Source organism: Roseimarinus sediminis (assembly GCF_050433125.1).
Lineage (GTDB): Bacteria > Bacteroidota > Bacteroidia > Bacteroidales > Prolixibacteraceae > Roseimarinus > Roseimarinus sediminis.
Genome location: NZ_JBNPXV010000005.1, coordinates 1 through 57,671, shown reverse-complemented (window position 1 = coordinate 57,671; position 57,671 = coordinate 1). Strand labels below are relative to the sequence as shown.

50 protein-coding genes (1 of these 50 running past the window's edge) are annotated in these 57,671 nt (G+C 42.7%); 19 read left to right on the top strand and 31 right to left on the bottom strand.

All coding sequences use genetic code 11. From position 1 onward, the window contains the following. A protein-coding gene (locus FHS86_RS08015) for a CHAT domain-containing protein (RefSeq protein ID WP_429412474.1) crosses the window boundary here: on the bottom strand, positions 1-1,094 show its 5' portion. 1,726 nt of this gene lie to the left of the window's left edge; the window shows 1,094 of its 2,820 coding nt (coding positions 1-1,094); the start codon lies at positions 1,092-1,094; the stop codon falls past the left edge of the window. 134 nt (positions 1,095-1,228) lie between these two features. Between FHS86_RS08015 and FHS86_RS08010 the strand changes: the two genes are divergently transcribed. The 4 genes from FHS86_RS08010 (at position 1,229) to tpx (ending at position 3,403) form a co-directional block, all read left to right on the top strand. After that, positions 1,229-1,399 carry a hypothetical protein gene (locus FHS86_RS08010; protein WP_429412473.1) on the top strand — a complete coding sequence of 57 codons (171 nt, stop codon included), beginning with the start codon at positions 1,229-1,231 and terminating at the stop codon, positions 1,397-1,399. 321 nt (positions 1,400-1,720) lie between these two features. Next, the gene (locus tag FHS86_RS08005) at positions 1,721-2,047 is read left to right on the top strand and encodes a TM2 domain-containing protein (protein ID WP_429412472.1); all 327 of its coding nucleotides are present in this window, start codon (positions 1,721-1,723) and stop codon (positions 2,045-2,047) included. A gap of 139 nt (positions 2,048-2,186) precedes the next feature. After that, positions 2,187-2,789, top strand: a complete 603-nt coding sequence (locus tag FHS86_RS08000; RefSeq protein WP_429412471.1) for a thioredoxin family protein — start codon at positions 2,187-2,189, stop codon at positions 2,787-2,789. A gap of 104 nt (positions 2,790-2,893) precedes the next feature. Then, a complete protein-coding gene (tpx, locus tag FHS86_RS07995; protein WP_429412469.1) occupies positions 2,894-3,403 on the top strand; it encodes a thiol peroxidase in 510 nt (169 codons plus the stop codon). Positions 3,404-3,420: 17 nt separating this feature from the next. Here the strand turns inward: tpx and FHS86_RS07990 are convergent, their stop codons facing one another. Beyond that, the gene (locus FHS86_RS07990; protein ID WP_429412468.1) at positions 3,421-4,359 is read right to left on the bottom strand and encodes a glycosyltransferase family 2 protein; all 939 of its coding nucleotides are present in this window, start codon (positions 4,357-4,359) and stop codon (positions 3,421-3,423) included. Positions 4,360-4,564: 205 nt separating this feature from the next. Between FHS86_RS07990 and FHS86_RS07985 the strand changes: the two genes are divergently transcribed. The 4 genes from FHS86_RS07985 to FHS86_RS07970 all read left to right on the top strand — a co-directional run bounded on the left by FHS86_RS07985 (position 4,565) and on the right by FHS86_RS07970 (position 8,913). Next, positions 4,565-4,933, top strand: a complete 369-nt coding sequence (locus FHS86_RS07985; protein WP_429412467.1) for a hypothetical protein — start codon at positions 4,565-4,567, stop codon at positions 4,931-4,933. Between the two features lie 98 nt (positions 4,934-5,031). Further along, a complete protein-coding gene (locus FHS86_RS07980) occupies positions 5,032-7,443 on the top strand; it encodes a TonB-dependent receptor (protein ID WP_429412466.1) in 2,412 nt (803 codons plus the stop codon). Positions 7,444-7,583: 140 nt separating this feature from the next. After that, positions 7,584-8,330 carry a hemerythrin domain-containing protein gene (locus tag FHS86_RS07975; protein WP_429412465.1) on the top strand — a complete coding sequence of 249 codons (747 nt, stop codon included), beginning with the start codon at positions 7,584-7,586 and terminating at the stop codon, positions 8,328-8,330. Positions 8,331-8,343: 13 nt separating this feature from the next. Then, complete coding sequence (locus FHS86_RS07970; protein WP_429412464.1) at positions 8,344-8,913, top strand: response regulator transcription factor; 570 nt, start codon at positions 8,344-8,346, stop codon at positions 8,911-8,913. A gap of 2 nt (positions 8,914-8,915) precedes the next feature. Here FHS86_RS07970 and FHS86_RS07965 read toward each other — a convergent pair whose 3' ends face one another. Continuing rightward, positions 8,916-10,382, bottom strand: coding sequence for a hypothetical protein (locus FHS86_RS07965; RefSeq protein ID WP_429412463.1), 1,467 nt, complete (start codon positions 10,380-10,382; stop codon positions 8,916-8,918). Between the two features lie 379 nt (positions 10,383-10,761). On the opposite strand from FHS86_RS07965, the gene glyA reads away from it, so the two are divergent. Further along, positions 10,762-12,039, top strand: a complete 1,278-nt coding sequence (gene glyA / locus FHS86_RS07960; RefSeq protein WP_429412664.1) for a serine hydroxymethyltransferase — start codon at positions 10,762-10,764, stop codon at positions 12,037-12,039. A gap of 120 nt (positions 12,040-12,159) precedes the next feature. Here the strand turns inward: glyA and FHS86_RS07955 are convergent, their stop codons facing one another. The 9 genes from FHS86_RS07955 to FHS86_RS07915 all read right to left on the bottom strand — a co-directional run bounded on the left by FHS86_RS07955 (position 12,160) and on the right by FHS86_RS07915 (position 27,284). Then, on the bottom strand, positions 12,160-13,278 hold the full coding sequence (locus FHS86_RS07955) for an AI-2E family transporter (RefSeq protein ID WP_429412462.1): 1,119 nt from the start codon (positions 13,276-13,278) through the stop codon (positions 12,160-12,162). A gap of 44 nt (positions 13,279-13,322) precedes the next feature. Continuing rightward, positions 13,323-14,084: a LytR/AlgR family response regulator transcription factor gene (locus FHS86_RS07950; RefSeq protein ID WP_429412461.1), complete on the bottom strand. Its 762-nt coding sequence runs from the start codon at positions 14,082-14,084 to the stop codon at positions 13,323-13,325. Between the two features lie 7 nt (positions 14,085-14,091). Further along, positions 14,092-14,817, bottom strand: a complete 726-nt coding sequence (locus FHS86_RS07945) for a LytR/AlgR family response regulator transcription factor (RefSeq protein ID WP_429412460.1) — start codon at positions 14,815-14,817, stop codon at positions 14,092-14,094. A gap of 72 nt (positions 14,818-14,889) precedes the next feature. Further along, a complete protein-coding gene (locus FHS86_RS07940; RefSeq protein ID WP_429412459.1) occupies positions 14,890-15,783 on the bottom strand; it encodes a DMT family transporter in 894 nt (297 codons plus the stop codon). Between the two features lie 77 nt (positions 15,784-15,860). Then, positions 15,861-16,661, bottom strand: coding sequence for a prolipoprotein diacylglyceryl transferase (gene lgt, locus FHS86_RS07935; protein ID WP_429412458.1), 801 nt, complete (start codon positions 16,659-16,661; stop codon positions 15,861-15,863). A 36-nt stretch (positions 16,662-16,697) separates the two neighbouring features. Further along, positions 16,698-20,003: a preprotein translocase subunit SecA gene (gene secA, locus FHS86_RS07930; protein WP_429412457.1), complete on the bottom strand. Its 3,306-nt coding sequence runs from the start codon at positions 20,001-20,003 to the stop codon at positions 16,698-16,700. Between the two features lie 173 nt (positions 20,004-20,176). After that, positions 20,177-21,340, bottom strand: a complete 1,164-nt coding sequence (locus tag FHS86_RS07925) for a type IX secretion system membrane protein PorP/SprF (RefSeq protein WP_429412456.1) — start codon at positions 21,338-21,340, stop codon at positions 20,177-20,179. A gap of 18 nt (positions 21,341-21,358) precedes the next feature. Continuing rightward, positions 21,359-26,902: a T9SS type B sorting domain-containing protein gene (locus FHS86_RS07920; RefSeq protein WP_429412455.1), complete on the bottom strand. Its 5,544-nt coding sequence runs from the start codon at positions 26,900-26,902 to the stop codon at positions 21,359-21,361. A 46-nt stretch (positions 26,903-26,948) separates the two neighbouring features. Beyond that, positions 26,949-27,284 carry a hypothetical protein gene (locus tag FHS86_RS07915; RefSeq protein ID WP_429412454.1) on the bottom strand — a complete coding sequence of 112 codons (336 nt, stop codon included), beginning with the start codon at positions 27,282-27,284 and terminating at the stop codon, positions 26,949-26,951. Positions 27,285-27,373: 89 nt separating this feature from the next. Between FHS86_RS07915 and FHS86_RS07910 the strand changes: the two genes are divergently transcribed. The 6 genes from FHS86_RS07910 to FHS86_RS07885 all read left to right on the top strand — a co-directional run bounded on the left by FHS86_RS07910 (position 27,374) and on the right by FHS86_RS07885 (position 33,661). Further along, positions 27,374-28,057 (top strand): tRNA/rRNA methyltransferase, encoded by a 684-nt coding sequence (locus tag FHS86_RS07910; protein ID WP_429412453.1) that lies wholly within the window; start codon positions 27,374-27,376, stop codon positions 28,055-28,057. A gap of 86 nt (positions 28,058-28,143) precedes the next feature. Further along, a complete protein-coding gene (locus tag FHS86_RS07905; protein ID WP_429412452.1) occupies positions 28,144-28,695 on the top strand; it encodes an RNA polymerase sigma factor in 552 nt (183 codons plus the stop codon). A 1-nt stretch (position 28,696) separates the two neighbouring features. Continuing rightward, the gene (locus FHS86_RS07900) at positions 28,697-29,242 is read left to right on the top strand and encodes a hypothetical protein (RefSeq protein ID WP_429412451.1); all 546 of its coding nucleotides are present in this window, start codon (positions 28,697-28,699) and stop codon (positions 29,240-29,242) included. Further along, positions 29,223-30,260: a DUF4097 family beta strand repeat-containing protein gene (locus FHS86_RS07895; protein ID WP_429412450.1), complete on the top strand. Its 1,038-nt coding sequence runs from the start codon at positions 29,223-29,225 to the stop codon at positions 30,258-30,260. The genes FHS86_RS07900 and FHS86_RS07895 overlap by 20 nt, the downstream gene beginning before the upstream one ends. Positions 30,261-30,345: 85 nt before the next feature. Further along, positions 30,346-31,755 carry a redoxin domain-containing protein gene (locus FHS86_RS07890; RefSeq protein ID WP_429412449.1) on the top strand — a complete coding sequence of 470 codons (1,410 nt, stop codon included), beginning with the start codon at positions 30,346-30,348 and terminating at the stop codon, positions 31,753-31,755. An 82-nt stretch (positions 31,756-31,837) separates the two neighbouring features. Further along, positions 31,838-33,661 carry an ATP-binding protein gene (locus tag FHS86_RS07885; protein WP_429412448.1) on the top strand — a complete coding sequence of 608 codons (1,824 nt, stop codon included), beginning with the start codon at positions 31,838-31,840 and terminating at the stop codon, positions 33,659-33,661. On the opposite strand, the gene FHS86_RS07880 is transcribed toward FHS86_RS07885, so the two are convergent. Genes FHS86_RS07880 through murB form a run of 3 tightly spaced genes read right to left on the bottom strand, consistent with a single transcriptional unit; the run spans position 33,658 to position 38,904 of the window. Next, a complete protein-coding gene (locus tag FHS86_RS07880; RefSeq protein WP_429412447.1) occupies positions 33,658-35,820 on the bottom strand; it encodes a T9SS type A sorting domain-containing protein in 2,163 nt (720 codons plus the stop codon). The two genes, FHS86_RS07885 and FHS86_RS07880, sit on opposite strands and share 4 nt — an antisense overlap. Further along, positions 35,820-37,859, bottom strand: coding sequence for an excinuclease ABC subunit UvrB (uvrB, locus tag FHS86_RS07875; RefSeq protein ID WP_429412446.1), 2,040 nt, complete (start codon positions 37,857-37,859; stop codon positions 35,820-35,822). Before uvrB ends, FHS86_RS07880 begins: the two co-directional genes overlap by 1 nt. Further along, on the bottom strand, positions 37,849-38,904 hold the full coding sequence (gene murB, locus FHS86_RS07870) for a UDP-N-acetylmuramate dehydrogenase (protein WP_429412445.1): 1,056 nt from the start codon (positions 38,902-38,904) through the stop codon (positions 37,849-37,851). The genes uvrB and murB overlap by 11 nt, the downstream gene beginning before the upstream one ends. A 192-nt stretch (positions 38,905-39,096) precedes the next feature. Here murB and FHS86_RS07865 point away from each other — a divergent pair, with 192 nt between their 5' ends. Then, positions 39,097-40,254, top strand: a complete 1,158-nt coding sequence (locus FHS86_RS07865; protein WP_429412444.1) for a glycosyltransferase — start codon at positions 39,097-39,099, stop codon at positions 40,252-40,254. 63 nt (positions 40,255-40,317) lie between these two features. On the opposite strand, the gene FHS86_RS07860 is transcribed toward FHS86_RS07865, so the two are convergent. From FHS86_RS07860 to FHS86_RS07835, 6 genes are all read right to left on the bottom strand, one after another. Then, the gene (locus FHS86_RS07860) at positions 40,318-41,052 is read right to left on the bottom strand and encodes an outer membrane lipoprotein-sorting protein (protein ID WP_429412443.1); all 735 of its coding nucleotides are present in this window, start codon (positions 41,050-41,052) and stop codon (positions 40,318-40,320) included. Positions 41,053-41,091: 39 nt separating this feature from the next. Then, a complete protein-coding gene (locus FHS86_RS07855; RefSeq protein WP_429412442.1) occupies positions 41,092-42,369 on the bottom strand; it encodes an ABC transporter permease in 1,278 nt (425 codons plus the stop codon). Continuing rightward, complete coding sequence (locus FHS86_RS07850) at positions 42,366-43,541, bottom strand: ABC transporter permease (protein ID WP_429412441.1); 1,176 nt, start codon at positions 43,539-43,541, stop codon at positions 42,366-42,368. Before FHS86_RS07850 ends, FHS86_RS07855 begins: the two co-directional genes overlap by 4 nt. Continuing rightward, on the bottom strand, positions 43,538-44,251 hold the full coding sequence (locus tag FHS86_RS07845; RefSeq protein ID WP_429412440.1) for an ABC transporter ATP-binding protein: 714 nt from the start codon (positions 44,249-44,251) through the stop codon (positions 43,538-43,540). Before FHS86_RS07845 ends, FHS86_RS07850 begins: the two co-directional genes overlap by 4 nt. 356 nt (positions 44,252-44,607) lie before the next feature. Then, entirely contained in the window at positions 44,608-45,783 is a 1,176-nt protein-coding gene (locus tag FHS86_RS07840; protein ID WP_429412439.1) for a hypothetical protein, read from the bottom strand. Positions 45,784-45,791: 8 nt separating this feature from the next. Next, entirely contained in the window at positions 45,792-46,376 is a 585-nt protein-coding gene (locus FHS86_RS07835) for a TetR/AcrR family transcriptional regulator (RefSeq protein WP_429412438.1), read from the bottom strand. 333 nt (positions 46,377-46,709) lie between these two features. Here FHS86_RS07835 and FHS86_RS07830 point away from each other — a divergent pair, with 333 nt between their 5' ends. Genes FHS86_RS07830 through FHS86_RS07820 form a run of 3 tightly spaced genes read left to right on the top strand, consistent with a single transcriptional unit; the run spans position 46,710 to position 47,495 of the window. Continuing rightward, on the top strand, positions 46,710-47,015 hold the full coding sequence (locus FHS86_RS07830; protein WP_429412437.1) for a nucleotidyltransferase domain-containing protein: 306 nt from the start codon (positions 46,710-46,712) through the stop codon (positions 47,013-47,015). A gap of 10 nt (positions 47,016-47,025) precedes the next feature. After that, positions 47,026-47,298 carry a hypothetical protein gene (locus FHS86_RS07825; protein ID WP_429412436.1) on the top strand — a complete coding sequence of 91 codons (273 nt, stop codon included), beginning with the start codon at positions 47,026-47,028 and terminating at the stop codon, positions 47,296-47,298. Positions 47,299-47,321: 23 nt separating this feature from the next. Then, positions 47,322-47,495 carry a hypothetical protein gene (locus tag FHS86_RS07820; protein ID WP_429412435.1) on the top strand — a complete coding sequence of 58 codons (174 nt, stop codon included), beginning with the start codon at positions 47,322-47,324 and terminating at the stop codon, positions 47,493-47,495. 89 nt (positions 47,496-47,584) lie between these two features. Here the strand turns inward: FHS86_RS07820 and FHS86_RS07815 are convergent, their stop codons facing one another. The 10 genes from FHS86_RS07815 to FHS86_RS07770 all read right to left on the bottom strand — a co-directional run bounded on the left by FHS86_RS07815 (position 47,585) and on the right by FHS86_RS07770 (position 57,339). After that, positions 47,585-47,992: a hypothetical protein gene (locus FHS86_RS07815; RefSeq protein ID WP_429412434.1), complete on the bottom strand. Its 408-nt coding sequence runs from the start codon at positions 47,990-47,992 to the stop codon at positions 47,585-47,587. Between the two features lie 375 nt (positions 47,993-48,367). Beyond that, entirely contained in the window at positions 48,368-50,164 is a 1,797-nt protein-coding gene (locus FHS86_RS07810) for a mucoidy inhibitor MuiA family protein (RefSeq protein ID WP_429412433.1), read from the bottom strand. Between the two features lie 308 nt (positions 50,165-50,472). Then, positions 50,473-51,660: a hypothetical protein gene (locus FHS86_RS07805; RefSeq protein ID WP_429412432.1), complete on the bottom strand. Its 1,188-nt coding sequence runs from the start codon at positions 51,658-51,660 to the stop codon at positions 50,473-50,475. 193 nt (positions 51,661-51,853) lie between these two features. Next, complete coding sequence (locus FHS86_RS07800; RefSeq protein ID WP_429412431.1) at positions 51,854-52,429, bottom strand: DJ-1/PfpI family protein; 576 nt, start codon at positions 52,427-52,429, stop codon at positions 51,854-51,856. After that, the gene (locus tag FHS86_RS07795; protein ID WP_429412430.1) at positions 52,426-52,956 is read right to left on the bottom strand and encodes a hypothetical protein; all 531 of its coding nucleotides are present in this window, start codon (positions 52,954-52,956) and stop codon (positions 52,426-52,428) included. Before FHS86_RS07795 ends, FHS86_RS07800 begins: the two co-directional genes overlap by 4 nt. Positions 52,957-52,974: 18 nt before the next feature. After that, positions 52,975-53,622, bottom strand: coding sequence for a DNRLRE domain-containing protein (locus tag FHS86_RS07790; RefSeq protein ID WP_429412429.1), 648 nt, complete (start codon positions 53,620-53,622; stop codon positions 52,975-52,977). Positions 53,623-54,032: 410 nt separating this feature from the next. Then, entirely contained in the window at positions 54,033-54,746 is a 714-nt protein-coding gene (locus tag FHS86_RS07785) for a hypothetical protein (RefSeq protein WP_429412428.1), read from the bottom strand. A 164-nt stretch (positions 54,747-54,910) separates the two neighbouring features. Continuing rightward, a complete protein-coding gene (locus tag FHS86_RS07780) occupies positions 54,911-55,264 on the bottom strand; it encodes a hypothetical protein (RefSeq protein ID WP_429412427.1) in 354 nt (117 codons plus the stop codon). Positions 55,265-55,579: 315 nt separating this feature from the next. Further along, entirely contained in the window at positions 55,580-55,969 is a 390-nt protein-coding gene (locus tag FHS86_RS07775) for a hypothetical protein (RefSeq protein WP_429412426.1), read from the bottom strand. 236 nt (positions 55,970-56,205) lie between these two features. Continuing rightward, positions 56,206-57,339, bottom strand: a complete 1,134-nt coding sequence (locus tag FHS86_RS07770) for an ATP-binding protein (RefSeq protein WP_429412425.1) — start codon at positions 57,337-57,339, stop codon at positions 56,206-56,208. Between the last annotated feature and the right edge of the window lie 332 nt (positions 57,340-57,671).

The following is a 57,671-nucleotide window of genomic DNA, read 5'->3' as shown; positions in this document are numbered from 1 at the left end:
CTTGCCTCAGCACTTTTCAATGCCTGCTCAAGATAATTAAGTGAAGAAAATGGCTCATTCAGTTCATCGTAGAGCGAAGACACAGCATGAAGCGCCCGTGTGCGGTTAATAAATACGTCTTTTACCTGCGTTGGCGTGATAAAGTTGCCATCTCCTTCAAGATACGGTATGTGGTGATTAGGACTGCTTGAATTAAGCACCAGTGCCCTGTCGAAGGTCTCAACGGCTTCGTTCAGGAGTTCAAGCCGGCGATTTGGCTGAGCTTCCTCCTCTGCCCTGCCCATCAGATATTGTCCGTAAATTTCATAATAGTAGACAATCCAGGGATCATACTCGCTTTTGTTTTCACTCAGGATGGGCCATGCTTCTTCGAAACAAAAGGCAGCCTTGTCCAAATCGCCATCAAAGATATAGGCCTTGGCCAAAATAAGTCCCGTTTCGGCATATTGCTCCGACTGTTCATCGTATTCTTCGAGCACCTCACTTAAAATGGCAATGGCCCGGTTATATTCATTCAAATAAATGTAGCAATTCCCCAATAACTTTTTGAATCCTATCTTGTTACTTAAATTTTCATTGATCGATTTTAAAGCAGTTTCTGCTGCTTTTATATATCGTTTCTGGAAGAAATAGGTCTGAGCGACTCCATATCTGGCATCGGAATAAGCTCTTTTGTTGCTTTCCCTGAACATTTCCAGGATGACAAGCGAACGGGCATAATATTCCAGCGACTTTACATAATCGCCATATGAAAGATAAAAATAACCGATATTCGAATAGAGCCCTCCCAGCACATACTGCCTTGGAGCAGGAGATTGCGATAGTATTTCTTCGGCTTTTCCATAGTAATAAATACTATTTTTATAATCACCAAAGCGATGATACAAATCACCAAGGCGATAAAAGGGATAGGCTTTCATTTCGTTATACTCATCGAGTTGCTCCCAGATTTCAATTAAGTCAAAAAACAACTGCTCTGCTTCTGCAAACGATTTTTGATTCATCAGCTCAATTCCCTGCGTTGTCATTTCATTGGCAAGCAACTTCAAACTGTCGGTGTTCGAGGCAGAGCTTTTTAGCGAAAAAAATGGCATTTTTAACGCACTGAAAATGAGACAAATGAAAAATAATTTAAAAATTTTCATAAAAACAGGGTAACCTTTTGCCAATTATCGGAATAAATAGGTGAAGGTCAAAATTAGTGTTAATCTTTTTTACAAAATCCATTATGAAAACTTTAAACCATTTTTTTTCTGCAGAGAATGAATCATTCCGTTTAAGCAATGCTGAACTTACAGCCGTTCGTGGCGGAGAAAATCCTCCGGATGCACCAGGTGATCCATTTTTCAAAGATCAGGAAGATGGCGATGGTAGTGGCAGCAGTGACGGGGGCAACTAAGCAAGTTTTCCTACAACATATAACTGAATTAATTGGCTGATAGGAAAGCAGGCTTTTGCTTTCCTATTAAAGCGGGTATCAATATTCGGACAGGCACCAGAAGAACGAGTCAGCTTGTTCTTAATAGGAGTGCACGATCAGGTTTGCTTACAGCTTATATTATTGTCAGCTTATCCAGGGAGTAGTTCAAACAAAAATACGGGACTATTTTTGTCAGTTGAAGTGAGCATCGTTCATTTTACCGGTAAAATTGTGTAATTTACCCAATACTTATTCGTAGAAGGGTTTATAAACTGCACTTTTGGTGTAAAATTAAAAACAATGAGAACAGAAACTGAAAAATACTGCTTTAACTGCGGCGCCGCAATCGATGCGAGAGCTGCTGTATGTCCGAAGTGTGGCATACCACAACCCGACAGTATTAACAACAAAACATTCAACACCCGTTGGCTTGCCGCAGTCTTACTGTGCTGGATACTCGGAATATTTGGAGCACACCGTTTTTATCTTGGACGGACAGGCACTGGCATCCTCATGCTTATTACTGTTGGCGGACTGGGCATCTGGTATCTTGTTGATCTGATTCTGCTCATTGTGGGACGTTTGAGCGATAACAGCGGACGACTGGTTAAGCCTTACCTTGAATAAAAGGAAAACCCAATTATTAAATAGAACCTGTAAGCAAATCGTCACAGTCAGACTGTGATGGTTTGCTTCTTCCCTTTTTGCCGATAAACAATTCATGATCATCGATGGTTATTCTAGGGTATAACTAAAAAAGAAAATCATGAAACACATTATCCCTATTCTATTCCTCATGTTCACGCTGGGTACTTATGCCCAATATCCTGTTCTTGAAATTGGTGAAGCCTTGCCAGGCAGCGAAAACATGAAGTGTTCTACAACGGGTAAAACCATTGGTTTACACGATATAGCCGGAGAAAATGGCCTGCTTGTCATTTTCTCATGTAACACCTGTCCCTTTGTTATTGCCTGGGAAGATCGATATCCCATGGTAAATAAAATTGCCGGAGAAAATAAAGTAGGCATGGTTTTGCTCAATTCAAATTACACCAAACGTGATGGAGACGACTCCTATGAGGCCATGCAGGCTCACGCAAAAAAATATAGTTACCAATGGCCTTACCTTGTTGATGTGGAATCAAAACTCGCCAATGCTTTGGGAGCGCAAACAACCCCCCATGTATTTCTTTTCGATAAAAACATGAAATTGGTGTACAAGGGAGCGATCGACGACAACCATAAAAATGCAGATGAGGTAAAGGAATTCTACCTAAAAGATGCACTCAACAGCCTGGGCAAAGGCACTGAGATTAAAAATAAGGAAACCAAAAACTTAGGTTGTGGCATCAAACGTAAAACCTCGTAGTTACAGGTCATATTGTAAGCCTTTTTTGAATGAATGCAGCCAAGCGGGCAAACATTTAACAGCTTTGAACGTTCTATCTTTATTAAACAATAAATTTATTACCTATGTCAGAAAGAAAAGGATTAGTAACTTTTGCCGGCAAGCCGGTTACCTTAACAGGCAATGCCATTAAAGTTGGAGATAAAGCACCCGATTTCGTAGCAGTAAATCAGGCACTCGAAGAAGTTTCACTGTCATCGTTCGAAGGAAAAACAGTAGTTATTGCTGTATATCCGTCGATCGACACAGGCATATGTCAGAAACAAAATCATAAGTTTAACGAAATAGCCGGTTCGATGAAAGATGTGGTGGTACTTAGTGTATCACTTGATCTGCCTTTTGCTCACAAACGCTATTGTGCTGCCGAAGGGTTGAATAATATAGTCACCCTCTCGGACTACAAAGAACGAGAATTTGGGAATAAATATGGTTACCTGATTAAAGAGCTTGCATTACTGGCAAGAGGCACTGTAGTTGTCGATCAAACCGGAACAGTACGCCTGGTCGAAATTGTTCCTGAAATTACCACAGAACCCGATTACGATGCCACGCTTAAATTACTGAATGAGTTGTAAAAACTAAACGATAAATTTTAAGGCCCTACCTGTTCAATTTTGCGAATACGGTAGGGCTTTTTATTTTGCGATTCAAAATAGGTTCTCATCATGATTTCGGCCAGCAAGCCAAAAGTGATTAATTGAATTCCAGCCAATAACATCATCACTCCCAGCAACAAAAGCGGTTTTCCCCAAATGTCATGTCCCGTTAGTTTTAGTGCTAACAAATAAAGATTAATCAGTGTGCCGATAATGATGGCGAATACGCCGAGTCCGCCAAAAAGATGCATGGGCTTCTGAAGGTATTTTTTCAGGAAAACCATCACCAGCAAATCACTGACAACTTTAAAGGTCCGATTAATACCATATTTCGATTTGCCATGAACGCGGGCATGATGGTGTACATCCATCTGGGTAATAGACCCTCCCTCAAGCGCAACCAGAACCGGAATAAAACGATGCAGCTCTCCGTAAATTTTTATATTCTTAGCAATGTCGTATCTGAAAACTTTCAGCGTACAGCCATAATCCCTGATTTTCACATCGGTGGTTTGACGAATGATGGAGTTGGCAATCTGGCTGGGAATTTTTCTTAAAAACATTCCATCCTGTCGATTGGCCCTGATACCAGCCACCACATCACAATCTTCGGCCTCCAGTTTTTCAATCATAGCAGGTATATCGGCCGGATCGTTTTGCAAATCACCATCGAGCGTTACGATGTAGTTCCCTTCGGCGGTATCGATTCCTGCCTGAAGTGCCGAACTTTGACCGTAGTTCTTACGCAGTTTAACCAGTTTAAAGCGTTCGTCGCCTATTTCACGAATGCGTTCGCGGGTTTGATCAGTCGATCCATCATCGACATAAATGGCTTCGAAATCGTATGCTTCGAGTGCTTTTTTGATCTGACCGGCCAGAGGCAGTATATTTTCTTCTTCATTATAAACACAAATAACCAGGCTTAACTGCTTCATGGAGAAAGTAATTTATCGATGTATAGTTTAAAGGAAGACATCACCAAACGGATGCAAATTTAAAATAAATTCACCACAATTAGTTGTTTAAAAACGCCCGAAAACGAATATTCAGCATGCCAGCACTATTTAAATTGATAAATGACAAAAAATACCAATTAGTAATGAGGAGAAAAGTTGGCTGAATAATTATTTTTGCCAGCGCATGGATAACAAAATAAAAAATACAATAAAAAGGCTGGTGGCATTCTCACTATTCACCATCGTGAGTTTCATCACCCTTAATAACATTGTATTTATACATGCGCATCATCTTGATACGGGTGAGGTAATGACACATGCCCATCCCTTCAGTAATCCCGACAACGAACTACCTGAGAACACACACCATCACTCGACAAACGATTTCATTGTAATAGATCATCTTTTAATCTTGTTTGTTGTTTTTTTTATTGCTGTACAATTGCTTCTTTTCCAAACCAGGGTTTTAAAACACCCATGGTTCAAAAATGAAATTATCTGTTGCAGCATTAACGCTACCTTCGGCCGCTCACCTCCTTCGTCCCTTTTATAAAACCATCACTTATAATACATTCTTTATCAGTCGGCCATCGCGGCTGATTGAATATGCAATGCATTAAAAACCAAAAATTTTCTTAAAAACCAATCAATATGACCAAAATTTTCGTTGTTGTCATACTATTATTGTATACAACAATATTAAGTGGAACTGAAAATGAGCCGGTTCCAGCTGCAACAATAAACGGAACCATTTTATGTGAAGGAGAGCTGATACCCTTCATCAACGTGCTCATCGAAGGAACCAGTATAGGCACATCGAGCAACAGCAAGGGTACATTTGAACTTAAATCCTTGCCTCCGGGAAAACATACCATCATCGCAAGAGGAATTGGATACCGTCAAAATCAACAAACCATACAATTGGAAGCCGGAGATTTTAAAGAGCTTGTATTTGAACTAAAAGAAGATGTACTCCATCTTGAAAGTGTGGTGGTTACTGCCGACAGAAATGCCGTGACCCGTACCGAAGCACCAATGATTATAAACACCTTGTCTTCAAAATTATTTGAAAGGACGCAGGCCACTTCCATTGCCGACGGTCTTGATTTTACGCCCGGCTTACGCATGGAAAACAACTGTCAGAACTGTGGATTTAGTCAGGTAAGAATGAATGGTCTCGAAGGCCCCTATTCTCAGATTCTAATTAATAACCGCCCCATATTCAGTGGTTTGGCAGGGGTATACGGACTGGAACTGTTTCCCACGGGAATGGTCGACCGAATTGAGGTAGTCAGGGGAGGTGGATCTGCTTTGTTTGGAGGAAATGCCATTGCAGGTACCATCAACATTATTACCCGTGAGCCCCGTCAAAATACCTTTGAGATAAACAGTTCACTAGGCATTTTAGGAAGTGGAAACAATTTGTTAAACACCCCCTCACTCGATCGTACACTGAATCTCAATGCCTCGGTTGTTGATGAGCATAGTGGTTTGTTTGTTTATGCAATGGCCCGCGAACGGGACCCTTATGATATAAACAACGACGGCTTTTCAGAAACTGTTTTAATGGAGAACACCACCGTGGGATTCAATGCGTTCTACCAACCTGGTGACAAAAGTAAATTATTGCTTGACTATTACCGGATAGCTGAGTTCCGGAGGGGCGGAAACAGGTTTGATTACCTGCCTCATGAAGCAGATATAACAGAGCAGGTCGATCATATGATTAACGGAGCCAGTATCTCATATGATCTGTTTACTCATCAAAGCAAGTACAACCAACTTAGCATTTATGCTTCGGCTCAAACTGTTGACCGCAGCAGTTATTATGGTGCACAGCAGGATCCGTCGGCCTATGGTCAAACCAGCGATATATCTGCCTCGCTGGGTTCTCAGTATACAATGCATTTCGATCGGCTGCTCATCGCCCCATCGGTACTTATTGCAGGTATCGACAACACACTGAATACCTTAAAAGATACAAAACTGGGGAGCAATGGCCAGGAAAACTCACTGATCACCAACCAGTTGGTTAACACCATCGGCACCTTTGCCCAGAATGACTGGAACCTTGGCAGGGCAAAACTTTCATTGGGCTTGCGCTACGATCACTATCAGATAAGCGATCGGAATGCCATAGACAACAAGCCATTAACGGGCAATGTAATTGCACCCAGAACAACCCTTTTGTTGCAGCTGAGTCCCTCGGCGCAGTTAAGAGCCAGTTATGCAAAAGGATACCGGGCACCTCAGCTTTTTGATGAAGATCTTCATATCGAAGCATCGGGAGCCAAACGCGTACTCCATTCAAACTCCCCTGATCTTAAACAGGAAAGTTCGCACAGTTATACTGCCTCGTTCAACACCAACTTTTCAGCAGGAAACAATTCGGTAGAATTCTTGGCCGAAGGATTTTTTACTCAGCTAAACGATCCGTTTTCAAACGAATACCGGAAGCTTGATGACAATGGCACTTTTGAATACATGCGTATTAATGCAAGCGATGGTGCCCACGTAGCAGGTACCAACCTCGAATTAAACACAGCCTTCAATAAACAGGTGATGGCACAGCTTGGATACACCATACAGCAGGCACTTTATGATAGTCCGCAGTCGTGGGGTGAGTCAGACGAAAGTATAACACGTCGCTTTGTCCGCACCCCCAATCAGTATGGCTTTGCCACGCTTGAGTACCTGGGCATCGAGCATCTTAACCTGTCATTCACAGGCACCTATACCGGTACAATGTTGATTCCACATTTTGGACTCGATCCCAACACCAGCGATCCAGCCGAACTGGAAGCCATTGTAAGGGGTGATGTCATCACAGGAGAACGTCTTGAATCTTCGGAACATTTTTTCCACATTGGTGGAAAAATTTCCTATTGCATTGAACTGGCCGGAAATACCGATATGGAATTGGGACTTGGAATTCAAAACCTATTCAATCAAAACCAAAAGGAACACGACCGTGGTGTGTTCCGGGATGCAGGCTATATGTATGGCCCAGGGAAACCCAGAACCATCACTTTTAGTATTAAAATTGGCAATGCGCTGCATTAAAAAGAAAAGTTAAAAACAGCCAAACGAATACAATCATCGCTGTTAAAGAGAAGATATTGCATGTGGCATGAGCTTATTTTGAAAGATTCTAAATATATTTGCACTTACAGTGAATTTAAATTCAGTAAATAATTGTGTACATGAAACATTTACCAATCAACGCCAACATGAAAATGGCCGATGTGATTCATCTCGACTATCTTTTACTTCCGATCATCGGTCGTTTTGGAATCGACTTAGGCTTTGGCAATAAAACGGTGAAAGAAATATGTTCGGAGAAGGACATAAACATTGCCTTTTTCCTGGAGATCATGAACAGTTATCACAATCAGGATTATTTTATCGAAGATCAATTTCAGAATTATCCTTTAACACTGATTGTTGATTATCTGAAAAATACACACGCCTATTATGTTAACACTAAAATACCTGAACTGGAACTAATGGTGCAGCAGTTCATCGATTCAAGCTCGGAGGAAAACAAGATAAACAACAAGCTGATTGCTGACTTTTTTGAAGAATACAAACTGGAACTGATCAGGCATTTAAGACATGAGGAAAGCACCGTATTTCCATACACCCATACCCTTGAAGAAGTACTTAGAAGTGGTATTCCGCCAGAACTTCTAAAAAAAATTAAGGAAAAACCATTCAGGGACGATGATGACGACCACGGCAAACTGGAAGAAAAACTTTTTGACTTAAAGAATTTGATCATCAAATTTTTGCCTCCGGTGAAAAGAAAAGACATCATGGAAAAACTGTTAATCGAGCTCTACCGGCTCGAAGATGACCTGAACGACCATTCCAGAATAGAGGACAAGGTATTAATTCCCAAAGTTATTCAGCTTGAACAAAAAATACTCGAACTAGGTGCTTCATTATAAAAACAAAACGATAGTGATACTGGCAACCGACCGGTACCTGATCAGGGTTGGCCTTCAAAGCTTAATCAGCCACATTGGTGTAGAAGCCGATTTTCAGCTTGTTGATCATTTGGATGAAAGATTTCTGCAACAGTTTTCGGAGCATGATTATTTAATTGTACATCACAACATGCTTTATAGTAATCATAAAGAACAACTCGACAACTTCAAAAAAGCGTTTAAAGGCAGTGTACTGGTAATATGCAACAAACTAATTGCCAATAGCTTTCATCCTCACATCCTAAACATCGATGATGGAGAAGAGAAAGTATTGGAAACACTACAAAACTTTTTTTCCAGTTATGAACAACACGAAAATGCTTCGGATGATTCGGTACTCAGCGCACGTGAAACCGATATTTTAAAGGAAGTTGCCCTGGGTTATTCCAATAAGGAAATTGCCGACAAACTGTTCATAAGCATCAATACGGTAATCACACATCGAAAAAATCTGACAGAAAAGCTGGGAATCAAAACAATATCGGGTTTGACGGTGTATGCAATGATGAACAAGCTGATCAACCCCGACGAGGTAAACGTCTGAAATCAGTAAGTTACCAACTCTTCAACCGTTCCATAGCTTACAGTTCCCGAAGAGCCCCAATCACCTGAATTCCCACTGCTGCCAGTGTTTCCGGAAGAACCATCACGTCCTTTGGGATCACCCTGTCCTCCATCTCCGGCAGAACCCGCACTTCCGCCAAAGCCTCCTGTCCCAAACCATCCACCGTTTGAATCGGGAACGATCAATTGGCGATAAGGTGCTGCATCGTCAGTAAAATAAACATAAATATTTCCTCCGTCACCACCATTGCCACCATAACCACCGTAGGCGCCATCGCCACCGTCACCACCATCCTGTCCGCGTCCCTGCCAGCGTTCAACCTTACTGGTGCTATCGCTTAGAACAACCGTTCGCTCGCGCCATCGACCTGCATTCCCGTCACCACCATCGCCACCATCACCGCCCCGCCCGCCAGTACCTCCGGAACCGCCGTGCGATATAACGTGCAACAGTCCACCATTGGTATTGATCAGAAAATGATACGATTTACCAGTCCAGAGATTTTCTCCATAAACATACAACATGGGTGCAGCTAAAAGTGAATCGAAATAATAATCGACCCAAACTCCCATGTCGGGTCCATCGTCTCCGTTTCCACCATCTCTTCCATTTTCTCCGTGCCGTCCATCCGCACCGGATGATCCATCGGAACCATCGCGACCATTAGAACCATGGTAACCATCGCTACCACCCAGCACAAAACGTTGCTCTGCCTTATAATCCATAGCCAGCGTATAGGTATAACTTATATCGGGATTTCTTAACGGACGGGCAGTAATGCTTATTTGATGCTTATTCAGTTTATTAAAATCCTTTTCGATGTAGCAACGGCTTTCCTTTATGGAAACACCTTCGTTTTCAAATTCAAAAAGATGGCTAAAACGACTGTTCCAGCGATTCAATATTTCCAATTCTTCTCCATTGTTAAAGCTTACAAGCATCTTAAATCTGAAACTATAGCCGGGAGTTGGCACAACATCGGTGATGGGAATCAGCTGTATCTTTTCTTCATAATTCAACGGAAGTATGAGCTTTTGCTTCATTTTGGGTGCGCCATACGGATTGATCGAAATGCTCACATGCTTTCCTTTGGAAGGCAGAAGTGTTTCATCGATGAAAAGAGATCCGTTACTGTAACTTCCACCTTCTATATCAATTTCAAACTTACCCCATAAAGTATTGAAGAAACGGGGATCAATGGTGCTTTTCACCTTCCCGTTATTCTGATATACAATGATTCCAATTGGAAATGAGCCACCAGGTACACGCAATACCTCACTGTCGCATACAATTTTAAAGGAATCGATTTTCTGGTGATAAGGCTTCCAAAACGCCGGCGAATGGTTAACAAAAAATAGTAACAACAGCCCGGTCAGCAAAAAGGTAACATGAAAGAACCTGTTTAGTCCCAACAGGTACCAGTGTTTATTTTTCTTTTTCGTCATCATCTGATTTTCATTTAGAATTTGTAAACAAAAAAGTTAACAGAACCTAAAAGCTGACTATCGGCTACCATATTGCCGGTATAGCATGTAATTTCGAATTCACCTCGTCTTATCGAAACCGCTGGTATCAGCACTTAATAATACAAAGGTTAAAACACAATTTTTATACCAAAGCGAATTGATGAATGAAGGGATTATTAACAAAATTTTATGGACAGCCTGGCGGAGCTAAATTTAAACCGGCTATTGTATGAAAAAGCTTATCTTTGCTTTTTCATTCATCCTGTTTAATGAGCAGTTTAAATCCGATCAGGAGATGAAAACAGACTTCGACTCAAAAATATTACATATTGATAACCAACAACTTAAAATACATATTCGGATGAAACGTGACGCATTAGTTTTCGACATCATTGCAAAAGAAAAACACCGCCAGTTGAGTGGGATCGAATTAATTGCATCAGAGAATTTCGTGAGCGACCAGGTAATGGAAGCAATGGGATCGGTAATGACCAACAAGTATGCCGAAGGCTATCCGGGACACCGGTACTATGGTGGTTGTCAGTTTGTAGACATGACCGAACAGCTGGCCATCGACAGGATTAAGAAACTGTATGGTGCAGCCTATGCCAATGTACAGCCCCACTCGGGCGCACAGGCCAATGCTGCGGTATTAAGTGTAGTACTGAAGCCAGGTGATAAATTTTTAGGACTGGATCTTTCACACGGAGGACATTTGTCGCACGGTTCACCGGTCAACTCATCGGGCATACTTTACCAGCCAATTGCTTACAAGGTAAGTCAGGACGGGTTCGTCGATTACGATGAAATGGAACAACTTGCGATCAAAGAGCAGCCCAAACTGATCATTGGAGGTGCATCGGCCTATTCGCGTGACTGGGATTACGAACGCATGCGTGCCATTGCTGACAAGGTGGGTGCCCTGTTCATGGTCGACATGGCTCATCCGGCAGGTCTCATTGCTGCTGGTTTATTGAAAAACCCCGTAAAGCATGCTCACATCGTTACTTCAACTACTCATAAAACTTTACGTGGGCCCCGTGGAGGAATCATCCTCATGGGTGAAGATTTTGAAAATCCCTGGGGAATCAGCACCAAAAAAGGCGAGGTGCGCATGATGTCGGCCCTGCTAAATTCTTCAGTATTTCCAGGCCAGCAGGGAGGTCCACTCGAGCATGTGATCGCAGCCAAGGCAGTTGCTTTTGGTGAAGCACTCGACCCTTCCTTCAATGTATACCAGAGCCAGGTACAGAAGAATGCAGCCGTCATGGCACAAGCCTTTGTTGATGCAGGATACAAGGTAATTTCGGGAGGTACCGACAACCATTCGATGCTGATCGACCTCAGAACCAAGTACCCCGACGTAACCGGAAAACAAGTTGAAAACGCATTGGTAAAAGCCGATCTTACCGTCAATAAAAACATGGTGCCTTTCGATAGCCGCTCACCCTTCCAGACTTCGGGATTAAGGGTTGGAACACCGGCCATCACCACCCGTGGTGCAAAAGAAGACCTGATGCCGGCGATTGTTGAAATGATCGATACGGTAATTGCTTCATTCGAGGACGAAAATGTGATTGACAGTGTACGCAAAAAAGTGAATCAAACCATGAAGGACTATCCTTTGTTTGCCTGGTAGTACCTCATCAAAACAATAAAAAAAGGCTGCAATTTCAATAATTGCGGCCTTTTTTATGGTCATCGGGTCAAAATACTGATCTGCAATTTTTAGATTCAATAAAGCGATCCAGCATGTTCTTTAATCAGCTTCCGTTTTTTTTAGGTTTTCTGTCAGTTTCCTGATGAGCTTGATTTCTGACAAAAATTCAGCAGCAAGTACCCTGAAAATGGTATATACAGGAATCGCCAGTATCATGCCTACCACACCGGCAAGACTTCCGGCAGCCAGGATTACAAGAAAAATCTCCATAGGATGTGCCTTAACACTACTGGAATAAATCAGTGGTTGAAACAGGATGTTGTCAATCACCTGTACCGAAACAAAAACCACGACCATCAAACCGAGCAAAGGCAGGGTTTGCGACATAAAATCGGCATTAATATTAATGGCCAAACCAATAAGCACTCCGGCTGCACTTCCGAGCCAGGGCCCTACGTAGGGTATTACATTGAATAAACCACAAAACATTCCTATCACAATGGCATCACTAAAGTCGAGGCCAATAATGGTCAGTCCGAGGGTATCGAGCGCCATTACCATGATGATTTCAAGGATAATACCAATAAAATAACGACGAAGCAGGTAGGCAATCCGGTCGATGTTCTTCGAAACCCGCTCTTCGAGCCCTACCGGAACCAACAACATAATTCCATCGCGAAACATGGTTTCCTCGCGCAAAAAGAAAAAGGTAATAAAAGTGACTGAGAAAAGCCCAATGAGCAAACTGCCCAGCATTCCGGCAATGGTCCCAAACAAGTCGGTTACCTGCGATACCTTGAAGAAAGAACTGACACGATCACCAAGCAAAGTAAAAATGGATCCGTCGGTCAGGGTGATTGATTCGCCATACAGAAATTCGGTAAACTGACTAAGCGGTACTTCCAGCTGCCTGAGATACTTATTTACGTCGACCTTTGCCAGTTCTTCAAATTCACTGGCCAATAGCGGTATCATAAAACGAAAAAGACTAAAAAAGAAAATCCACAAAGCAAGCAGGGTGATCAGTGCACTTACTGAACGCCCCAGATGAAAGCGGCCAATATGAATTTTTTTTAATCTGCGAACCAGCGGACGACCAATCATGGCCAGGATGGCCGAAATGATGATGTAAGTAACAATCGATCGAAAGTACCACATCAGAAACAATACCAGCAAAACGCCGAATATTAACAAGATATTCCTAAGCCTTCGGTTCATTGTGCATCATTTTAGTTTAGTAAATTCACAAAAACTGGCATGAATTATCCCAGTTTCAGCAACTGCATCTCTTCAAATTTTTTAAACACATTTCTTGTTACAATAAATTCCTGTTGTTCTGCTGTGTTACAGTTCAGATAACATTTCCTGTTGCGGGTGTCAATTTTACAAATGTACTTCAGGTTGATGATGATCGACCGGTTAATGCGCATAAAACCCTGCTGGCTCAATTCTTCTTCAATATCAATCAACGCCACTTTAATTTTTTCGGTTTGATTGTTTTGAAGCACCAACTCGGTACGTTCACGACCTGAGCGTATGTACACAATTTGATCGGGCGCTACAAAAAGATAGCCCTTATGGGTTTTAAACCGCATCTTCTGCGGCACCATTTTAGCCCTGGTTTTTATGTTGGCAGGCCTGCTTTGCTCTTCATCAAGTACCTTTATCACCTTATCCAGCACATTCATTACCTCGTTAAGTCCGAATGGTTTAACAAGGTAATCGAGCGGTCTGACCTGCAATGCTTCAGGAGCATAATTACGATAGGCTGTTGTAAATACAATGATCAGATGATGATCTTCCTTTCGAACTCTGCGGGCAAACTGCAGTCCGTCTTCATGGGGCATATTAATATCGAGAAACAAAACATCGGGATGATGTGATTCAATCAACTTCATGACATTTTCGGTACTCTCTTCATTTCCAACAATTTCAACATTGTCATTAATTTCGAGATATTTTTGCAGGATGATTCGGGCTGAGCGATCATCATCTACAAGCAGTACTTTTATTGCCCTGTTCATATTTCCCTTATAATAGTTGGTTCTCTTCAAATTTTTTCAACTGCTGACGGGTGAGTTTAAACTCTTTGATCTTACCATCGTACTCAATAAGACAACGTTCGTTCCTTTTATCGATCAGCTTAATCAATTTTATATTGATAATCACCGCCCTGTTTACTCTCAGAAAATAGTAATCGCTTACTAATTTTTCAATCTTTCCCAAATAGTAGCTTGAATATACAGTCTTTCCATCTTTAAGAAAAATAGTAGTATAGGAGCCATCGGCTTTAAAATAGGCGACTTCCTCTAAATCAAGTACCTGATAACCACTATTGGTACTAAGACGAATTTTCTCGGGTGCCGGAAGCTCCTCCTCGTTACGTTCGATGTGCTTTCCTAAATAAATCAGTGCATTTTGGATCGATTCTGCCAATTGCTGATCGTCGACAGGTTGTACCAGAAAGTCGAAAACATTGCTGCGTATGGCCTCAATGGCATTGTTGGCATCATTGGCAATCACAATTACGGGTATTTTAATTTTCAGGTGATTCAACAAGGCTACCAGATCGAATGCCGATCTGAACGAGAGAACTTCGGAGCAGATGATCAAATCAACATGGCTTTCGAGCAAAACAAACAAAGCATCTTCAGCCGAAGTACTTTCAAGCACTTCGACATTGGGCACCAGTTTTATCACTCTGTCACTGTAATACTTTCGTGTATCGGCCAATCCATCAACTACCAGCAGTTTCATCTTTCTTAATTCGGATTTAGATTAAACAGTACCAATTTAATACTAAATGATAAAAACTAAAAATCATTTATATCAATGTAAAAAGAATACTGCAATGCCCGCCACTGCCAACAAGGCCCCAAGAGCCTCATTTAGTGTGAGTTTCTCTTTTAAAATTAAATGTGAGGGCAACAAAATAAATACAGGAACTGTGGCCATTAGCGTGGAAGCAATCCCTACCGAAGTATGTTGAAAAGCAACCATCCCAAGGGAAACTCCCAGAAAAGGACCAAAAAATGAACCGATCAACAAGGCTTTGGATGCTTGTTTGTTTCGGATGCCGGCATTGACCATCTTCCAGCGTTTCATCAGGGTGATCATAATTGCAAAACCTGCAATCCCGGTAATGACGCGTATTTGTGATGCAGCAAAAGGGTCATAATCGCCCATTCCTATTTTACTAAAAACAGCTCCTACCCCCTGCCCTACAGCTCCTACAAAAGCAAACAAGATGCCTTTAAGCGGGTAACGGCGTTTTTTAATGCCATTCTCCACATCTTTTTTCAAAATTACGATTGATACGCCCAGTATGACCAGGGTCATCCCCAAACTGTTTAACCAGCTAAAGCCCTCTCCCATCATGAACCAGCCAAGCAAGGCAGCAATGGGAGGAGCCATGGTCATGATGAGCATCGAAATTTTTGAACTGATGAATTCGTAGGATTTAAAAAGAAAAAAATCGCCCAGAACAAAGCCGATTACACCAGAAATACTCAAATAAATCCAGGCCTTTAGTGGCGCATCGAAGGGCAGCCACTGGTTCATAAAAATTTTGGTATAGGCCACATAAAAGAGAAAAGCCAGTACCAGGCGGATAAGGTTGACCGAAACCGATCCGATACGGCGCGAGGCCACCTGAAAACTCATGGCAGTTGCTGTCCAGCAAACTGCAGTGGCCAAACCGGCCAATTCACCTGTGTATGTCATTGTAGCATTTTATTACCCGCCAACACATTCAAAAAAAAAATCTATTTACAAAAAAGGAGCCTTTGTGGCCCCTTTCACTATTTTTTTATCAGCCGTTTATTACCAATCCATACAAGCAGTAAACCGCCCAGCACAAAAGGTATGCTTAACCATTGTCCCATATTCAATAACATATCAGCCTCAAAAGCTTCCTGATTTTCTTTGATGAATTCGATGAAAAACCTGGCTGTGAAAATCATGATAAAAAAGATACCGCTTAACATGCCTATTTTATCCTTAATCGACGTTTTCCAGTACAACCAGCGAAGTACAATAAAGGTAAGCAGGTAAGCCAGTGCTTCGTAAAGCTGGGTTGGATGCTTGGGTACCGTTTCGCCATTGAGTTCAAAAATGAAACCCCAGGGCAAGCTGGTCTCAACTCCATAAATTTCAGAATTGAACAAATTCCCCAAACGGATCAGCATGGCTACCAATGCAGTAGGAATCACCACCCGGTCGATGGTCCAGAAAACATTTCGCTTTGTTACCTTCTTGGAGAAGATCATTAAAGCAATGAATATTCCCAGAGCTCCTCCATGACTTGCAAGTCCGCCTTTCCACACCATGAAAATTTCAAGCAGGTGTTGCGAGTAATAGTCCCAGCCATAAAAAATTACATGGCCTAAACGGGCACCCACAATGGTGGCTATTACCAGGTACATCAACAATGAATCGAGCCATTGCTGGTTTTCCTTCTCATGTTTAAACTGCTTTTCAACAATTTTGTAACCGATAATGAAGCCCATGGCGAACATCAGACCATACCAGCGAACTGACAAAAAGCCCAAACCAAAAATCTCGGGATCAACGCTCCAGTGAATATAACTGAGAAAAGACATGTAGCTAATGTTTTAGTTCAATATTGAAAAACAAAATTAAGCCGGGCTTCCGGCACCGTGGCAATTCTTGTATTTTTTACCACTACCGCATGGACACAGATCGTTTCGCCCCACCTTTTTTTCGGTACGCACCGGTTGCGCTTTTTTGGGTTCATCATTGGCTGTACGCCCTCCGCCTTCGAGACTCGAACGCCCTGTTTGCATGTGACTCATGTCGGTGCGTTTACGCTCCTCGGCCTGACGAACCTGTTCAGGATCTGAAATCGGAATGTGCCCTTTGGTGAGCGTTGATACCACTTTCCGGTTCACGCTGTTGATCATTTGCTTAAAGAGGCTGAAAGACTCCAGTTTATAAATAAGCAGCGGATCCTTTTGCTCATAGGCAGCATTTTGAACCGACTGACGCAGATCGTCCATTTCGCGCAACTGTTCTTTCCAGGCTTCATCAATGGTCGACAACATCACCTGCTTTTCAAACGATTTGGCCACTTCTTTACCACGATTGTTGTAGGCCTTCTCGAGATTGGTCACAATCTGATACATGCGTTTTCCATCGGTAAACGGAACCACAATGTTTTTATACTGATGTGCCTTCGTTTCGTAAACTTTCTTTATCACCGGATATGCCTGAGTGGCAACTTGTTCCTTTTTCCTTGTATAGCCATCAAGCAAGGCCCTGAATACCTTTTCAATTTTATCTTCTGTTGATAAGTTCTTAAAATCCTCATGCGAAAAAGGTGGCTCAGCCGATGCAATGCGCAACAGTTCAAGCTTGAACTGATCGAAATCACCGTCCTGGTATTCATTGATCAGTTCTTCCACCGAATCGTAAAGGTTATTCATGATATCCACCTCGACACGGTCGCCAAAAAGGGCATGACGACGACGTTTGTAAATTACCTCGCGCTGCGAGTTCATTACATCGTCGTATTCGAGCAGACGCTTACGAATTCCAAAGTTGTTTTCTTCTACTTTTTTCTGCGCCCGTTCAATTGATTTTGAAATCATTGAATGCTGAATAACTTCACCTTCCTTCAGGCCCATGCGGTCCATTACACTTGTAATGCGTGCGGTTCCAAACAAACGCATCAGATCATCCTCGAGCGACACGAAGAACTGTGACGACCCCGGATCGCCCTGACGACCTGCACGCCCGCGTAACTGGCGGTCAACCCGCCGGGAGTCGTGGCGTTCTGAACCGATGATGGCCAAACCTCCGGCCTCCTTCACTTCTTTCGACAGTTTGATATCGGTACCACGACCTGCCATGTTGGTAGCAATGGTTACCGTACCGGCTTTACCGGCTTCGGCCACAATATCGGCTTCCCGCTGGTGCAGCTTGGCATTCAATACGTTGTGTTTAATGCCTTTCATGGTGAGCATGCGACTCAGCAATTCGGAAATTTCAACCGAAGTGGTACCAACCAAAATCGGACGTCCCGCCTTATTCAGTACGCCAATTTCGTCAATAATGGCATTGTATTTTTCTCTTTTCGTTTTATACACCAGATCTTCGCGGTCGTCGCGAACAATGGGACGATTGGTAGGAATAACCACCACATCGAGTTTGTAGATGTCCCACAATTCACCAGCTTCGGTCTCGGCAGTACCGGTCATACCAGCCAGTTTGTGGTACATTCTGAAATAATTCTGAAGCGTAATGGTTGCAAAGGTTTGTGTTGCAGCTTCCACTTTTACACGCTCCTTGGCTTCGATGGCCTGATGCAAACCATCGGAATAACGACGGCCTTCCATGATACGGCCTGTTTGTTCGTCAACAATCTTCACCTTATTGTCGATCACCACATATTCCACATCATTCTCAAAGAGTGCATAGGCCTTCAGCAACTGGCTCAGGGTATGCACCCGTTCCGATTTTACCCCGTAACTTTGCAGCATTTCGTCTTTCTTGGCCAGCCGCTCTTCGGGGGTGAGCGTTGTTTCATTTTCGAGCATCGACAATTCCGATGCAATGTCGGGCAATACAAAGAAATTGGGATCTTCCACATCGCCCGAAATCAGATCGATCCCCTTATCGGTCAGTTCAACCGAATTGTGTTGTTCTTCAATAATGAAATAAAGCGGATCGGTTACCACATGCATGTGCTTGTTGTTATCCTGCATGTAGTAATTTTCTGTTTTCTGCATTTGTGCCTTAATGCCTTCTTCACTTAAGAACTTGATAATGGCATTGGTTTTTGGTAAACCTTTGTGTGCCCGATAAAGCAGCAAAGCACCTTCCTCGAGTTCCTTTTTAGTGGCATTTTCCTTGTTAAGCAAACGCTTGGCATCGGCCAGCAGACTGGTAACCAGCTTACGCTGGGCCGCTACAAGTTTCTCTACTTTAGGCCGAAACTCCATAAAAAGCTCATCGCCGGTTGCTTTGGGCACCGGACCCGAAATAATCAAAGGGGTACGTGCATCGTCAATCAGTACCGAGTCCACCTCATCGACAATGGCATAATGATGCTTGCGCTGCACAAGGTCTTCGGGATTGATGGCCATGTTGTCGCGCAGGTAGTCAAAACCAAATTCGTTATTGGTTCCAAAGGTGATATCGGCATTGTATGCCTTGCGTCGTTCTTCAGAATTGGGCCGGTGCTTATCGATGCAATCGACCGACAAGCCATGAAACTGATAAATCGGACCCATCCATTCGGAGTCACGTTTGGCCAGGTAATCGTTCACTGTAACCAGATGTACTCCCTTTCCGGTAAGCGCATTCAGGAAAACAGGAAGCGTTGCCACAAGTGTTTTACCTTCACCCGTAGCCATTTCGGCAATACTTCCGTTGTGAAGTGCAACACCACCAATCAGCTGTACATCGTAGTGAACCATGTCCCAAACCACTTCATTTCCACCGGCGATCCACCGGTTTTTCCAAATGGCCTTTTCCCCTTCGATGCTTACATGGTCGTATTGCGCTGCCATATCACGATCGAAATCGTTGGCACTTACTTCAATGGTGTTGTTTTCGGTAAAGCGACGGGCCGTGTCTTTCACAATTGAGAAAGCCACCGGAAGCACTTCTTTCAGTACTTCTTCAATTTTTTTATCGATGTTTTCATTGAGTTTATCGATCCGGTCGTAAATTTTTTCACTCTCTTCAATCGATGCTTCCTCTGCTTGGGCCTGTAGTTCGGCTATTTCGTCTTCTTCGGCTTTAATGTATTCGTTAATTCTTTTTCGTACCAGTGCTGTTTCTGCTCTTAACTCATCGTGTGAGAGCGCTTTTATACGCTCATATTCAGCTTTTACAGTCTCTACTACCGGCATTATTTCTTTAATATCACGGTCGGATTTTGTACCAAAAAGATTACTTAAAAAATCGGCGATTCCCATATCTAATGCTATTATTTTTCAGCTTACACAAAAGTAATCTAATTGTAGAAGTATTAAAACGCGAAAGCAGATATTTTGCCCCGTTTAACGAAAGTTAAATATGTGAAAGCAGGGTAATACGACCGCTTACATCACTTTTCACAAGCAATGTATAACGCCACCGAAGCTACTGTTTATTTCCAGGTATTGCTTCCTCCCAGCTGACGATCGGTTTTATCCCGGCTTATGTTGAAGGTTAACGAGATTTGATTTCCACCGAAATAACCCGGAATTTCAACATTTGGATTAAAATTATAGGCGTACATAATTGAATAATTCAGGAAATCGATGGCAATATAAGGCTGAAGTAAAGTATAAGGTTTGAAATTACGCTTGTGATTAATATGCAGCCCGGTAATCAACTGGTACTTCATTTGCCGGCGGATGGATGTAATGGACTCATAAAAATTCCAGTTCACGGCCATGTCGAGAAACACTTCCATACTTTGCGAGCGGGGAGCATACATAATGGCTGTTTTGGGTATGAAGTTAATTTCGAAGTTCGTTTGTTCGGTAATGGTGAAGAACTTAAGCTTCAAATCAAAAACAAGTCGCGGTGAATAAATTGAATCGTAAATTGAATAGCCTGAAGAAAGCACCGTTGTGTCGTTATCAACTATGGAAACTTCATCACCGTATAGAATATTTCCATCTTCAAAGCCATTTTTTGTATTGGTCAAATTCAATACCGTGAAACCAAAATCAGCAAAGGTATTTTGATAAATGGCACCTACATCCAGCATGAAATTGGCTTTCATCATCGTTTCGTTTAAAGGCGGAATCAAATTATCAAAACCATTGTCAATGATAATTCCGTCGTTGTTGGTCATTTTATTCCGGTCGAAGCCGGTAATCAACAGGCGCGGAGTAAAAGCCAGCACCATTTTCCTGGGAAGCTTTGTTTTTACATTCGGACTCAGACGAAGATGATAACCATAGGTCAAACCGAAATTGTATTCATATTGCGGTCCGAAATTGTAATTCAGCATTTGAAAACCCAATGCCGTATTTCCAAATTTTGAAAAGAACTTATTGATTTTGCCGTCCTTCTCAAGCAGATAGCCTTCCCCCAGCCTCGAATGCGCCGAAAAGATCATGCTGCGTGGAGAAGCGGCTCCCATACCGCTAAAACGCGTATCGTAGGCCAGGTTAACCGCATAATGATTATTATTTCCCACGTAAGCCGGGTTCATGTAATAATCGTCGAAAACGTAATAATTGTATTGTCTTACATCCTGTTGTGGCATGGCCAGCTTGGTAAAACAAAGTATCATCGATATCAGTAAAATCTTTTTCATATAGCTTACCCCAATTTACTATCTGTGCCTCAGAATGGTTACCGTTCCATACTCCAGATGTTCTTTTTCCAACGTTACATCAGCATTGTAGATATACATGTAAGTACCTGCAGGTACCGGCCTGTGATCCAAATCGAGCCCATCCCAAGTGAGCCCTTCTTCGGGAACCAGTCCTGAAAATTCGTATACCAACTCTCCGTATGCTGTAAATATTTTAAGATTCACATTACTCTTTTCGTACTGGCTCACCGTCCACAGGTCATTCTGACCGTCGTTGTTTGGTGTAAATATTTTCGGGAAAACATCATCGCATTCCGACGTATCGGCTATCAGCTCAAACTGATAGCTGACATCGCATTCGGTGATGTTATCGATGAAATGAATCTCGTACAGGCCGGCTGTAAATTTGTAGCTCACCGTATCGTGATTAACCGAGTAGGTCCATTCTTTCACGTTCACCAAATCGGATTCGGGTGGCAGACTTACCTGTGCACTGTCGGTGGCTTCATCTCTGAAGATCTGATCGAAGAACACCTCACTGTACTTGTTATAAATGGTATCGTGCTTGTAAATGTGGTAGCGCACTCCGTCTTTCAGGTAGCCGGTCACTTCGAGCATCACCCTTCCGTCTTTGGTCGACGGACAATAAGGATCTTTCACCACATCTACCTCTACTTTTACGGTATCGTGAATCGGATAAATGTAGGTAGTCAGAAAATCAACATCCTGTCCGGGTACCTTGGCTTTGCAATTATAATAGTCGCTAACGTAAGCATATAAATTCATTCCGGTTGGTACGTTCACCAAACCATCATCATCCTGGTTGGCCGGAACAACATTTCCAACACCTTCCATACTTTGAACCCAATATTTATAAGGCTGTGTTCCACCATCAACAGTATATTGTATGGTTCCCTGATCACCGTTGCACTTCGGGCGTGTCGGATCAATACTCTTCAACCAGAGGGTGTCGGCCGGCAACCAGCTGTATGATGCCACCGGATCGCTGGTTTTCGAAACATTCAGGTTTTCAGCATAACAGCCTTTGTGATCCTTCACATAAATTTCGTAGGTATTGTCATAAACAAACAGGTACTCCGACTTATCGCCAATGGTATCGCGGGTGGTCGGACGACTCTCGTCGGCCTGGCTTACAAAGGCTTCGGCAAACAGGCGGTCTTCGACCGACAAATAATAAGGAGCCGTACCACCATCGTATTCAACCGAAAGTGTTCCATACTGACGGTCCCAGCATCGAATCTCATTTTTGGTGAGTGTGGCAACAAAAGCATCGGGCCATTCTATTTCGATCTCTTCAAAAGCGGCCACACAACCCATCGAATCTTTTACTACCGGATTGATGGTATGGCTGCGCACGTTGATAAACAATTCACTGTTTTGGTAGCTAGTTCCTCCGTCAATACTGTACTGATAGTTTCCCGGTGTGCCATATAAATTCTCATCGAGATGGATGATGGTTGAATCATCGGTACTGTAATTACAGTTTTTACCATCGGCATCGACACTGCTAATGACCAGTTTAGGCGGATTGATTATTCTCACCGGAACAGCAATGGTATCACTACAGCCTCTTTCATCGATAACAACCGGTGAATACATGCCACCGCTTAGCTTCGTTAACTTAAAGTTTGTAGTACTTTCAACCGAAAAATCAGGAGTAATTGCTGCATCGTCATCATCCTGCTTAAAGGAATAACTTCCTGTTCCACCTCTTACATTCACTGTAATCCAGCCATCGCCCATATTGTAGCAGCTTACCTGGCGGTGGGCTACTTTTTCGATACGGATGGCTGCTGGATTTACAACAGAAAAATTGACACTTGCTGAACAGTTATTCTCATCCATCACTTCGATGGTGTAATTTACTGTTACATCCATATTGGGTGTATTGGATAATTCACCCAATCCGTTAAATTCACCAACATTCTTGGGTCCTTCAATCAGTGCTTCTCCTTTGTATAAATAAAATTGTCGGGCACCTGTTCCACCATCGGCTTGTATTTTTACACTTCCGTCTTCGCTATTATAGCAACTAACATTGGTCACCTCGGCTGGGAGGAGCACCAATTCAGCCGGATCGGCAATGGTTATGGTTTCGGTCCATACGGTTTCACACTTTCCGCGTGAGTCACGTACAAATACCTGATAGTTCCCGTTGTCAAGCCCTTCAATGTCGGGTTCATTCTGATAGGCGGTATTGCTTACTTTGTACTGTAAGCCGGTATAAGGCTCTCCTCCGTTTGCACTGATGCTGATCACAGCATCGCTTTCTCCGGCACAGCTGATGGCACTGGATACAACGGCTTCGTCAATAACTATTTGCTGGGGTTGGAAAATGATGGTATCCTGATTATTGACCAGTGCAGCACAACCTTTGCTGTCGCGAACATTGACAAAATATTCACCGGCAGCCAGATTACGGAATTCGCGGCTGGTTTGCTCTGCACGGTTGGCATCACCGCTCAGGGCGTAGAGATAGGAACCGCTACCACCCGTTGCCAAAACTTCGATGCGTCCGTTGGACTGGTCATAACAAACAACCGAATCGACATCGGAAAAAGTAAATTCGACCGGAGTAGGTTCTTCAATTTTAACGTTTTCAATATTCGATTCACAACCATTGGCATCGCGCACAACCAGTTCGTAACTGCGGCTTTCCAGACCATCGGCAATGGTTACCTGATTACCAGCAAAATCGACACTGGCAGTTCCAGAACCTTCAAGTCCGTATGAATAAGGACCAACACCACCGCTAACTGCAATTGTAATTTCAGCATCGTCGGCACCAAAACAGGAAACGTTCTTTTGGTTTTCAATACTAAGAACAAGCAGTTCAGGCTGAGCTACATCAAAGTAACGAACAGCCGAACAGCCATCGTCGCTCGTTGCTGTAATGGTATATGATCCACCAGGTAAATTGAAACTTGAACCTGCCAGACCGTTCAGATCAACACCCTGCCCTTTAACATTGATATGCTTATCTGTGTTAGGCCAGCCACCACTGACCGTAATGCTCACTTCAGCTAAATCGCCGTTACATGCTATTGGCTGCAAAACAACAGGTTCATCAATGGTAAAATCTTCAGCAGGCTCTTTGATCTCAACATCATCCGGATTAGTAAGTATACAACCGGCATCATCAGTCACCGTAATGCTGTAAGTACCTGCCGGTACATTGTTAAATACAATGTTTCCATTGCTCGAAGACTGTGTCAGACTTCCAAGCATCACTTCATAACCGGGTGTTCCACCATTGATCGTAAACGACAACGTACCATTATTCCTGGCTTTGCAGGTCTCATCGGTAGAACTTAGATTATTGATTGTTAAGCCCTCGGGTTCAAATACTTCTACATCAATTGCTTTTGAGCATCCATTAATATCGATGATGGTTATTACATGGGTTTCGCCATTTTGCGAACCACTTAAACCGTCGACCACCGTAGTCGTTCCTCCTGTAAAAGGTAGTACGGTACCATTATCCAGCTGGTAGGAAAAGGGAGAAGCACCCTGCACGGTAAGCGGCAATTGCGCCAGCTCACCACTGCAATTTATCATAATAGAGTCGTTGTAGCTGCTTACAATGATTTGTTTCGACGAACTGATCGTAAATGTGGTATCCTTAGAGGCACAAGTTAAGTCACTCCAAATTTTTAAGGTATAAACCGAAGCCGAAAGATCAATAAAATTGGCTGAACTACCGGTTTGTGTTTCTAATTCTGTGCTTCCTTTATATAAGGTATAAGTCATGGTGCTTTGACTTCCCCCGCTGGCACTGACACTCAGGTTGGTCGTTTCGCCATAACACAGGTTAGCACTCGAAAACTCAAAATCATTAATACTGATCTCAACCGGCTCGCTCATTGAGAAGCTTACGGGTGATGCTGTACAAGCATTTTTGTCTTTAACAAGAACTGTATAGTCACCCGCAATCAAATCGGCAATTTCTGTCGTGCCTGTTGCATTACGGCCGTTACGCTCTAATTCTCCGCTTAAATCGTAGGTGTAACCTCCGTTACCACCGGTAATACTAATGCTTACAGCACCGTCATTGCCCGACGGACAGCTTACATTTTCAATTGATCCGGGAACGATGGTAGCGCTTAGCTCGTCGGGCTGTGTAATAACAATCTGGGCATCGTCGGTTCTACATCCATTATCATCTTCAACATAAACAGTATAAGACCCGGCTGCTAGCTGAATCTCAGCTACACTATTATATAAGGTAGTGCCAACATAAAATTTATAGGGTTGCTGACCACCGCTTACAGGAATCTGAACTGTACCATCGGCAGTACCAAAACACGAGGTGCTCCCACCTTCGGGTGCAGCGGTGTATACTAATGGTGAGGCTGGTCCGGGAACATTTATATTTTTAGTTCTTGCGCAGCTGGGAACTTCTGCATCACGTGCCGTAATAGTATAATTTCCTTCACCAACCAGGGTAAAGGTATGGCTTGTACCATAGACAACAGGAGGTGAAAGCTGGTCGTTATTTGGGTCACCATCGTTATTGTCAAGCGCAATAATCATATTTTTTCCTGCTTTGCCACCATTAACAGCAACCGTAATTTCTACTGTTTCGCCAAAACAATCGATGCTTCCTACAAGGTTTTCCTGAATATCCATTTCAAGAACAGGATCGATGGTGAAGTTGCGTTTGACTGCTGTACATCCGTCGCGCCAAACTGTAAGCTCGTAGTCTCCCGCATCGAGACCGATGTAGGAATTGCTGCTGTTTAAGCTGTAGCTGGTATTTCCTGTACTTGTATTTTCAAGTGTCATATTAAAAGCATCGACACCGGTATTTTGTGGCAGGCCGGAAATAACAGCACTTCCGCTTTCACCATAACACGCAATTTGAACCGGTGAAACCGTTGGATTAAGCTCGGCTGGTTCAGTTATATCCAGTGAGCCTTTATAATTACTTGAACAGCCATTGGCATCAACAACAGTCAGAGAATAGGTACCTTCACCCAAGCCTGAAAAGTCTCCGTTATTATTAGAACCAAATAAAGTAAGATCTTCATATAAGCGATAAGTATAGGAAGTATTAAGCCCACCTTCAGCTTCAAAAAATACATCAACAGTTTCTCCAGTACACTGAGGTTGTGTTAATACCTGCTCTAAATTAACACTCAAAACAGGCAAATCAGTTAATGTTCTTTTTGCAGAACCAAGACCACCATCTGCATCTGTCACAAATACAGTATATTCACCAGCATCCAGATTTTCAAATGTATACGTAGCTGGCTGATTTGAAATAGGTGTCTGAGCAGTTTGTCCGGTTTTTTGAATTTGAAAAGTATATGGAGCTGTTCCTGTTCCGGTTTCAATCGTAACACTAATTTTTCCATTACTTTCTCCTGCACAACGGGGTGGCGTAGTAGTTAATAATGGAATGACTGCCAGCGGAGCCATCACTTCATTTCTCTCTCCATCAGTTAGCGCGGTTGGCGTGGTGTTGGCATTTGTCCCCAAAACAATTGATCCAAAACACATTAAAGCGCAACCTGCAATGCTTAATCGCTTTAAAAACATATTTATTGTTTAAATAGTTTTATCACTTGTTAATTCCATTTTTTCCTTATTTGTTACCATGTGAAAGGAAAAAAAATGCGATGGAGAGCGGAAGCAGGTGATTTACAACACCATAAAATCCGTCGACTACATCAAGATATATGTTAAATGCTACTGCAAGCAGTAACAGTAACGCACTGTAAACCGTTAAATTGTCTTTTTTCCTAAATCCACCAATCAATAAACTCAGAGCGGCTATCAGATAAACCAGTGCAAAGATGAAAGAAACATCTAAAAAATCAAGATAAACCAGCGTACCATGATAAAATGCTATCAGGTAAATCACCAGTGCTATTCTCAACAACCACTTTGAAAATTGAATCCCCGATTTCAATGGTTTCATACCAAGCGCCCCAAATTAGGTGATTAAAACAAAAATATTCATTTTTGTCAGTAAACCGCAATTTTATAAAAAAAATTTCAATTTTATATATGATTTTCAATTTCTTACTTGTAGAACCTGCAAGTCCTGCCAATGTAGGAGCTGCTGCCAGGGCCATTAAAACCATGGGCTTTAAACACCTACGTTTAATTAATCCCTGTGACTATTTATGCGACGAAGCCCGATGGCTTGCCCATGCTTCCAACGATATCCTTGAGTCGGCAACCGTTTATGGCAGCCTTGAAGAAGCCACAGCCGATCTCGATTTTGTTGTGGGCACCACGGCCAAACAACGCAGTGTGAAAGAAGACTACCTTCCCCTTAAGCTGCTTAAACCGTCGATCGACAGCAAAAGTGGCTCAATAAACAAATTGGGAATTGTGTTTGGACGCGAAGACAGCGGACTGCGAAACCATGAGCTGAAACGCTGCGATCTGGTAAGTACCGTGCCGCTCGTCAAGCCCTACCCTTCGCTGAACCTGGCTCAGGCTGTCATGCTGTACGCCTACGAATTATCCACCATTCAACAAGCTGAAACAATCAATCTTCAAAGCGAAGCAGCAAGCTTTCAACAATTGAAAAAGAAAATTGAGCGCTTGCTTCATCAAATAGGAATGAAGGAAGAAAGCAATATTTTTCCACGAATCATCGAACGCCTGAACCTGCTTAGCGATACCGATGTTCATTTATTGCATTCTATCAGCAATAAAATCTTAGAAAATTCAGAAAAATAATTCAATCGAAAAGATTTTTAATCATCGCGCTCGTGAACTGTAACATTTAAAAAACACTTCCGTCAATAAGGCGAACGATCAAAAGTATGGAAGACCAATTACTAGCCCATATCATCGAAGAGTGTAAAAAAGGCAGGCGACAGGCACAATTAGAACTTTACCAACGCTACTACAAAGGAATGTACAGCGTGAGCAGAAGAATATTAAAGCACCCTGCCGAAGCCGAAGATGCCATGCAGGAAGCCTTTCTGGCTGCCTTTAAGCAGCTGCACACGTTCAGGGGCGAAGTAAGTTTTGGCAGCTGGCTGAAACGCATCGTCGTCAACCGTTCAATTGATCTGCTCCGACAAAGAAAAGTACATTACGACGACTTGTCGAAGCTGGCCGACAGGGCCGACGATGCTGAAGCCAACGAGGTGGAAGGTCTTAATCCGCACATGGTCAGAAATGCCATCGATCAACTGCCCGACAACTACCGTGTGGTGCTGTCGCTTTTTTTAATCGAAGGCTACGACCATGATGAAATTGCGGAAATACTTAAAATCTCAAACGGTTCGTCGCGTACTATTTATCACAGAGCCAAAGCAAAGCTAAAAGAGGCCCTGCTTGAAATGAAAACAACTTTAAACGAAGCATAAGATGGATCAACTGGAAAAGATAATTGGAGGAATGAAGGAAGCGCTTCACGACGAACAGCCACACGAGGGACACCTCGAGCGCTTTCGGATGAAGCTGGATGCCAGGGGCCAAAAGAAGCGCTGGTTTCAAAACAAATACCTGCTGTCGGCCGTCAGCGCTGCAGCGGCGGTGGCTCTCCTACTACTGCTTGTACCAAGGGAACAGGATACGCAAAATACCATGACCCTGGGCAGCATTTCGCCGCAATATGCCGATGTGGAATACTATTATACCAGTTCGATTGACAAACAGGCAGAAAAACTGGAAGCACTCAACCAGCAAATGGGAGGAGATCAGGGACTTGAGCTGCTAATTAACGAAGTAAAGCAATACGACCAGGTATATCAGCAACTTTGCGCCGACCTGAATACAACACCCAACGACCAAAGGGTGATCAATGCACTGATTACCTATTATCAGACCAAACTTGAGCTCATTAATAAAATTTTAAATGAATTGAATGCACAACAACAAAACAACGATAATCATGAAAACATCAACATTTAAACTGCTTTTGGCCCTTATTTTATTCACACCATTTTTAAGCAGGGCCACTTATGTGAAACAAATTCACAAGGGTTGGGACATCAACAAGGTGGAAGCACTTCAGATTGAGAATAAATTCGGACACATCAACTTTGTTCATACCCGCGACGATTCGGTGGTCATCGATGTCGTCATCGAAATTGAAAACCTGGCCGACAGCAGAGCTGCCGCACTGGCCGATGAGATCAATTTCAATTTTTCATTCGCCGACGGAACCATCAAGGCCCAGACCAGTTTTAGTCCTCAGTTTAAAACCACGCAGGATTTTAGCATACAATACACCATTAATATTCCAGCCGACCGCAACCTGCGGGTAGATAACCGTTATGGAAATGTAAGTCTGAACGACCTGAATGCACACGGAGACTTCAGAATTCATTATGGAAACTTCCAGGCCCAGGATCTGCTCAGCCCCGACGGTCAGCCCATCCGTTTCGAAATAAAATATGGAAATGCCAATTTCTCCAAGGCCAGTTTGATCGATGTACAAATTGCCTACGGAAAAATTAACGCCTTCCAAATCGGTAAAGGCCGTTTCGATTCAAAATATTCGGTAATAAAAATCGACGAGACCCAACAGCTGAAAGCAGTGTCGCAATACGACCATTACGAAATAGAACGCTGCGAAATCCTGATGGCTGATTCAAAATTTACAGGATGGAACATTGACCAGCTGAACCGTCACCTTGAAATGGAAACCCAGTATGGCGATATTAAAGTGGATGAAGTAGCCGGGAACTTTGAACTGATTTCAATCATTAACCGATACGGAAACATTCGCATCAACATCCCCGAATCCGTCTCGTATCAGCTCGAAAGTGAATGTTATTACTGCAGGGTGAAACATCCCGAAGCCACCATTCTTCAAAAAAGAGATGAAAACAATTACAGCCTGATCAGAGCCTGCATAGGAGATGAAAATGCAAAAGCCTCCGTTAAAATTGAATCGCGCTATGGGAAAGTAAATCTGATGGATTAATGCTGATCCTCACCAAAAATTGCTGCCAAATTTGAAGATTTGGATGAATAATTACTAATTTGCAGCGCTTAAAGCAAGACAGGTGATGGAGAAAAAACTAGCTGGATTAATAATATTTATAATTATAACCCTCGGAAGCAAAGCCGGGGGTTATCGCATTGCAGTAGAGTGGACAGGATTGCGCGACACCTCGGTCTTCCTGGCTCATTACTACGACTCAAACATTTACATCAACGACACCCTGCGTCTCGACGCCACGGGCAAAGGAGTTTTCACAGGCGATTCGCTCCTGAACGAAGGGCTGTACATGCTCTATTTAAATGGGAACAACTATTTCGATTTTCTATTGGGCAGCGATCAGGAATTTTCATTAAAAACTGTCAACAATCACCTGCTTGATTCCTTAAGAATTACCGGTGCAGCCACAACAGAAAAATTTCTTGCTTATCAGCAACACATCCGCAAACAAAGTGAGCGCAAAAAGCAGCTGACAGAAAAAATAAAAACCGATGACGCCCAAATGGCAGCCCGGGCACGCCAGGAACTCAATGAGCTGGATCAAAACATGCAAAGCTACATGACAGCGCAAACCAAGCAGGAAGACAACAGCATGTATGGTTTGTTCCTGAGAGCTGCCAATCCGGTTGAAGTCCCTGCCCCACCAGTCGAACGCGATCATCCCCGCTTCGACTCCATTGCCTGGTTTCATCAATATTTTTTCCAGCGCGACCATTACCTCGACGGCATCGATTTCGGCGATCAGCGCATACTGAATACCCCGCTGGTAAAGCCAAAACTCGAGAACTACTTCAACAAAGTACTCATTCAGTCGCCCGACTCCATCATTCCACAGGCTATAAAGCTTTTAAAAAGGGCCGAATCCAATGTAAATACCTATCAGTATGTTACACAATTTCTGATCAACAACAGTTCCGCATCAAAAATAATGGGCATGGATGCTGTATTTGTAGCGGTTGCCGACGAAGTTTATCTCAAAGGAAAAGCAACTTGGGCCGACTCCACCACCCTGAGAAAAATAGCCGAAGAAGCCTATCTTTCGCGACCCAACCTGATCGGGAAAAAAGCACCTGAACTTATCATGGAAAGTCGCGAAGGCGAACCAAAGAGCCTTCACCAGCTCCAGGCCGACTTTACCCTGCTTTTGTTTTATGAAACCGATTGCGGACACTGTAAGAAAGAAGTTCCCAAAATTTACAACGATTTCTATCTGAAAAATCTCGACCACAACATCGAAGTATACGCCGTTTGTATGGACGACAAACGGGAAACCTGGGAAAACTTCATCGATGAACACGAGCTGGCAGGCTGGAATCACGTTTGGGATCCGCAGCATCAAAGTCGCTTCCGGATCAAATACAATGTAAAAACTACTCCCATGATTTATCTGCTAGATAAGGACAAAATGATCAAGGCTAAAAAAATTGATATTGAAAATTTATCTAAGCTAATCTCAATATTGCTCAACGAAAATTAGACTTTAATCAAAATTTTGCTTTTTAATTTGAGATATTGTTAAATTAGTTTTTCATTTAGGACGAGAAATAACAGATCATTATATGGGGCAATTAATAGATTTCAATGGGATACCTGTGCCGCTACTTTTGCTTAATACCAGCAGCGGAGACATACGGCCCAATCGATATTTCATGCACGAATTCGATCATTCACCAACACAGCTCGATGCAATCAAAAAGAGCGTGCTTGATCACAATGAATTTCCAAATCCTCCCGAATCACCCCTCACAATCAACACCTTGGGAAAAGACGCCACCGGATACCAGGTGGGCATTCAGCTGAAAGTAATACAATTCGAAAAGCAGCAATTGCTAATTACAGTCCAGTCAACCAGCCCCTCTGCCAGAGAGCTTTTCAACGATACCAATTTTAAAAGTCTTTACAACGACATCCCCCTGGGAATCATTATTAAGCAAAGCGACACCAACGAAACCTTTTTTGTTTCCCAATACCTGGTTGACAAAATCGGCTACAGTTTTGAGGAAATTGCATCCAAACCCTGGAAATCGTTTACCTACAAGGATGACATTCCCATGCAGGAAAGCATCATGGAGGATTCGAAAGAAAATGAGACAGCAACCCTGGTTTTTGAAAAGCGAATTGTTTCAAAATCAGGCAAGCTTTATTGGTTCGGACAGTATATACGAAATTTTACCAGCAGGGGGAAACCCTACCAGGCCATTGTTTTGCGCGACATAACCCGCGAGAAGGAAACCGAAGCTGAATTGCACCGCGCCAAACACATTGTGGAGGACGCCGAGCGTTTAAAGTCGGCCTTCCTCGACAACATGCCCCACGAAATCCGGACTCCGCTGCATGCCATTACCGGTTTTACCAGTTTGCTGAGCGATTCTGACTTGTCACACGATGAACGCCTCGAATATGTTAAGTTCATTCAGGACAGCAGCAACGACATACTGAACCTGATGGACAACATCATCGAAATTGCCAAACTCGAAACCAACCAGGTGAAACCCCGAAAAGAAAAGTGTTACATCAACAGCATCATCGACAAGCTGTATGCCGACATTCTTTCAAAACAAAGCATTCTGGAAAAAGAGCATCTCGACATCATCATGAAAAAGGACAACAACGATCCGTTATTCATGATTATTTCCGATCCCGAACGCATCTATCAGATCATTTCGCATTTGCTAAACAACGCATTGAAATTTACCGATCAGGGAGAAATCGAATTTGGTTACCGGCTCCAAAGTAAAAACCGGATTGAATTTTTTGTGCGCGATACGGGTATTGGCATAGAACCACGAGAAAGGGAAATCATTTTCAAGAAATTTGGAAAATCGGGCAACATCAACACCAATAAAAACAGGGGCAGCGGTTTGGGGCTCACCCTTTCGAAAAAACTGATTGAGTTGTTGAACGGTGAAATCACACTCGAATCGGAGAAAAACAAGGGAAGCACCTTCCGTTTTCACATTCCCATCGAAAATGAACCGAAAATATCGATCACCAAACCTTCGGTTTCGGGCGACATCAACTGGAGCAGCAAAACCATACTGATTGCTGAAGATACCGAGTCAAACTATTTCTTTATTGAAGCCTTTCTCGAGCGGACGCATGTGAATCTGTTGTGGGCACAGGATGGAGAAGAAGCTGTTCAAATGTTCAAAGACAATCATGTAAATCTGGTACTGATGGACATTATGATGCCTGAAAAAGACGGATACGATGCCACACGCGAAATCAAGGCCATCAATCCCGACATACCGGTCATTGCACAAACTGCGTTGGCCCTGCCCGATGATGAAGAAAAATGTTACAACGTAGGTTGCGACTATGTGCTGGTTAAACCCATCAACAGCGAAGACCTGATTGCGACCATTAAACGCTTTATAGCTTAGTAACTCCCGGTAAACAGGAGTTGCTGAGCAGATGGAATCCCGTCGCTAATAAGCTGTACCATATAGATTCCAGGATGAAACCCTCTTAAATCGATGCTGGCATAGTGCCGGCCACCATACACTTCATGGTACAATAAGCGACCGGTACGATCGTATATTTTCACCTGCTGATCAGCTGCAGTTTCATTAAAAGCCAAAGTTATACTTTCCGAAGCCGGATTAGGATAAACGATGAATCCCTGCTGATGGTCATCGATGGTGTCGACCGAATTGACAAAAGTTGCTCCACACACGGTGGCCTCCATCAGCAAAGAAGCCCCTCCTTCATCATTTTCTGAAGCCATTTCCCATGTACCATCACGTAAAAGAAACAGGCTGGCATTGGAAGGCAGATTTCTGTAGGAAGAATGATAAAAATACAGGCTGTCCTTCGGACTCACCGGATGTACCGATACAAAGAAATTGCCTTTAAGATGGAGTGTTTCACCCAGATCGAAGTAATTCATGGCTTTCAAAGTCAGCTCATTCATCTGGAAAACATAACTTTTCTCCAGCACAGTGGGCAGCTCATTGCCGGTATAAATAGAAATTTCAAACTGTGGATTGACAGAGTGTGCTGCATAGCTGTGAATTCCGAGCGAAATACCCGACAACCAGGCTTCATCCAACTGGCCAAACAACTCAGCTACAGCATCACTTTCCCGCACAACGAGCACATTGCCTGAATTTTTCAACTCATCCTCAATCAGAAAATTGGAAATCAAAGTACAGCTTTCATCTCCCGAAGAATAGGGATCGTAGCCATTCAGTTCAAGAATGCCCGAATTCAACGGATCGAGCCAGTATTTCAGTTGATGTTCCTTCTCTTTACGGTAGTTCCACATTTTATCGAATCGTCCAAAAGCGTCGTACGACAAGTTGGTACACGAAGCATAGCCCCCCGACAAGGTGCCGGTTAACTGCAGTTTTCGGTTAAAGAGTCCGGCACCCGACGAACCAGCCTCGGTGGTTCCTTCCTCCCAGTTACCCACCTTCCAGTGACCATTCTTAATCAGATAGCGCGAAAATGAAAGGGAATCACCGACTCCTTCATCGGTCGATATCTTTTTGGTATCACCATTGGGATGATGAATACTGCGGCTGTATTGTGGTACTTCACCACTTGCATTCCATCCTGCATAATAAGGACGGTAATTGGCCGGGGGCACCCTGCTCAATTCTACCAGCATAAAATCGAGACTGTCGAACCAGGCCACCGCTGTGGCTCCGCTCACCGATTGCAGATCGTAACCATCTATTTCGGAACAATAAGGACTTTCATAGTTAAAATCGAAAAGCGTGAGCTCGGCATTGGCGGGTTTGTCAAAAATATGATACGCCGAAATCAGGTAGGGTTTACCATTTTCCGAGCTGTTATTTAAAAGGGTGGCAGTTCCCAGTTCATCATCCGACAAAATGCGGCAAACTGCCCGTTGCTGAAGCTGCATTCCATACGAAGGTTCACAATTAATATCGACGTTACACGGGCCCGATATTCGGCGTGTCCAACGGTTTTTGTAGGGTGGAACGATGCCCAGGAAATCGTGATTCACCTTTCCTATTTCCAGTTCAGCTTCAAAAGCGGCATCGAGGGGTTCTTCATACTGAATTAGAAGTGTTTCACCGGCCAGCGGATAAGTGGCCAATTTCTTAAAGGGTTTATTGTTGGCAGCAGTGAAAGCACCAAGTACCGTTTCCTGCGAAGGATCGGAAAGAAACAGGCGTGCCCCTTCGGGCAGGTGGAACTTTGTAAAGATGACATTCAGCGATTTGGCACCTTCCGATCGGATCAAAAGCTGCCAAATCCGGTATCCCTCCTGCTCCATCATCCTTCCTGAATTTTCGGGAGTCAGTTTTACCTCAAACGAATGGGCATATTTGATGCTTTTCCAGGGAGTCAGATCAGGCGGATTCAAGGCTTCCTCATGCAATTCAAAGGCCGGCATTAAAACAAGCTGTTTTTCAACACGCAGTGATTTCAGCGGCTCCAAAGACATGGGACGGCCACCGGTACTGATCTGGGCCCTGACCGAAAATCCCGACACAAGCAGTGTAACAGACAGCAATAGCCCGAAAAGTCGAATCGACTGCCGAATAATATTTGTTAGCAATGGCTTCATTAATCAACGTTATACTTTTTCTTAAGCAGCTCTTTCAACCTGAACATTTCATCACGGTATTGCGCCGCCTGAATAAAGTCAAGCTCTTTGGCACTCTTCTGCATTTCCTTTTTTACCTTCTCGATGGTTTTTTGAAGGGCTTCGCGACTCATGTACTGCACCACCGGATCGGCAGCTACATCGGGTTCCCCTCCACCGGCATAAGCCCTGTTTTCTTCGGCCTGTCTGGCTGCTTTCCGTCTGCTCTCCACCCCAATAATTTCCCTGCTCGCCTTAACAATCGCAGTGGGAGTAATTCCGTTGTCCTGATTGTATTTGAGCTGCTTCTCGCGTCGTAAATTGGTGGCATCAATGGTGAGTTGCATCGAACGGGTAATGGTGTCGGCATACATAATCACCAAACCATTCAGGTTGCGCGCTGCACGCCCCGCCGTTTGAACCAGCGCACGCTCCGAACGCAAAAAGCCTTCCTTATCGGCATCCAGTATCGCCACCAGTGAAACTTCGGGCAGGTCAAGTCCTTCGCGCAGCAGGTTAATCCCCACCAGCACATTAAATTCTCCGTTGCGTAAACCCTCCAAAATTTCAACGCGTTCAATGGTCACTACATCCGAATGAATGTAGCGCGTTTTGATGCCCATGCGAATCAGATAACTTGAAAGTTCTTCCGCCATTCTTTTGGTAAGCGTGGTCACCAGTGTTCGTTCATTTTTTTCGATCCTCACCTGAATTTCATGCATCAGATCGTCAATTTGATTCTGACTGGGACGTACTTCAATCAGGGGATCCAGCAAACCGGTTGGCCGGATGATCTGCTCCACAATGATCCCCTCCGATTTTTCCAGTTCGTAATCGGCAGGCGTGGCACTTACAAAAATCACCTGATTGATCATGCTTTCCCATTCTTCAAACTTTAGCGGACGGTTGTCAATGGCTGCCGGCAGGCGAAAGCCAAATTCCACCAGGGTTTGCTTTCTCGACCGGTCACCACCATACATCGCCCTGATTTGAGGAATGGTTACATGACTCTCATCAACCACCATCAGGTAATCGTCGGGAAAATAATCGAGCAGACAAAATGGACGCGTTCCAGGCAAACGACCATCGAAATAACGGGAGTAATTTTCAATACCCGGACAGTAGCCCAGTTCCTTCATCATCTCCATGTCATACTCTACACGCTCTTCAATCCTTTTGGCTTCGAGCGGCTTTCCGATTTCCTTAAAATATTCAACCTGCTTTACCAGATCATCCTGAATTTCTCTGATGGCAGTCTGAATGCGGGCCTGTGTAGTGATAAAGATGCTGGCAGGATAAATAAGCACCTGTTCCATGGTTTCGAGTACACGGCCTGTTTCAGGATCAAAACTTTGAATTTCTTCAATCTCATCACCCCAGAAAACCACACGAACAGCCGTGTCGGCATAGGCAGGAAAAATATCAATGGTATCGCCCTTCACCCTGAAATTGCCCCGGTTGAATTCCACTTCGTTGCGCGAATACAGACCATCGACCAGCTTGCGTAAAAATGCATTCCGGGCCATCATCTGACCTGTTTTCACTTCAACCAGGTTGGCATGAAAATCTTCAGGATTTCCAATACCATACAAACACGAAACCGATGAAACCACAATAACGTCGCGCCGGCCCGACAAAAGTGCCGAAGTAGTACTCAGTCGCAGCTTTTCCAGTTCGTCATTAATCGAAAGGTCTTTTTCGATGTAAGTATCCGTTATCGGCAAATAGGCCTCGGGCTGATAATAATCGTAATACGAAACAAAATATTCAACTGCATTGTCAGGAAAAAACTGCTTCAATTCACTGTAAAGCTGGGCTGCCAGCGTTTTATTGTGACTCAACACCAGCGTAGGCCGCTTTACCTCTTCGATGACCTTGGCCACCGTAAAGGTCTTACCCGACCCGGTCACTCCGAGCAAAGTCTGGGCAATCTGGTCGGCTTCGATTCCCTTTGCCAGTTGATCGATGGCCTGCGGTTGATCGCCGGTAGGCTGGTAGCCCGATATTACTTTAAACTCCATGATCGCTTGTAATGCTTTTACCAATATCCATCCCAATTAGATTCACTTCGGGGCTTAAGCGGATACCAAATTTGTTGTAAACCGATTTTTGAATTTTCTCTGCCAGATCGATGATTTCTTCACCTGTTGCCGATCCATAATTCACCAACACCAGGGCCTGTTTAGGATGTACTCCTGCATCGCCTTTCCGAAAGCCCTTCCAGCCACATTGTTCAATCAGCCAGCCGGCTGCCACCTTCATCACCGAGGCATTTACAGTAGCATAAACGGGCATTGCTGGATATTGTTTTTGCAACTGCAGGGCAAATGCTTCCTCCAGTTCGGGATTTTTAAAGAAACTGCCCGCATTGCCTGTAAGTGCCGGATCAGGAAGTTTCGAATTCCGGATACTAATCACCGCCTCGCGCACCTTTTCGAGGCTTGCTTCACCGAGCCTGGTCACTTCTTCTTTCAAAGCTCCATATTCAAGATGAAACTCCGGAAATTTATCCAGCTTAAAAACAACCGATGTCACCACTACTTTGTTTCTCAATTCATTCTTAAAGACAGAATTTCGATAGGCAAAATGACATGCTTCGTTAGAAAATTCAACTCTTTCACCGGTTTCAAGCGATATTCCCCTCACCTTAACAATCCGTTCGCCCACCTCAACACCATAGGCACCAATGTTCTGAACCGGCGCAGCTCCTACTTTTCCCGGTATCAGCGAAAGGTTCTCAAGTCCGCCCAGCTGATAGCTCACCGAAAGACGCACCAGCTCATCCCATTCCACCCCGGCACCGGCTTCGAGGTACACGTAATTCCGGTCTTCATCCTCTTCAAGCAGACCGGGAATATTCGGGTGAATAATCAATCCGCCATAGTCTCCGGCAAAAAGCAGATTGCTACCGCCTCCCATAACAAGATAATCGTCGGGCAGTGGATGACGGGACAAAAAAGTGATCAGCTCTTCCGATTCGGTAAATTCAAAAAAAGATGCTGCCTTTGCCTTTATTCCAAAGGTGTTGTATCTGCTTAAATCAAAATCGTTGTGCAGGCGTATCATATAAACGTTTCTTCAGTTAAAAATTTCCGGTGAAAGTGCCTTTGATTATTCATCAGGACATTTCAACAAAAGCAATCATGCTTCCAAGCAACTGCTTTGCTGTATATTAACATCAAGCTGTTTTTACACCGGATGATTAAAACTCCAAATATCGAAAAAATCCCTTAGTTTTGTTAGCATTAACAAGCATTTATGGATCATCCGCATGAAATGACAGCGACCCTCAAAAAAAGGATCGTACTTACGGTAATTAACGACATTGCCACCGACAACCGGGTACAAAAAGTTGCTTACACCCTGAACAACATGGGTTTTGAAGTCACCATCGCCGGACGGATACTGCCCCACAGCCTTCCGCTTACTGCCGGTCATTTTAAATACCGTCGCTTCAGGTTCTTAATTAACAAAGGTCCTTTGTTTTATGCACTTTTCAACATCCGCCTGTTTTTCTATCTTCTTTTTAAGCCACTCGACCTGTTGTGTGCCAATGACCTGGACACCCTCCCGGCAGCCTGGCTGGCCGGCAAAATCCGTCGCTTACCGCTGGTTTACGACAGCCATGAACTGTTTACCGAATTGCCTGAACTAGTTGAACGACCATTTACTCAAAAAATATGGAAAAGCATTGAATCTTCAATTGTTCCCAGGCTTAAAAACTGCTACACCGTTTGCGACAGCATTGCACAGCACTATCGGCAGGAGTACGGAACTTCATTCAAAGTCGTTCGGAATCTGCCCCAGAAAGACGATGGGAAAAATGAAGAAAACAAGGAGCAGTCCTTTGCTGTTGAGCAGCCTTTTCTCCTGTATCAGGGTGCCGTTAATTTGGGTAGAGGAGTTGAAGAGGCCATTCTTGCCATGCACGAACTTCCTGACTTACAACTGGTGATTGCAGGCGATGGCGACCAGCTGAAAGCATGCAGGCAACTGGTTTCGGAGCAACAACTTACCAGGCGGGTTATTTTTACAGGAAGACTGGCCTACCCCGAACTGAAAAAAATTACCCGAAGGGCGCTGATTGGTTTGTCGCTTGAAAAAGACCTCGGCCTGAATTATCGCTATGCCCTTCCCAACAAACTATTCGATTACATTCAGGCCGGGGTGCCGGTGCTGGCTGCTGACCTTCCCGAGATGTCAAAAATTATTAAGCAATACGGCGTTGGGTACACCATCAGTTCAAGCACTCCGCAAAACATTGCTCAGGGAATTCGGTACATGCTTGAAGCCGACGAGCAATTTGCCGAATGGAAGAAAAATTGCCTGGCTGCAGGACAGCTCTTGTGCTGGGAAGAAGAAGAAATAATTCTTAAAGAAATTTATAATGGCTACCTGGAACCTGGAACAAAATAAAGGCAAAGAGCGCAGGTTTGAATTGCTGCGCTCTTTGGTGCCCTTTTAAAAATTTCGCTCAGCTTATTGCTTCAAAGCTGCCTTGCTAAACAGGTAATCCGGAATCTCAACATTGAATTGGATGGAATTAATAATCATTTCCGTACCATCACCGTCTTTAAGCATGTCCTTATAAACCATCGAATGCGGGAACCAGCGTCCATCAATTTTTTTCACATCCTTCATGGTCATTCTTTTCAGTAATTGCCCGCTTTTAGCGTACATTTCCTGTTTTAAGGGAACAAAACGTTCAGCATCTACCCACATTTTCTGAACGGGATAGGCCACATCGTTTACTTTGGCATCGAGTCGAATCAGGTACACATCCCGCCCATCGAGCACGGTGTTGCTTTCAACCGTGGCATTATAGGTCTCAGTCAGTTTACGGTCGTCCATCATGTCTTCATACGACATGTCGGAGCCCATTACTGACTGGCGCAACATGTGCCCGGCAATCTGGATGGTACGGTCGGTCGACGGGGAATAAATCCACAGCTGATCTTCCAGTTTCAGCATCTTGGTTCCCTGCTCCCTGGCCGGCGACAGGTATTCGGTAAACGACTGCCGGTCGCCTACTACATACGATTTCGAAGTAAGGGTACGGCTTATCCGTTTCCCATGAATCACAGTGGTCGATTCCATGACCCTGTTTTCCGACGAAAGATTACGATCCACCTTTTCAAGGAGGACGTCGGCATCGACAGCAGGCTGCCCCATGGCTGCCTGCACGACCAATAGCAATAGCAGTATTGTTTTCATGTGTTTTATTTTTTCATATTGAAAGAGAATATTTCTGCATTATGCTTCCAGCTCTTTAAACAACTGGGAAGTCTTTCTCCGATAGATGCCGATTCCTGCCAGTGCTGCTCCGATAAGCGTTGACACAATGCCCGGAATGAAGCCAATGTAAAAATCGACCGGAGTAATCCGGGCCCTGATTACCGTTGGAAGCATCATCGATGAACCCTTCATCGAATCACCCAGGTTGAGTCCGTACTCCTGCATGAGCCAGGCAAAAAACAGTCCAAACACAGTCCCCACCACCGATCCGGCAATACCAATCATCACCGATTCATAAAGCAGGGTGCGGTACACATGTTTCTTCTCTTCACCCATGGCCAGTCGCACGCCAAATTCACCATAACGACGAATGCCCCCCAGCAATCCGGCATTCCAAAGCACCAGCGCCATGGCTAGCATAAAAATAATGGTGATAATACTTCCCATGGTGCCCGACAATTCGACAAACTGTCCCATGTTCCCCTGATCTTTCAGCGAAAGTACAATCGGAGCATATTCATCATCGGGATCAGGACTGAAAGCCTGTGCAAATTCTTTCTTAACCTTTTCAGCCTCTGCAGATGAAAAATAACCTTGTTCGAAAAAACCCACAATTTCGGTAGCTGCATCGGGCATATCAAGCGCCAGCCGCACATCTTCAATGTCAGCTATAACGGTTCCTTTATCCAGCACCTGAACACCAAACGAAACAGTACCTGATACAATGAAATTGTAATAGCTCATGCCACCATACATGGTTGAACCAATCAGGGTAATTTCATCACCCGGTTTCACTTCCAGTTTTTGTGCAAACTCATCGCTTAGCAACACTTCGCCACGGGCATCGGGCAGTTCGCCCTGAACCAGCGAACGGGCCAAACCAATGCGTTCTGACTCTTTCGATGCTGACGAAAGCAAATCGATGCCCATGCCCATCGAAGGTCCCTGCGCACGCGTTTCGCCGTTCTCGTCGGGAACATCGATCAAACCGCCGAACTGAATGCGTGCTGCCCAGTCCATATCGGGAAAGTGTAGCGAAAGCTCCTCTTGCAGCGAAGTGATTTCAAGCAAGGCAAGGTCGGTTGGCATTTGTGAAATATTATCGGCAAATGCGCGGGTTACCACCTTCACATGTCCATTGCTCATGCGGGCATTCATTTCGATTGAATCATTCATCAATCCGGTAATGTAGGCATGCAGAAAAACGCTCAGCATCACACCTGCTGCCACAATCATGATGGGAACACGACTACGGCTCTTGTCCCGCAGCAATCCTTTTAGTAAAAATCTGATCATTGTATTTTCCCCCTTAATGCTTCAGTTGGATTCATTTTTGCAATACGGCGCGATGGCCAGTAACTTACCACGGCAGTGGTTAAGAGAACAATGAGTGTGGTCGAAACAATCAGTCCGACGGTATAAACCGGATACATGGTGGGTGAAATGGCCATTCCAAATTCACTGGTATCCATCGGAACGGTAAAGCCCACCTTTGCCTGCCAGATGAAAAACGGAATTCCGTAAATGGCGGCCAGTCCGGCAGCCAGCAGCGCATGCATGGCTCCTTCGACGGTAAAAAGTGCGACCACCTGTCTGCGTGTATATCCCAAAGCCACATAAGTTCCAATCTCCTTCTGCCGACGAAAAATGGAAAGTATCTGCGTGTCGAAAATAGCCAGCATGGCCAGTAACAGCAGAATGATGTAGAAAACCGACTGACCACTTGATTTGGTCTGAATCATGGCATCAATTTCGGCTGTCAGCACTTCGGCAGGTTTCAGCACAAAAGCACCCACCGAATCGGCCTCAAATTCAGTATCAGCCAGCGAAAACAAACTGGCTTCGTTGGGCAGGAGCATCATTTCGCGCATGCGCTCCAGGGCAATCCACACCTGGGCTGCATCCACCGTAGGAACGGTAGTATTAAAGATGTCGGCAATTTCGATCTCAACCGCATCGAATACCCCTTTGCTGTCGCGCCAACGCATAATTACCCGATCTCCCTTTTCGAGGTGGGCCGCACGTGCCATGCCCGAACCAATGATGGCAGGAACTGCATCGCTTAGACTATCAAGACGCTGAGTGGGTAGTTTCAAAAGATTTTGCCCGGCAGGAATGCCCTTGATGGTAATCGGAAGCATTCGTCCCTGCGGATAGATGGTTCCCTGTGCCAAAAGAATAGGAACCATTCGCTGTTGATCAATGGCCTCCTGAAATTGTTCAGGAACCGGAGCATGACTGTCATCAATGGTGAATGCATCGTACTCATCGTAGGCATGATGCCAGTATTGTCCTTTACCGATTTCCCACTGTTCCATGTCGGTCTTGGCCTGACGGTCCCAGCCAACCAATATTCCTTTCATCCAGATAATAATGACGAAGGAAAAGGACAGGACAATCACGTTCAGCCAGGTGCGTAATCCGGCTCCGATCAAATTACGATAGGCCAGTTTTAAAGCTAATTTCATGATTTTCCGTTTGATGGGTTTGCTGTTTCTTCATGATCAATTCTTCCATCTTTCATGAAAATTTTTCTTTTCAAATAAGCAATCACCTTCTCGTCGTGTGTTGCAAACAGGAAGGTGGTATTCAGTTCACGGTTCAACTCTTCCATGGTACGCAATATGTTGTGCGAATTTTCTGCATCGAGGTTGGCTGTTGGTTCGTCGGCCAGTACCAGCGAAGGCTTTTTCACCATGGCCCTTGCAATGGCTACACGCTGACATTCGCCACCCGATAGTTTGGGCGGTTTGGAATTCACCTTATCGGTAAGGCCCACCCATTCGAGGGCATCCATTACCATGCGTTTGCGCTCTGCCGCAGTGAAATCGAGCAACAGCAGTGGAAACTCCACATTTTCGAATACTGTATGAACCTGTAAGAGATTGTAACTTTGAAAGATAAATCCGAGGCGCTCCTTTCTTAAGCGGGCTGCCTGTTTCGCATTCATTGTACTCACAGGATGACCGAGCACCAATGCTTCTCCCTCCGACGGGGAGTCGAGCGAGCCGACAATGTTTAATAGCGTTGTTTTGCCCGATCCGCTGGGACCGATCAATCCGGCAAACTCACCGGCATTCATTGTGAGATCAATTCCCTTTAGCGCGGTAAATTCACCCTTGCCCATCGGGAACTTCTTGACTAATCCATCGATCCGGATAATTGATGTTTGTTCCATGACTTGCTTGTATTAATGGTTGTTTAAATGGTTGCTCGTTGCTGGTTACTCGTTACTGGTTACTCGTTACTGGTTACTCGTTGCTGGTTACTCGTTGCTGGTTGCTCGATACTGGTTGCTCGATACTGGTTAATCTTCCTTATTCCTTGTTCCATGTTCCTTGTTCCTTGTTCCTTGTTCAATGTTCCTTATTCCTTATTCCTTGTTCAATGTTCCTTATTCCTTATTCCTTATTCCTTATTCCTTGTTCCTTGTTCCATGTTCAATGTTCCTTATTCCTTATTCCTTGTTCCTTGTTCAATGTTCCTTATTCCTTATTCCTTATTCCTTGTTCCGTGTTCCGTGCTCCTTGCTCCTCAATGATTCACCACTATCATCAGCTGCACGCCCGTGCCGCCAAATAAATTCATCTCGCCCGTGCTGAGAGGAAGCTGATAGTTTTTGGGGTTATTATAGCCCATCACGTAGAAAGTAAATACTGGCAACTGATAATTCCAGGTAAGTAACTTGTAAAAACCCTGGTTGGTCCAGTCGTAATAAAACATGGTGCTTAAACGGCCACTCAAACCCAGCGGATAATTCACCGACAGGGTACTGAAAAGAAAATGCTGGTCAAAACGAAAGGGATCCTCATTGAAGGCAAAAAACAATTGTTCGGCAGTGACATTCAATCCGCTTCCCAGCCCAAAGGTATAGTCGGTGCCGGCACTGGCAATCATCTGATTGGTAAAGTCTCCGTAAGCCCTGCTTTTGCCGATCCACACGGCTTCGAACCAAAGTCCGGCTCCCAGATCCCATTTACCGTCAAGCCCCAGTCTGCTTTCACCAAAGGGATCCACAGGGGGCATTCCAGGTAGTAAATTACCAGGATCAACCAGGCGATGATGGCCCGAAAGTGCCAGTTCACCCTTGCCGAGCGGCCATTGTATGCGTCCGCCCCATTCGGGCTGCAGCTGACATGTTGCCCCGATTTCCCAGGTTTTGGCCGTTTCATTTCCATAAAGCAACCACAACCAGATGTTGGCATTGTTTAAAAAATAATAACGCCCCAGCAGGCCCCACACACCATCGGTCAGTTGCAAGGGGTCACGCGGATCGAGCTGATCGAACCACATGAGTGGCCGGATCATCGATGCGGAACCAAAATTGATTTTCTGTAAACCGGCTCTCAACTCCAGTTGCTGTGTTGCAAAACGCAGCCAGGCGCGGTAAGGCTTAATTTGCCCCTTGCGGTAAAGGGTATCAAAAGGAAGCGTGGCCACGGTACCATTCACATTGGCCGAAAGCTCCAGGTCGATCAATCCCTTTGAAACATTGCCCTTGGCAGCATTCAACTGTGGCAAATAACGCACTCCGTTCCAGCTCTTCAGTTCAAGGCTGCGGTTGTAGTTGGTCCAGGCCGATGCCTGTCCGCTAAAACGCAGCTCCTGAGCCCACAGGCTTCCAGACAGAAAGCAGAAAACCAATCCTGAAAGAAAGCCAAGAACCATTGGAGACGTCAATACTACCCTATTTTGGAAAGCTCGTTTCATGTGTACAATTATTTTCTGGGAGAGATTCCGTAAGCCGAGAAATTGGTAATTTCCATCACCAGATCTTCCGGGTTATCGTAAAGTTGAAGCAGATAGGGATCGGTGATCAGATCGGTGTATTTTCGTGTGAAGTAAAGAAAGAACTCAATCTTCATGTCCTTTCTGATCAGCCCTTTTTGCTGCAATAGTTTAAAATCAATCAGCATCTCATTCCATACTTCGGCCGTTTTCTGATCGATGTAATCTTTCAGCCCCAATTCAGGATTTGCGTAAAAATCAGCCAAAAACTCCTTGCTGATTTCATGAATGCCGTCCTTTTTCATCTGCATCATTTGCTGCATCAGGTCGGAGGCATCGCTGGCAGTCTCAACCAGGTCCTTAAACTGCGCCACATTTCTTTCAACCACCCGGTCAAACACTGTTTTGGCTATCTCCTGCTTGTTGCCGAAAAACTTATAAAAAGTCATCTTGCTGCTCCCTGCTTCCCTGCAAATCTCTTCTACGGTTACCTTCTTAAACCCATATTTCCAGAAAAGCTGCTGAGCTGCATCCACCAGCGCCACCCACTTTTTATTTTTACTCTTATCTGACATAAACCATATTATTTTACTTTTCTGGTTCAAATATACGTTTTTATTTCTTTTTACCAACATTCGTACGTTTATTTTTATTTCGTAACAAAAAAGAACAGTCAGTAGTTAGAAAGTCATTGAGAAAAAAGAAAGACTGCGGGTCTTGTGCTGGCATTTCCATGCTAATATTGGAAGGCTGATTCAAATTATTTGCTGGCTTCATGCGGAAATGTTTTTTGTAAGCAAATAACTGAGGCAAAATGAATGCAAATGGCTAAGAGCTCAAAATGAATTACAACAGCGATCGGTCTGCTCTGTGCTTTAAATCTGTTTTCTTTTCTTTATCTTTGAACTATGCGACTTCAACCAGAAATCATACATTTTTTGAAAAAAGCTGCAACGGATTATTTCGATGACAATCCGCTCTATCTTTTTGGCTCCCGGATCAACGATCACGCAAAAGGAGGAGATATTGATCTTTTTGTTCTTTCTGAGGAAAAAATCCCTTTATCTGTAATACGAAAATTCAAAGTAGACTTCTATCTAAACTTCGGGTGGCAAAAAATAGATCTGATTAATTTTACTTATAACGAAGAAAGTACTTTTAAAACCATTGCTTCAGATAATGCAATGTTAATTAACGATATAATTTCCGACTAAGCTGATAATTATGAACGATCAAATTCATAAAAAACTTTTGCAGGAAGAAATTAAGTTGCTTCAAAAATCGTTGGAAACACTTCAGCTATCTGTTGAGAAGTGCATGAAAATCGGTCAAAAAGATGCCTATTCCTTCGAAGAAATGGAATCATTTGATTCATTAACATCCGAGTTTGGAAGAACAGCAGATATTTACACACAAAAAGTTATTCGTACCAGCTGGATGCTGCTGCATGAGCCTTTTTTACCGTTTATTGATTGTTACATAATGCTGAAAAAATAAATCTCGTACACTCAGCATAATCATTGATTGAAATACGTGACCTTCGTAACCAGATCACCCATGAATACATCCATGAAGCAATTACAGGGCTGGTGCCTGATGTAATCGAACTCACCCGACTACTAAAGCAAAACATTGATGAAACCTATCGGTTTTTAATTCAACATCGATGGATTGCAGATGAAATTTCTTTTTAATGACACGTGATAATATTCCCGAGATATTTCGGAATTGCTCTGGGTTTTTACCATATTGTTCTTCACAACCAGCACAAACCGACTGTTTTTCAATACATAAAAAAGTAGTAGGGAACGGTTGTATTCACCTCGTTATGGCTCATCTCGTACAAATACTTGGTCGCGTACGCCAACAATTCAATCTCCGATTCTTTGTCATAAATCGTTATTTCAAAATCAGCGTTATTTCCTTTTAACCGATAAAGTGCATCAACAACGGTGCTTCCTGCTTCATTCGACAATATCAGCTGATGGGCCTTTCTTGTGACAACATTGAATTTCAATCCATTGGAAAACTCAATCGTCGATTTCGATTCACTTAATTTAATTGAATCGCCCTTTACAATTAACTGGTATTCCTTGTTCTTAATTTTAATCAATTGGAAATCACGACCTGCATTAAAATCAAGGTCTTTCTTTTCGATGGATACCGAGAGCGTGTCGTTGGGCGAAATCAAAGAAAATATTTTGTCTTTTTGATTTAAATTCAGTTCACCAACATAAGTAGTCTGTGCGAATAGCACTTATCCTGCAAACATGCAAAACAAGAAAAACAGGGCTGTTTTTTTCATAATCAGGGTTTTTGTTATTTATCGATCAATTTACAAACAATATTCACAGCTTATTCATTTACTATCAGTTTTTTTTAATAAGAAAAAACTTACATGCTATTATGCTGTTCACCACCCTGTTTATAAAAGACTATTGTTGTTTAAGACTTTTTCTCATCACATAATAATCATCGTGTTCCTTTGCAATCTTGAAATCGTTTTTTTCATACAAATGGATGGGGCCCCGGTAAGATCTTTCGCATGACAAATTTCTTCTACGCATTAATCAACGATTACCCTTTTGTCTTTGGGATATTTGACCGAATATTTAATAATCAGCTCCTTATTTTCATTAGGGCTCAGCGAAAGATCCCATGCTACTTTTCCTGTTTCGCTGTCCGCTTTACCATCTGATACATCCAAAGTTTCAACCTGAATTTCCTTCGTTGTTGAAATAGGAATTTGGTCATAAACCAAAATGGATACCGGGTAGCTTTTATTATTCCTGAGTGATATTTTATAGGCGATGGTTTCGGTACGATTCGAACCAATAAATTGATTTGCTGTAAATTCCGACAATTTTTCGCGCTGTATGCTGATATTATTGTCGATGCCAAACGAAACTTCCAGGGTATCGCTGAACTGTGCTGTATTGATTTTCGACTGGCCAACATACGAATGCTCAAGGTAAACATTCACTTCGCCATCGCTTAGCTCCGCCTTGTACCAATCGTTAATTCTCCCGATCAGGAACACATTTTCCGACAACTTGGGAATTGCCTGGTATACAAAATCGGCTTCAATTTCAGCTTCCCTGAAACTCACCGTAGTCGTTTTGTTGTTCGAAGGTATGGTTTGTGAAGCATCAAGCAGGTACTCATTCGAAGTCTCTCTTTTCGATGTAATTGTTAAGGGAAGCGATGATTGGTCGCCGGCTGATTTTGTGCTAATCAGCACCACCCCGTTTGCCCCCCGGCTACCGTACAAGGCAGTTGCTGCTGCATCCTTCAACACATCAATTTTTGCAATATGATCCGGGTCGATGGAAGAAATATCATTTTGCAGCCTTCCATCAACGATGTACAAGGGATTGGCAAGTCCTGACACAGCGCCGACTCCTCTTATCCTGATTTCAGAATTGGCTTCAGGAGCATCGGCTTTTTCGGACAGCTGCACACCTGCCACTCTTCCCTGCAGAACATCTGCCATTTCGGGATAATGAAACTGCAGATAGAACGGACTCAATGCGGGTATGCTGGCCGAAAGATCGGTTTGGGCCGTTGAAAGAACCAGGCTTACATCCTTCCAGTCAATCCCGGTATTCTGACGGATATTGGCTTTATAGCTAATGTTCAGGTCCTGGTCAAATCCGAGAAACCTCATATCATACGAAGGATACCAGGCTGCATTGTCGACCAGATAATTGAAAGAAATCACGGTGGTTTTTGCTTGCTTCGCTTCAAGGGCAAGCACAATGGTTCCCGATGGCAGGTTCGATTTACTGTTGATCGAACTTTCTTGTCTCTTCAGTTTTGCCAACTCCTTTTTATGGTCCGAGATATTTCTTTGCCTTTGAAGTAAATTAAGGTAAAGTGTCTCAACACTTTCACCATAAATTGCGTTCAACAACCTGAATGTTTCGGGGTTAATACTTTGTTCTTTGCCGTTGACTTCTTTGTTGGCATGCAGAAAATTCAGTTGGTCTTCGATTATTTTTATCCGGGTTTCTTCCTCCTCCATCTTCATTTGAATGGCTTCAATCTGATTTTTGAGCGTCTCAAGTTCTTTGTTTTTTTCCAACTCATTCAAATAATCGTTTTGATGCTGAACGGTCAAGATCGTATAGGAGCCATCACCATCAATCCGGATGCTTTTCTTATTAATATACGGCGAGAGGCCCGTTAACTTTAAAATCATTGGCCCTTCCTGTAACGAAAGCCTTGCTTCCCTTTCTATTTGAGCACCTTTTGTAAAAACAGTAACGCGTTTAATCTCCGAGCTTATTTCTTTCTCATACTGCCCGAATGCAAAAACCGAAAGGCAAATTGCCAGGCCAATTAATGGAAGTCTTTTATTCATCGTTATTAGGTTTGGTTTTTTATTCATGAACGGTTTTCTGCTTCGGTATTTCCGGAAAACTTTTCAATACAATTTTACTGCTTATTAATCGATTTATAAAGCATTTCTTTTCAACAAGTTCCGAAGGAACGATTCATTTGATAACGCTGGATTTCAATCCAGAATAAACGGATAGAAACAATGCCGGGAGTTTCGCAGGAACGAAACATTTAAATTAAAACCGATGGCTAATTCTTATTCTCAAATTTACATCCAGTGCGTTTTTGCAGTAAAATATCGGGCTGCAATAATGCACAAAGATCAAAACACTAATTCATTTCAATCTCTTTTGTCCATGTTGCCTCCTGGTCATCATTTTCATATACATGAAGATAGATGGTACCGGTGCTGTCACTACGACTTCCAAATGCTAGCTCAAAATCAATTTCACCTGTCCTTGTTGCAGTAAATATTCGGGAATTTTCCGAAGGATTAATAGGAGAGAATTCCCAACCTGTATTATCCTGAAATGCCGGGAAATACCAATTTTGACCTCCAAGCTTGACCTTTAAATTCGTTCCTTCGGGCAATACTGCTTTCATTGAATAAGTACCCGGGCTATAATTACTTTCTTCTCTGTCAAGAATATTTTTCCCGTACTTTCCTGTTGCAGGGTATTCAATGAATCCGGTAAACACAAAATCTGTATTCTCAATAAATTGATTGACATAGCTTTCAAAATCAGGTACTGAAATATTTAAACCAAGGAGCTCATACCTGCTTTCGAGCATGCTTCGAATAGCAGCCAAATTAATAGTTTTGGCATTGTTGATTAATGTAGAACCTAAGGCCTGACTGTTCAACTGCCCGTCATCCCGAATGTCGGTACTGATATTCGCCAACAATTCAGACAACTCCGAAACTGACAGATAGCCTTGAAGGATGACTGAAACAGCCAGCAATATGGCGTTATCATCACCTGGTTTCGAAATGTCCAGTTGCTCCGATTCTCCAATCTCTTCTTTGTCTATTTCAAAAATGGAAAGAATTTCATGTTGCGCCATTTTCTTCGCATCAGAAAAGCTTTCCCCCTGAGAAGTAAGATAATAAACACGATTCTTTTCCAAAGAAGAAAGAACATTAACATTTAGGCTACTCTTATTCGATAAATCGGATAGCGCGAGTAAAGTCAGCCGGGCAGACGAATTTGCATTTTTTACTTCATTGAAATAAAATCCATCGGCCATTAACTCAACATATTGGGAAGTTAATTCGACATTCCTTATCTCAAAAGAACCTTTATTATCCAGAATCTGCGATGTAAATATTTTTCCACTTGGGGACAAATCACTGTTCAGCTCCGCGATGCTTATGGTCGTTCCGTTCAGGTAGGGGCCTTTCTGTACAAAACCTTCAATTTTTTCAAAATTCAGCTGAGGTGCCATGTCATTGTCTTCTCCACAGGAGAAGAACATCAGCATAATCACTGCAAGAAGGATTGGATATAATTTTTTCATGATTCGGTTTTTTTATTATAATCAATTTAATAACAACCAATTACACTTTAAGGTTCGTAAAGTTCTTCTTTTTCAACAGGCGATTAGTTTTCCGGCTCAAATCGTTTTAAAATCAGTTCAGCAGGCACCAAAATACGTTTCGATACTTCTTCAATACTCATTCCCTGCTGATGAGATGTTTTATTATCTGGCCTCAAAACCCCATCAGTTTACGCACGTCGCCAGCATTCTCCGTGCTTGTCAGGATCTCAAGCAACAATAAGGCTACACTCATCGCTGTAGATGGATTCCAGGAGCTAATTATTTGATCATCCATCACAATAGACTGGTTGATCACATTGGCACCAAATTCTTTCAATGCATCCCGACTATTTGCACTGGCATAGGTGGTCGCTTTTTTGCCTTTTAAAACCCCGCTTTTCCCCAATGGCAAAGCACCAACACAAATTGAAGCGATCACTTTATCATCGGCCCTGAACCTGCGAATTAATTCAAGAAATGTGTCATTGTACGCATCGTTATAATACCCATAAAGTTTAAATCCTCCCGGAATTGCCAATGCGTCAAAATCGCTGCTTTCAATTTCGCTGACCAAATAATCAACAATAAATTTCTGATCGAATGAACTTTTAATTTCCTTTCTCAGGCCGCATGTAAACAGCTGAGTAGAACCATCTCCATGTACCAGATTCCAGCCGATGACATCAATGAAAACACTTGCTTCAAACACCTCAAATCCTTCGGCTAATAACAACAATACTTTCTTCATAACTGATCCATATTGGCTGTCTTCCTGTTAATAAAACCAACGATGCCCTGGCTATTGGTCATGAGAAAGTAGCCAATAAGTGCCTTCACAGCATAAAAGATGATCCAGCTGACCTGAGGGTTTTCCACAAATAAGGCTTTCTTCTGAATAAGGGTGAACAGCTGTTTTCCCAGCATGGGCAAAGCATCAACGAAAATAAGTCCTCCTATAACAATGGTCGCGATGGTGAGCACCGTTTTCAGCGAAATAGCCAGGTCTAATCTTTCTTCCCCGAATCCCTTGTCCAGCTTTAATTTATCGATGACCCGGTCTGAATTAAAAACCAGCAATTTCAGTACGACAAAATACAGACCAACCGTCAGCAGCATTATAACGATTACAAGAATTACCACTAGTAGATTTTCCTGCGGATTGTCTCCAAAAAAGGTGAATGCACTAATAAACTGAGGGATCACAGTCAAGCCGCTTAATACCAGCCAAATCCCAAGAATCTTAAGAAATAGTGTCCAAAAAGTTCTGATTGTCATGTTGTTTGGTTTTATTTATTACTCTGTAAGTGTATAATAGACTTCCAATTTGGGTCGTAAGCTTTTATCCTGATTATCACTTGATGCGAATAGTAATCGCTTATATACCGCTTCATTTTCTAATTTTAGCATAAGTCCATAACTGTTGTCTTTATTTTCAATTACATCTCTGATTAGTGTTGTAATATCAATATCAGTAAAATCTTGTGCTGTATCAATCGATCCATCTACACTTACCCGATGAGTTGTTATAGTGCCTGGTTCAGTGTCCCACGAAACGGTCGATTCATCCCAGGCTGAAGTTATTCGTTGAATAATAAAACGGTTATCCCCGCTATGTTCGTTACCATATCGAGAGTTTTTATTAAAATATAACGACAAAAATGCACGATCTATTTGTGCATCTGTTGGTATTGAAGATAAATCAAAATCAATTACCACTCTATTCACATTCAGCATTCCATCCTGAGTCCATGCATACAGATGAATATCTTCTAACTCACCAAAATTTTTGTCCGGAACAATCTTACTTATAACAGCATCTTTCCCTTGATTTCCATCGGGTTGTAATGTTAAAACAAGCTGCTTTTCTATCTCATCTTTCTCACACGATGTAATTAGTATCAAAGTCAGAATCGCCATTAAAATTAAATTCGTCTTGCTCATTGTTATTGATTTTATTTGGGTGGATATTCTCGAAATGTTCCTTAATTTAATTAGCTTCCTTTGGAGTTTGTTTCGTTAAATTGTGAATGGCTTGCAGTGGCTTGGTGAGCTGCATGGCGTTTTGTTTTTGGTGCTACAATTTAATAAAATATTTTATTGTACTATGCATCAAAAGCCAAAACATGCTGTAAAATACATAGAAGGAAAGAGTCAGTAAGTCAGAAAGTCACTCATCACAAAGTTATTGGTCAGAAAGACAATGAGGAAGGCCTTGACCAGCCTGGCTTAGCCAAAGGAATATTTACACTTACAAAACCTGCAACGACTTATTCACTCACTCGTTTCCGCTGCGCTCAAAAAAGTGGGAGAACGAAACCGGCAATTAAATATGGCATTCCATACCGCCAGTTCTAAAGTTTCTCTTTGTAATGCGCTTCTAAATCTAATGTTTCCAATGCTTTATTAACTTCATCAAGATTCATCCCAGCTTTAATTGCGTCGGAATAGAATAATTTAATGAGTCTTTTGTCTTGGATATATAACCCGGTTGGTGGCTCAGCAGAATTGGCATTGAAAAGGCTTCTTCTTGAATCAACTACTCCCAATAGCCCTAGCGATTTGATAAACAGTCTTTTAATATTATAAACGCCACGATCATTAGTTTTGGTTTTAGAAGTCACGATACAGAAACTTGAAAAAAGAAGTTGATTTTGCTTATTGTAACGCCTGCTCGACCAATAGTCAAAATTGTCATTCAGCAATAGCTCACTTTTGTAGGACATATTGTATTTATTAAAATAATCGATAAGCTCTCCAAAATATAATTGGATGTCTGCTTCAGCCGGATTCGCTGTTTCTACAATGAGCATTCCAACCAGCATACCTACCTCATTTACAAATACATTCCAGCTTTTTTCAGAAATGAAATCCATCTTGCCTTCAATGTGATACTTAAGGGTATCTTTGTTTTCCCATTTCACAATAAAGAATGTCTGATTGTTTACTGAAAGGAATGCACTTTGGATAAACTCATCACACATTCTGTCAACCCGCTTAGATTGAGCGTAAGTTTCTATAGAAATTAGAAGTATGAGTAGGGAGCCAAAAATTATTTTTTTAGTCATCTTATTTCTTTAATCGGAGGTCAATTTTCAAGAATTAGTCTAATATATTTACTGCCAATAACATTTGTGTTACTTCTGTTGGCTGACTGATATAGCTATGTATCACCCTAAAAGTGGGTGGATATTACCGAAATCTGAATGTTAAAAGATTGGCAATATCTTAGTCAATACTGTCTGAACGTCAATTTCCTTAACTTTTGAATCGACCATATAAATGCAAAAACGCACAGAAGCATTCCAAGAATTAAAACAGCATTAATGGTTTTTAGTCTTTTTATAACTACATCATTTTCGTCAGATTCAATCCGATTTGCTTTCTTGATTGACTCAAGCCTGTTCAGCAATACAATCATTTCTCCAAGATTTAATTGTCGCTGTATTTTCTCTCCATTTAAATTTGTTCTTTCTATTTGTAGTCGATCTTCCGAATACGGTTTGATGTATTTGTGATAAACTCCGCTTGAAAAACCGATGATGGAGATGGTCAGGACAATTATAAACAAGCCTTTGGTATTCACGTTTTAGTTGTTTGTTTTTTAGTGGACTGCCAATCTGAATCTCAAAGCAGCTTATCGACAAAATGTCAATACACAATGTCCCGGATCAGTCTCATTAAGCAGCAATTGCAATATAATAATAATTATTATTTTATTAATAATGTATTCAAACTAAAATCGGATACTTCATCGTGCGTTTTTTGTATGTCGAATTTTCCGTTTTTAGCATAAGGCCATATTCTTAATAATTTTGTGAAATATTTTTTCTATAACCTGATCCGAAAAAAATCATCTTTGCCGTCTTTATTCACAATTAATTCCTCAGCAACAGTCACTTTACCAGTTTTTTATCTGCAAGGTATAATTCACTGTCGAATCAGGTACAATTACGGGCATAGTCGAAAAGCCCTGAGGGTAAAGACAGGGCATTTGGTCAAATGTTGATGTTGCAATATCGACTGAAAAATAATCTTGTCCATTTTTTGCTTCGATCTTTGACAAATCAGGGTGAAATTGGAAGCGTTGAAGTATTGAGTCGCTTAACAAGTCATACGAATCTTTATTTTCATAAAAAGACAAGATTGTTAAATCACTGATTTGCGACAACTTCATTAATGCAGTATCGATCTGAAACCGCTTACGTTGGACTTGACTAGCAGCTTGAGAATAACCCGAAAGATAATATCCGATCGTCAAAATTGTCAATAAAAGGATCTTCTTCATCATTACTTAGTTTTTAATTAGCCGGGCTTATTGCCTTTGTATTTACATCACCACGCGATGAACCAAGTCCCGCCAATGTGGAAAAGCTGATTAAAAATACAGAATTCTACTTTAAATCAGCAGACCCTAAGTACAGCACACCGTAGCGGGATAGATGTAGTTCAATCCGCCAGTTGGCTGAAATCATCGCTGGGCGCTGCGCGTCGCTCATATTCCTGTTTATTGTAGCTTTGGTATTTTCATGTCAACCATTTTTCGAAGTTGTCTTTGTTTATTACTTCAAATGAAGAATCAGGATAAGCATTTTTCCATTGTGTTGGAATCTTAACTTTTGCTTCTTTCCATTTAAATTCATAACCAAAAAGAGAACCATCTCTTTCTTCCACCCAGTCTACCTCTTGTTGCTGATAGGTTCTCCAGAAATAATTATTAGATGACAGTCTATTGTATTCCTGATATTTGAGCCGTTCGCTAATCATATAGTTTTCCCAAAGTGCTCCAATATCATTTCGTGATTCAATTGGATTAAAGTTTGCAATCACAGCATTTCTTATTCCATTGTCAAGAAAGTACCATCGGGAATTTTTTGTAATTTCTTTTCTTAAGTTTCGACTAAATCCTTCTACTTTGTGAAGGATGAAAACTTTACTTAGTAAATCAAGATACTTTTCTACAGTATTTTTGCTTATTCCAAGTTGTTTCCCTAATTCTTGCAATGACACTTCTCCTCCAATTTGAAATGCGATTAATCGTAAGAGGTTGAATATTTTTTGAGAATTCTTTATGTTTTCATAAACCAGGATATCTTTTAGAAGATATGAACTGACCATTTCATTCAGGTAGTCTATTTTGTCTTCTCGGTCAGGCAGTTGCAGTAGTTCAGGGTAATTGCCAAAAATTAACCGTTCCCTTACTTTGTCAATTTTTTCAATTTTATTTTCAACCTGATTGAATTCATTCTCAGAAAGTGCAAAAAGGTTGAATGAGTATTTTCTTCCAGTCAACGGCTCTCCAGCATCTTTATGAATGTCAAAAGAAGAAGAGCCTGAGATGATTACTTTCAAGTCTTCAATTTCGTCAATCATAAGTTTTAGTTTTAAGCCAATCTCCGGAATTTTTTGAGCTTCGTCAATGTAAATAAATTTGTATGAACCTAAAAGTTGCTTGTAATTCTCAACACTTCTAATTGCAAGTTTGTCGTGTACATTAATATCCTCGCCATTTAAAGAAAGCACAGGTTCGTCAATTTTTTTAAGTAACTCTTTTACAAGAACAGTTTTTCCAACTCTTCGAGCGCCGAAAACTATTACAACTTTGTTGGATTGTAACTTCCTGATAATATTCTCCGATAAGTCTCTGACTAAATAATTCATAATACCGTCATTTATATGACGCAATTTATGCTAATTTCGGCAATTTGTCAAATTCGAATTCGGTTTTTTAATATTAAAGCGTAGAGTAGAGCCTGATAGCTTACTCAAAATTAGTACCGATAAATGTACGTATTCTGGATAAACTATCAGTGCCCCCTGCATCAAACCGTACGTGAACTATTCGCTCATACGGCTTACCGATAGAGTTCTTCCTGTAGCTTTCGCATGGAACTTCATGCTCGCATATTTTTCGATATCCAATAAGTGTTTGTACTTGACAAGATTCTCGAAAGGACGCTGGCGAAGCGTTTTATGGGCTTTCCGTCCTTTGC

What these genes read in the sequence shown, in the direction of transcription:
- FHS86_RS08010 (WP_429412473.1), top strand. Translation starts at nt 1,229, where the DNA reads ATGAAAACTTTAAACCATTTTTTTTCTGCAGAGAATGAATCATTCCGT.
- FHS86_RS08005 (WP_429412472.1), top strand. Translation starts at nt 1,721, where the DNA reads ATGAGAACAGAAACTGAAAAATACTGCTTTAACTGCGGCGCCGCAATC.
- FHS86_RS08000 (WP_429412471.1), top strand. Translation starts at nt 2,187, where the DNA reads ATGAAACACATTATCCCTATTCTATTCCTCATGTTCACGCTGGGTACT.
- tpx (WP_429412469.1), top strand. Translation starts at nt 2,894, where the DNA reads ATGTCAGAAAGAAAAGGATTAGTAACTTTTGCCGGCAAGCCGGTTACC.
- FHS86_RS07990 (WP_429412468.1), bottom strand. Translation starts at nt 4,359, where the DNA reads ATGAAGCAGTTAAGCCTGGTTATTTGTGTTTATAATGAAGAAGAAAAT.
- FHS86_RS07985 (WP_429412467.1), top strand. Translation starts at nt 4,565, where the DNA reads ATGGATAACAAAATAAAAAATACAATAAAAAGGCTGGTGGCATTCTCA.
- FHS86_RS07980 (WP_429412466.1), top strand. Translation starts at nt 5,032, where the DNA reads ATGACCAAAATTTTCGTTGTTGTCATACTATTATTGTATACAACAATA.
- FHS86_RS07975 (WP_429412465.1), top strand. Translation starts at nt 7,584, where the DNA reads ATGAAACATTTACCAATCAACGCCAACATGAAAATGGCCGATGTGATT.
- FHS86_RS07965 (WP_429412463.1), bottom strand. Translation starts at nt 10,382, where the DNA reads ATGATGACGAAAAAGAAAAATAAACACTGGTACCTGTTGGGACTAAAC.
- glyA (WP_429412664.1), top strand. Translation starts at nt 10,762, where the DNA reads ATGAAACGTGACGCATTAGTTTTCGACATCATTGCAAAAGAAAAACAC.
- FHS86_RS07955 (WP_429412462.1), bottom strand. Translation starts at nt 13,278, where the DNA reads ATGAACCGAAGGCTTAGGAATATCTTGTTAATATTCGGCGTTTTGCTG.
- FHS86_RS07950 (WP_429412461.1), bottom strand. Translation starts at nt 14,084, where the DNA reads ATGAACAGGGCAATAAAAGTACTGCTTGTAGATGATGATCGCTCAGCC.
- FHS86_RS07945 (WP_429412460.1), bottom strand. Translation starts at nt 14,817, where the DNA reads ATGAAACTGCTGGTAGTTGATGGATTGGCCGATACACGAAAGTATTAC.
- FHS86_RS07940 (WP_429412459.1), bottom strand. Translation starts at nt 15,783, where the DNA reads ATGACATACACAGGTGAATTGGCCGGTTTGGCCACTGCAGTTTGCTGG.
- lgt (WP_429412458.1), bottom strand. Translation starts at nt 16,661, where the DNA reads ATGTCTTTTCTCAGTTATATTCACTGGAGCGTTGATCCCGAGATTTTT.
- secA (WP_429412457.1), bottom strand. Translation starts at nt 20,003, where the DNA reads ATGGGAATCGCCGATTTTTTAAGTAATCTTTTTGGTACAAAATCCGAC.
- FHS86_RS07925 (WP_429412456.1), bottom strand. Translation starts at nt 21,340, where the DNA reads ATGAAAAAGATTTTACTGATATCGATGATACTTTGTTTTACCAAGCTG.
- FHS86_RS07920 (WP_429412455.1), bottom strand. Translation starts at nt 26,902, where the DNA reads ATGTTTTTAAAGCGATTAAGCATTGCAGGTTGCGCTTTAATGTGTTTT.
- FHS86_RS07915 (WP_429412454.1), bottom strand. Translation starts at nt 27,284, where the DNA reads ATGAAACCATTGAAATCGGGGATTCAATTTTCAAAGTGGTTGTTGAGA.
- FHS86_RS07910 (WP_429412453.1), top strand. Translation starts at nt 27,374, where the DNA reads ATGATTTTCAATTTCTTACTTGTAGAACCTGCAAGTCCTGCCAATGTA.
- FHS86_RS07905 (WP_429412452.1), top strand. Translation starts at nt 28,144, where the DNA reads ATGGAAGACCAATTACTAGCCCATATCATCGAAGAGTGTAAAAAAGGC.
- FHS86_RS07900 (WP_429412451.1), top strand. Translation starts at nt 28,697, where the DNA reads ATGGATCAACTGGAAAAGATAATTGGAGGAATGAAGGAAGCGCTTCAC.
- FHS86_RS07895 (WP_429412450.1), top strand. Translation starts at nt 29,223, where the DNA reads ATGAAAACATCAACATTTAAACTGCTTTTGGCCCTTATTTTATTCACA.
- FHS86_RS07890 (WP_429412449.1), top strand. Translation starts at nt 30,346, where the DNA reads ATGGAGAAAAAACTAGCTGGATTAATAATATTTATAATTATAACCCTC.
- FHS86_RS07885 (WP_429412448.1), top strand. Translation starts at nt 31,838, where the DNA reads ATGGGGCAATTAATAGATTTCAATGGGATACCTGTGCCGCTACTTTTG.
- FHS86_RS07880 (WP_429412447.1), bottom strand. Translation starts at nt 35,820, where the DNA reads ATGAAGCCATTGCTAACAAATATTATTCGGCAGTCGATTCGACTTTTC.
- uvrB (WP_429412446.1), bottom strand. Translation starts at nt 37,859, where the DNA reads ATGGAGTTTAAAGTAATATCGGGCTACCAGCCTACCGGCGATCAACCG.
- murB (WP_429412445.1), bottom strand. Translation starts at nt 38,904, where the DNA reads ATGATACGCCTGCACAACGATTTTGATTTAAGCAGATACAACACCTTT.
- FHS86_RS07865 (WP_429412444.1), top strand. Translation starts at nt 39,097, where the DNA reads ATGGATCATCCGCATGAAATGACAGCGACCCTCAAAAAAAGGATCGTA.
- FHS86_RS07860 (WP_429412443.1), bottom strand. Translation starts at nt 41,052, where the DNA reads ATGAAAACAATACTGCTATTGCTATTGGTCGTGCAGGCAGCCATGGGG.
- FHS86_RS07855 (WP_429412442.1), bottom strand. Translation starts at nt 42,369, where the DNA reads ATGATCAGATTTTTACTAAAAGGATTGCTGCGGGACAAGAGCCGTAGT.
- FHS86_RS07850 (WP_429412441.1), bottom strand. Translation starts at nt 43,541, where the DNA reads ATGAAATTAGCTTTAAAACTGGCCTATCGTAATTTGATCGGAGCCGGA.
- FHS86_RS07845 (WP_429412440.1), bottom strand. Translation starts at nt 44,251, where the DNA reads ATGGAACAAACATCAATTATCCGGATCGATGGATTAGTCAAGAAGTTC.
- FHS86_RS07840 (WP_429412439.1), bottom strand. Translation starts at nt 45,783, where the DNA reads ATGAAACGAGCTTTCCAAAATAGGGTAGTATTGACGTCTCCAATGGTT.
- FHS86_RS07835 (WP_429412438.1), bottom strand. Translation starts at nt 46,376, where the DNA reads ATGTCAGATAAGAGTAAAAATAAAAAGTGGGTGGCGCTGGTGGATGCA.
- FHS86_RS07830 (WP_429412437.1), top strand. Translation starts at nt 46,710, where the DNA reads ATGCGACTTCAACCAGAAATCATACATTTTTTGAAAAAAGCTGCAACG.
- FHS86_RS07825 (WP_429412436.1), top strand. Translation starts at nt 47,026, where the DNA reads ATGAACGATCAAATTCATAAAAAACTTTTGCAGGAAGAAATTAAGTTG.
- FHS86_RS07810 (WP_429412433.1), bottom strand. Translation starts at nt 50,164, where the DNA reads ATGAATAAAAGACTTCCATTAATTGGCCTGGCAATTTGCCTTTCGGTT.
- FHS86_RS07805 (WP_429412432.1), bottom strand. Translation starts at nt 51,660, where the DNA reads ATGAAAAAATTATATCCAATCCTTCTTGCAGTGATTATGCTGATGTTC.
- FHS86_RS07800 (WP_429412431.1), bottom strand. Translation starts at nt 52,429, where the DNA reads ATGAAGAAAGTATTGTTGTTATTAGCCGAAGGATTTGAGGTGTTTGAA.
- FHS86_RS07795 (WP_429412430.1), bottom strand. Translation starts at nt 52,956, where the DNA reads ATGACAATCAGAACTTTTTGGACACTATTTCTTAAGATTCTTGGGATT.
- FHS86_RS07790 (WP_429412429.1), bottom strand. Translation starts at nt 53,622, where the DNA reads ATGAGCAAGACGAATTTAATTTTAATGGCGATTCTGACTTTGATACTA.
- FHS86_RS07785 (WP_429412428.1), bottom strand. Translation starts at nt 54,746, where the DNA reads ATGACTAAAAAAATAATTTTTGGCTCCCTACTCATACTTCTAATTTCT.
- FHS86_RS07775 (WP_429412426.1), bottom strand. Translation starts at nt 55,969, where the DNA reads ATGATGAAGAAGATCCTTTTATTGACAATTTTGACGATCGGATATTAT.
- FHS86_RS07770 (WP_429412425.1), bottom strand. Translation starts at nt 57,339, where the DNA reads ATGAATTATTTAGTCAGAGACTTATCGGAGAATATTATCAGGAAGTTA.